This window comes from Paraburkholderia sp. JHI869 (assembly GCF_038900775.1).
Classification (GTDB): domain Bacteria; phylum Pseudomonadota; class Gammaproteobacteria; order Burkholderiales; family Burkholderiaceae; genus Paraburkholderia.
The window spans coordinates 1-57029 of the sequence record NZ_JAYMSC010000013.1; the positions used below are offsets into that span (position 1 = coordinate 1).

A 57029-nucleotide genomic window follows, 5' to 3' on the forward strand; every position below is an offset into this window, starting at 1 on the left:
CACCAGCCGTTCGTACCCGCGAGCGCCGCGCCCGCATTCATCGGCACCACGAGATTGATCTCGCCGTACGGATGAAAATGCAGTCCGGCGCGAAAACTGCCTTCCGGGTTGTGCTGGGTGTTATCCGTGCTGTCCAGCAGCACCGCCGTCGCACTGAAGAAGAACGTTTGAGCGCTGGGCGCGAAGACAGTTGAGCGACGGTAACTCGGACCGGCGACCTCGATGTCGGCCGCCCAGCCTTCCTTTACGCCCAGCGTAATCAGACGCGCGAGGTCCTTGTACACCGCGCTTTCAACACCGTATTTCGTGTTTAGCCATTGCTCGACCTCAATGCCCGTGGTCATGTCCTTGACCTCTTGCAGAAAAGGGATGAGACGGGCGATCAGTTCGTCTTTGCCAGTGGCGTGTTGGGTTTGCGACATAGTTGACATGGCACTTGTGGGCGTTGGAAATGGAATGCTCGCGATGCGTGCGGCGCGAGCACGCGGTAAAGGCCGCGTGCAAGCATTTTTCATCACGCCGTCCGCTCGATCCATCATCAAACGACCGGATTTCTTATCGCATCGTCCATATTTTTCATGGCAGCAGGTCATCGTCGTCGAATGAGCGTTGTAACACCGGGTCGCGAAACGCACGGTAGACCACGAATGCCATCCACAACGCCAGCACGCCGAAGCTCCACCACCGCAGGAATATGCCCCATCCCCAAATGAGTGTGCCAAACGCCGAAAGCGTCAGTCCACGCCTCGCCGCCAACACTTCGCTCAACGCGTGATGAGGCTGGATTCCAGCGTCCTCGCTTCTGCGGGCGACCACCAGATCCGTCACGGTGTGCTCGAGATAGCGGCGCGACGCCAGCAAAAGACCCGTGATGGTGATGACCGATCCGGACCGCTCGAACAGGTCCCACCGCGCTGAAGCCTGCGCGAGGTAGGCGCACACGATCGCCGGAGAAACCGCCAGCGCAATCATGGCGATGCTGCGAAAAATATAGCCCCACGGCGTCCGCAAAGCTTCCGCGCACAGGCGATCCACTGTGCTGCTATAGGGCTCTTTACTCACGATACGCTCTCCCCGGCCGGTTCGCGGGCCTCGATCGGCAGGCCGCCTTCGGCGATCTTTTCCTGTTCCGCGAGGGGCAAAATGAGCGCATCGCGATCGCACTGCGGCACAGAACCCGGCAAGCGATGCACGTCGTGTGTGACGAACCCCTGCTCGCGGCTCGGCACGTCGAACCACTCGCGATGCGAAAACGAATCGCGAATATCTTCGAGACCGCTTTCCCAATGCTCCTGCATCGTATCGATGCTGAATTCGTAGTCCTTATAGTGCCCTTCATAAGGCTTGTTCTTGTAAATGAGGTGCACCACGTTGATCGCGCTGCCGTCGGCTGCCTCTTCGGCGAGACGAAACAGCGGATCGGCGCTGCGCAGTTCAGCAGGAATGTGCGCGAGCAACTCCTTGATAAAGCGGGCGTGCTTCTGGCGATCCGCCAGCATGCTCGTCACCGCGCGCGTGCGGCTCGAATACTGAATGTCCTTGGCGCGTGCCGAGATGTCGAAGAAGTCCCCCGGCGCATTGCCGCGCGCGCTCCAGAGATCGACCTGAAACACCAGCGCGTTCTTGTGGTCCGCATCGCGCAGCACCTCGGTCAACGGCGTGTTCGACACGAGGCCGCCGTCCCAGTAATATTCGCCGTCGATCTCGACTGCAGGAAACCCTGGCGGCAGCGCCCCCGACGCCATGAAATGCTCGGGCTTCAGACGCATTTTCGTGTTGTCGAAGTACACCAGGTTGCCGCTCCGCACGTTCACCGCGCCCACCGAAACACGAACGTCGCCGTCGTTGATCCGGTCGAAATCGGCGAATTCCAGCAACGTCTGCTTCAACGCGGCCGTATCGTAGTAGCTGATCGCATTGGGGTGTTGTTTCCCGAAACCCGCCACCGGCAACGGCACGCGCGGCGAGAAAAAGCCCGGCTGGCCCTCGGTCAGGGCGCGCCCGGCCGCCCACACGCTGGCCCACTTGCGCGGGAAGTCGTGCATGCCGAACAGGGGCGGCATCCATGCGCCCAGACCACCGATCCAGTCGCGCGGATGGCAAATGCGGGTCCAGAAACCCTGCAAGGCCGCCACGCGGTTTTCCGGCGCATTGCCTGCGATGATGGCGGTATTCAGAGCGCCAATCGAAATGCCGGAGACCGTATCCGGATGCACGCCCATCTCGGCGAGACCTTCGTACACACCGGCCTGGTATGACCCGAGCGCGCCACCGCCCTGAAGCACGAGAGCGACTTCGTCGTAGTTCGGAAGCACAAACGCGGCTTTGTTGTTCAAAGACATGTTGCTTACCTCTGCGCAAATCCGCGCAACCTTATTCGTTGGCTGCGAGCTTGATGGCTTCGCTTTGAGCCAGATAGTCGAACGCAACCTCGCCGATATCCAGCGTGAGATTGGCGATCAGGTGCCGCGCGCCGACAACCCGCTTCACCGGCAAATCGGCCACGGGCGCCAACGCATGCGGATGAAACTCGAGCGCAGCCGGCCCCGTCCACGCCCCGAGCACGCTCACGTCGCGCAGGTAGAAACGCACGAGCTCGCAGACGCGCGCCGAGCCGTCGACGTGCGGAATCACCTTCAGCAGATAATTCGGCGTTTCCGCAAGCTTCTTGCGTTCGGCTTCGATATCGAGCGGCACATGCTTGTAGCCCATCGTGCCGGTGGCAACGCGTTGTGTGCCGTAGTCGAGCGTGCCGAGAAGCGTGTCATTGCCATCGATGCTCAAGGTCGGTTTCGCCAGCTTCTTCGGAAAACCCCAGAGTTCCCGGCCACCGGCTATCGGGCCTTCGTCGTCGAGGTACATCGAATGCGTGTAGTTGCCAAGGCGACCTTCCTGGTCGCGCACCGTAATGACCTGACCGGTTTCGGTGTAGTCGCCAAAGCCCGACGAATCCGGCATGCGAATAAATTCGTAGTGCACATGATTGTTTTCCGCACGCAATGGCTCCGGCACGACGGCTCGCAGCGCATCGAAATCGGTCTCGTAGGTGACGATGAAATATTCCCGGTTGATGAAGCGGTACGGCGGCCGGGGATAGGCGGGGTTATGGACCGGCATCGCAAAGGCGTCTTTGCGAATCGAAGCCAGATTCAGGCGGTTCATGACGTTCTCTCTTCGAGATCGAGTTGCATTGCAGCAGATGCTACTCACTCGCGAATGACGAGAGAATCCGTCGATATCAGGAATCTATCTTCCAGTTATCGGGAAGATATTGTGATGTGGGTCCAGGCCCGGCGGCGTTAATACCTTGCTTTCGTGCTTCCGAGCGATACCGGCCGGGACTCAGGCCAAACATCTTTTTGAAAGTCGAGCTGAACGTGGTTTCGGACGTATAGCCAACGGCGGCAGCGATGCGCGAGAGACTGTCATTGCCCGTCTTCAGTGTGAACAAGGGGCGGCAGGAAATTGAGCAGCAAGCTGCTCATGTCGTCGTCGAATTCGAACTGTCCTCCGACGCTGATCGTGCGCATGTCGCCAGGTCCATAGCGCACGATCCCATCTGCATCCAGGTAACTGGCAAATACCTGCGCCCCATCTTGCAGCGCGACGCCCGGATCGCTGGCAAAGCAGTAAGGCGAGCCATTCGTGAGGAGACAGAAGTCCCCTTCCTCCATTTTCACGGGCGCGGTAAGGCCTTCGATCCATACCCATCGCGCACCCTTGATCACGCCGCCGAATTTGACGTGCCGATACGCGGGAAATCGCAGCGCCCAGGGACCCGCGGCCTCAAAGCGCGCCGAAAGCACGCTTTTGACCTTCAGCAGGGAGAGCACATCGGAAAGCGGGTCCATTGCGGCGCTTACGTTCCGCACTCCGTAATCGCGCTGTACACGAGCGTGCGCAACTGCCGGCGAATCGGGTACGCAGTCGAGGGCAAGAGCTGGGTGAGAAACAGCACGATCATGTCCTCGCGCGGATCGACCCAGAAGAAGGTGCTGGCCGCGCCGCCCCAGAAGAAGTCGCCCGCATTGCCCGGAATCAGCGTGGATTCAGGCGTGATCGTCGTGGCGAAGCCGAGCCCGAAGCCAACGCCTTCGTAAGCGGCTTCGCTGAACATCGAGCGCGAGAGGCGCGGCAGGTCGACGCCACCCGGCAGATGGTTGGCGGTCATCAGTTCGATAGTCTTCGGTCCCAGGAGCCGCACGCCGTCCAACTCGCCGCCCTGCAGCAGCATGCGTGAGAACCGCATATAGTCCGCCGCCGTGGAAACGAGGCCGCCGCCGCCCGAAACAAACGAAGGCGGCTCGCGATAAGCGCTGGTGTGGGGATCGTCCTGCAGCGTCGGTCCTTTTTCGGAGACGACATTCGAGCCGAGCGCACCGATGGCATAGCAGGCGCAGAAGCGCGACAGCTTCTCCTGCGGCACGTAAAAGGCCGTATCGACCATACCGAGCGGGTCGAAGATCCGCGATTTCAGAAAGTCCTCGAAGGCCATGCCGCTGACCTTGCCCACGAGATAACCGAGCACGTCCGTGGATACCGAATAGTTCCACGCTTCGCCGGGCGAAAATTCCAGCGGCAGCGTGGCGAGCTTCTCGATCATTTCGTCGAGCGTGCCCGCGGTCGCAAGCGCACCCACATTGATCTTGCGATAGGCCGCATCGACATTGGTGTTCTGGTGAAACCCGTACGTCAAGCCAGAGGTATGCCGCAAAAGGTCGACCACGCGCATCGGGCGCGCGCACGCACGCGTCTGGAAACTCTCCATGAAGCCGCCCGCGTACACGCCGAGCTTTTCCCATGCGGGGATGTACTTGCTGACGGGATCGTCGAGCGCGATCTTGCACTCCTCGACCAGCATCATGATCGCTACCGAAGTCACGGGCTTGGTCATCGAGTAGATGCGGAAGATCGAGTCCTCGGCCATGGGCGTCTGCCGTTCGCGGTCGGCGAGACCCAGCACCGAGTTCAGCGCGAGTTCGCCACGCCGCCACACCTGGGTAACGGTGCCGGCGAGCGTGCCGGTGGCGACGTAGTTCTCGTCGAGAAAACGTTCGATCCGCGCGAGCCGATCACACGACATGCCTTGCTTTTCCAGACCTTCCCTACCCATGACGCCTCCTTTAATGGATTGACCGAGCGTATTCGGAACTGATGGATTGCACGCAATGCGCGCCACAGTATCGGTCATTCGGCGCGAAATTGCGTTGCCGCATTGCGTTGTATCAGGTGGCGTTGTCCAGCGCGACGCCATACGTCGGGTGCTCACCGCGCATGCAACGCGCATCGACACAACGCGCCGTTGAATTTCGTTTTTTTGGCGTCTCGATACGGAATATCTGTGGGGTACACTACCGGGCTACAAAATACAGAATTACAGCGGGGGTGGCTGCCATGGGCGAGACGGAAACACATTCCTGGCCCGGGAAAGCGTTGTTTCGCGCATTTCCGAAGGACCCTGAGAAAGAGCAGGCCGTATTGCGCATCACGCTCGGTTCCGTCGTGCTTCTCGCCTACCTCGTTGCCTGCTCGATCTATCGCTCGACCCACGTCTACGCGGCGCTACTCGCGATCACCGCTTATGTGGCGTTCGGCGTCATCACGTATGTGGCGGTGACCGTTGCGCCGGCACGCTCGCTCGTGCGCCTCGCGCTGTTCACGTGCGCCGATCAGGCGATCGTCACCGCTGCGCTGGCCGTGGGCGGCACGGCTGCGCTGCCGCTCCTGTGGGTGGCGTTCTGGTTTCTGGTCGGCGCGGGCTGCCGTTATGGGCAGCGCATGCTGGGCCTTTCCTGTGTCGTCGCGCTCGTCGGCATCATGGGCCTGATGCACTGGCAACCCTGGTGGCGCGCCAACATCACGGCCGCCCTCGGCATTGCGCTCAGCATCGTCGCGACGTCGGTCTATCTGGCCGTGCTCGTGCACCGGCTGGAGCGCCAGGCGTCCACCGATCCGCTCACTGGCCTCTACAACCGCGTGCGCCTCGAGCAGGCCATTGGGCGCACGCTCTTTACACGCGTCGGCGAAGTCGAGCGCACCGCCATGCTCCTCGTCGATCTCGATGGCTTCAAGGAAGTGAACGACTCGTTCGGGCACGCGGTGGGCGACGAACTGCTGCGCAGCTTCGCCGACGCGCTGGTGCGCCGCATGCGGCGCGGCGATACGCTCGCACGCCTCGGTGGCGACGAATTCGTCGTGCTGGCGCGTCACGTCTACGACAAGAACGACGCACTCACCGTTGCCAACAGCATCCACGCGATTCTCGCCAACATGCGCACTGTGGGTGGATTTCCGGTGACCGTGTCGTGCAGCATCGGCGTATGCCTGCTCACGGAAGGCAGCGGCAGCCGCTCGCTCGATGCGCGAACCTTGATGCGCGCCGTGGACAGCGCCATGTACCGGGCCAAGTCGCGCGGCATGGGGAAGACGGAGTTCGTCGATACGATCGGCGTGACGCCCAGCATGGTCTGACCCCGTTTGCTTGCGCACGTTCGCTAAATTGCCGCTGTGCGCGACGCACATACCCGGATTGTTCTCACGGGGGAAACAGTGAATTCGTTTCTTAGGTATTTACCCTAGTCCCCGACCCTCCTACACTGCCTTCACTGCTGCAAACAACCCTGTAGGCAGCTCAAAAAGAAAGCAAATCTGGAGGTTACTGTCATGAAATCGCTCATCCAAGCCGTCGTTATTGCTGCCGCCTTTGCCGCTCCGGTTGCCGCGTTCGCCCAGTCGAACCAGCCCGTGACCCGCGAGCAAGTCCGCGCAGACATGGTTCAAGTCGAAAAGGCCGGCTTCAATCCGGCACGTTCGAACCCCAATGAATATCCGGCGAACATTCAGGCTGCCGAAGCTCGCGTCGCTGCGCAGAACAGCGCAGTGGGCGGCGTGAAGAGCGGTTCGTCGCAAGCCGGTCAAGCAGCGCAGTAAGAAGCCGCGCTTTGTAGTTGTTGCCTGGTTGTTGCCTTCTGGCCCGTCATCGTAATTGCGATGACGGGCCAGTCGCATTTCTGGCGCTCGCAGCCCACGGCTTACGCATGGATGCGCAAAACCACCTCCCCCTCACCCGCGGGCAACTGCACCACCACACCCGATTCCCCGGCGTGCGTTTTCAACCCGCCGGCGTCGCGCAGTTCGGGCCATTGCCGCAGCGTGAGCGGCAACGCTCCCTTCACGCCGTCGTATCGCACGTTCAGCGTATCGCCGTGCCGCGTCACGCACACATGCGTCACGCGCGCGCCGCCCTCGTCGCGCAGCGTCGCCGCCGCACTCGCGCCATCGGCCAGCTCGAACAGATGCAGTTCGCTGCGCGACGCGTAGTCGTAATCGGGACGCTGGTCCTCGGTCCCGATCGCGAGCAGCGTATTCGGCCGCACGTAGACCGGCAGGCTCAAAAAACCGTGTCGCTCGCGCAGCCACCGGCCGCCCTCGACCTGCTTGCCCGTGAACAGATGCGTCCAGCGCCCCGAAGGCAGCCAGAAGTCCACGTCGCCCACGGCGTTGAAAACCGGCGCCACCAGCAGCGATTCGCCGAGCAGATACTGACGGTCCAGATGCTCGCAGGCCGGGTCGCCGGGAAACTCCAGCAGCATGGCGCGCAGCATCGGCGTACCGCGATCGACGGCCTCCCGCGCGGCGTCGAACAGGTACGGCATGAGACGCGACTTCCATTCGGTGAAATGGCGCACCACGTCCACGGCTTCATCGTCGAACAGCCATGGAACGCGATACGACTTGCTGCCGTGCAGGCGGCTGTGGCTCGACAGCAGCCCGAACGCGCACCAGCGCTTGTAAACGTCGGCGGGCGCGGTGTGCTCGAATCCGCCGATGTCGTGGCTCCAGAAGCCGAAGCCGCTCAAGCCCAGCGACAGGCCGCCACGCAGCGTCTCGGCCATCGACTCATAGGTCGCGCTGCAGTCGCCGCCCCAATGCACGGGCAACTGCTGGCTGCCTACGGTGCCGGAGCGCGCAAACACCACCGCCTCGCCCTCGCCGCGCACCTCGCGTAGCACGTTGAACACCACTTTGTTGTAGAGGTAGCTGTAGTAGTTGTGCATTTTTTGCGGATCGGAGCCGTCGTGGTAGACCACGTCGGTGGGAATGCGCTCGCCGAAATCCGTCTTGAAGCAGTCCACGCCCATTTCCAGCAAACGCCGCAAATGGCCCGCATACCACTGCGCCGCAGCGGGGTTCGTAAAGTCGACGATGCCCTGGCCCGGCTGCCAGCGGTCCCACTGCCACACGTCGCCATTGGGCTTGCGCAGCAAATAGCCTTTCGCCATGCCTTCGGCAAACAACGGCGACGGCTGCGCGACATACGGATTGATCCACACGCAGATCTTCAGCCCGCGCGCCTTGAGGCGTGCGAGCATGCCCTGCGGATCGGGAAAAGTCTCGCGGTTCCACTCGAAATCGCACCAGTGGAAGGCCTTCATCCAGAAGCAGTCGAAGTGGAACACGTGCAGCGGAATGCCACGCTCGGCCATGCCGTCGATGAAGTGATTCACCGTGGCTTCGTCGTAATTCGTGGTGAACGACGTGGTAAGCCACAGGCCGAATGACCACGCGGGCGGCAGCGCAGGCCGACCGGTGAGCTGCGTGAAGCGCTCCAGCACCGCTTTGGGCGTGGGGCCGTCGATCACGTAGTATTCGAGCCGCTCGCCCGCCACGCTGAACTGCACCTTCGCGACCTTCTCGCTGGCCACTTCGAACGATACGTTCTCCGGATGATTCACCAGCACGCCGTAACCGCGATTGGTCAGATAGAACGGCACGTTCTTGTACGCCTGCTCAGTGCCGGTGCCGCCGTCGCGGTTCCAGCTCTCGACCACCTGGCCGTTCTTCACGAAGGCGGTAAAGCGCTCGCCGAGTCCATAAACGTTCTCGCCCACGCCCAGATCGAGCCGCTCAAACATGAACGCGGCACCCTGCTGGTTGGCGTCTTGAACCTGGCCGCTCGCGCGAAAGGCGCTGCCGGTGATGCGCTCGCCGTCGCGCAGGAAGTCCACCGACCAGTCGCCCGACTTCACGATGCGCACAGTAAGCGAGCCGCTGGTGAGGCTCGCCTCTTCTTCGGTGTTGTGCGTGACGACTTCCGTCGCTTCGCGGTTGAGCGCGAAATGCGGACCACGGTCGCGCACACCGGCAAAATGCTCGACGCGCACGCCAATCACGCCGCTTTGCGGCGAAAAGAAGCGCCACGTAAAGAGGCCCGTGTCGAGCTGCCGCTCGCGGTTCGATACGTCGCGCGGCGCCACGTGCACGAGCAGTTCGTCGCCGACGATCTCCACGCTGTGCGGCGACGCTGAGTACGAGACGTTCAGACCGTCCCGGATCAACCAGTTGCCATCGCTGATTTTCATTTAGATGTACTCATAGCTTATTGAACAGCCAATCCAGATTCACCTGCGGTTCTTCTACAGCGCTCGCTCCGTCTTCCTGTCGAACACGTGAATGTGCTCGCTCGCAATATCGAGCCCGATCGCCTCGCCGCTGCGCATGACGCACACGCCGGCTTGCGCAATCATCACGGGCGTTGCGACACCATCGAGTTTCACCGCGATGAAGTTCATGGAGCCGGTGGTCTCCACGGTGTCGATCTCGCCGCGCAATCCCTGTGCTTCGCGGTGCAACCGCAAATGCTCGGGCCGCAGCCCAATCCAGACCTCGGCGCCCGCTGGCAGCGTGCGGCCCAGGTCGAGCGTTTGCACGCTCGCGCCTTGCGCACCGCCGAACTGCGCGCTGCGCCCGTCCGGGCCGATCACGGCTTCAATGAAGTTCATCGAAGGCGAGCCGATGAAACCCGCGACAAAGCGGTTGGCAGGCTGGTGATACAACGTGAGCGGCGCGCCCTGCTGCTCGACTTCGCCCGCGCGCATCACGACCACGTGATCGGCCATCGTCATCGCCTCGATCTGGTCGTGCGTGACATACACCGAAGTCGCGGAAAGACGCTGGTGCAGCTTGCGGATTTCCGTGCGCATATGCACGCGCAGCGCCGCGTCGAGGTTCGAGAGCGGTTCGTCGAACAGAAACACCTTCGGATTCCGTACGATTGCCCGTCCCATTGCCACACGCTGGCGCTGGCCGCCTGAAAGCTGGCGCGGCATGCGCGCGAGCAGATGGTCGAGGCCCAGCGTGCGCGCCACGCCGTCGATGCTTTCGCGAATGACCTTGGGTGCGGCTCGACGCAGCCGCAGCGAGTACGACATGTTCTTTTCGATGTTCATGTGCGGGTAGAGCGCGTAGCTCTGGAACACCATCGCCACGTCGCGCTTGCGCGGCGGCACGTCGTTCACAACCTGGCCGTCGATGCGCAGCGTGCCTCCCGTGATCGGCTCGAGTCCGGCGATGGTGCGCAGCAAGGTGGACTTGCCGCAGCCCGAAGGCCCGACCAGCGCGACGAAACACCCTTCGGGAACGCTGATATCGATGTCCTTCAAAACCTGCACGGCTCCGTAGCTCTTGCTCAGGCGCTCGATCTGTATGCGATCCACAGCGATTCTCCGTATGCGTTACTTGAGCGCGCCGGCGGTGAGCCCGGCGACGATCTTGCGTTGCAGCAGCATGAACGCCACGAGGATAGGCGTGACGAAAATGGCCGAGTAGGTCATGATGCCGATCCAGTCGACCTTGGTCGCGCCGACGAAGGCCGAGAGGCCCACCGTGGCGGTCTGGTACTGGTCGTCGAGAATCAGCGAGCGGGCGTACACGTACTCGCCGAACGATTGCAGGAACACGAGGATCGCCGAGACGAGAATGCCGTTCACCGCAAGCGGCAAAATCACGCCGAAGAACGCGCGCGCAGGCGTGGCGCCATCTACGAGCGCCGCGTCGCGCAGTTCCCGCGGCACCTGCACGAAGCTCGGGCGGCACAGCACGATATAGAACGGCAGCGTCTTGGTGATCTGCGCGAGCACGACGGCAAGACGCGGCGAATCGAGCAGGCCGAGACTCTTGAACGCCGTGAAGATCGGCGTGACCATGAGGCTCGACGGGAGCGCCTGCAGCACCAGCACCGCGAAGATCGCGAAACTGGTCCAGCGGTTCTGCACGAACGCGAGTGCGTACGCGGCGCCGGTGCCGACGAACACGGTCACCGCCACGGTGCCGCATGCGGTCACGAACGAGTTCCACAGGAAGTTGCCCATGCCGCTGCTGCTGAACACCTGCCACAGGTGCGATTGCAAATGCTGCGGCCAAAAGGTGGGCGGATACTGGAACATCTCGCTCGCGCTCTTGAACGCGGTGATGTACATCCAGTACAGCGGGAACAGATAAACCGCCGTGACGCATAGCGCGATGACGAACAGCACGTAGCGCTTCATCCCAGCCTCCGCCGGGAGGAGCGCAGCATGAGTTGGGGTCGTTTCATCTCAGACCATCCTTTCGTTGCGCGTGGAGCGCACGTAGATCACCGAGACGATCAGCACGAGCACCAGCATGACCGTGGCGACCGCCGAGCCCGCCGACACCTCGAAGGTCTGCAGCGAAAGCTGCCACGACCAGTACTGCGCGACCAAAGAAGAGTTGGCGGGGCCGCCCTGCGTGAGCGCGGCGATCAGGTCGAACTGCTGCATCGTGAGGATCGCGCCCAATGCGATCACGGCGCCGAGCGTGGCCTTCATCATCGGCAGTGTGATGCCGACGAACCGTTGCAGGGCATTCGCGCCATCGAGTTCGGCCGCTTCGTAGAGGTCGGCCGGAATGGCCGCGAGCCCCACCGAAAGCAGCAGCATGTTGAACGGCACGCCAAGCCACACGTTCGCGGCGATCACCGCATAGAGCGACCAGTGTGGATCGGAGAGCCAGAAGATCTTCTCTTGCAGGATGTGCGTTTGCATCAGCACATGATTGAGCACGCCGTAATCGCCCGCGAAAATCAGCTTCCAGATCACGCCGACCACGAGCCCCGGCATGATCCAGCCAGCGAGAAAGAGACCGCGCATGAGGCTCGCGAACGGAAAGTCCTGCGCGAACAGCAGTGCCAGCAGAAAGCCGATCACCACCTGAAAGACGAGCGAAAGCCCCACGAACAGCACCGTGTTCACGATCACCTGGTGCATCTCGGGACGGCTGAACACATCGCGGTAGTTCGCGAGCCCAACGAACGGCCGCAACAACGTGGCAGGCGCCATCAAATCGACCTGCTGAAACGACAGCACGATGTTGTAGATGAGCGGCAGACCCGCAAACACGAGCAGATACAGCAGCGCGAACACCGCCAGCGATATTTCGAAGGCATGGGCGCGCGGAAAGCGGCGCAGGAGACCCGCAGCCGGGTCGCGCGGAGCACGGCGCAAAAGTGTGTTCATGGCGTTCATCGCTCAAAAGCGGGGCGGCGCCCGAAGAAGCGACGTTCCTCGGGCGGCAACCTCAATGCCATACTTCGGAATGCTTACTTGACTGCTGCCTGAACCGTCTGCGCGTCGGCTGACATGGCCTGTTGCGGCGTGGCCTGGTGTGTCAGCACGGACTGGATCGCGTCGGAAATCGACTTCGAGATTTTCGGCCAGTTCGGGTTCGGACCGCGCGGGCGCGCGTACTGCATCTGCTCGTTGAACACCTTGTACGCCTGCGGCCACTTCGGGTCGGGCGTCACGGTGTCCTTCGAAGGCGGCAGCATGCCGAATTCGTTCCAGTCGCGGCCGCGCTGCGCATACATGTACTCGAGGAACTGGAAGGCCACATCCGGGTTCTTCGCGCCGCGCAGGATCCCGTGATTCTGCTCGCCAAGCGCCGAGGCGCGCGGGCCGCCCGCCTTCTCGACCGGCAGGAGCGCCACGCCCCACTTGAACTTCGCACCCTTCTCCACGGCGCCCAGTTCCCACGGACCGTCGATGTCCATCGCGGCATTGCCGTTGATGAACGTGGCCGCCGCCTCCGACTGGCTATGCGTGAGCGTGTCCGGCGAGGCCACCTTGCTGTCCAGCAGCTTCTGCCAGAACGCCGCCGCGCGCACCGCGCCTGGGTCGCTCATACGGTCCCAGTCCGCGCCCGCGGCCTGCACGAACGGCAGGAACTGGAACACGCCCTCTTCCGTGTTGATGGCCGAAAACGCGAGGCCGTACACGCCTTTCTTCGCGTCGGTGAGTTTTTGCGCGTCCGTATAGAGCTCGTCCCAGGTCTGCGGCGCGTGTTCAGGATCGAGCCCGGCTGCCTTGAACATGTCCTTGTTGTAGTACAGCGCGAGCGTATTCGTGCCGCGCGGAATCGCATACACCTTGCCGTTCCAGGTGGCGTTTTTCAGCGGGCCGGGGAAGATCTGCTTCGCGTCGATGACCTTCGACTTCGCGAGATACGGGCCAAGATCGAGCAGCGCATTCTTCGAGGCGAACATCGCCGTGTTCGGGTTGTCGATCGGCACGACGTCCGGCATGTTGCCGGACATCACAGCGCGCATGGTTTCGTCGTTGAGCGCCGCGAAACCCACCTTGCGAATCTGCACATGAACGTCGGGATGCAGTTTCCCGAATTCCTGCGCCATTTTCGCGGTGTAGTCGTCGGGCTCGTCCACGGCCCAGACCGAAAGCGTCGCGGCGTGCAGCGACGCACAGGAAAGCGAGAATGCCAGACCAATGGCCGCGGATGCGGCAAGTAGCTTCTTCATGCTGTCTCCGTTTTTGCGCGTTGGAAATCGCGCTTTGTTTCAGGCTCTTTTCTGTGGCGGTGCGGGAGCCGTCTCGTTCGGTTCGCAACCGCCAGCGTGGGTCACGTCCACTTTGCGCCGCTGCAACCGCGTTTTCCGGAAACGTTTCCGGAAACAGCCAAATAGTTGCTTCAGACGGAGGTGCTGTCAAGCCGGCTGCGAAAATCGCAATGTCGATTCGCGGAAACCGCAATGCCGATCGCGGCAGGTGCGGGCTCGCTCACCTTTAGCGTTGCAAGGCCTCGGTCGTCACCGCGTCGTCGTCGCGCTCGCGCAAAGTCAGCGGCCACAGCAGCGGCTCGCGCGCGGCGCGGTAGGTATCGCCAATATCCGGGAACTGCGCGAGCAGGGCCTGCGCGAGGCGCTGCCCCAGACCATAGGCGTCGAGCGTGAAGCCGGAAAGGCGGGGCGCAAGGTATTCCGACACCTCGCCCGCCAGCACGCCGCCCGAAATCGCCAGATCGCGGCCCGGCGCCCTGCCCGTTTCGTGCAGCTTGCGGTACGCGCCGATCGCCATGCAGTCGCTCTGGAACATGAGCGCGTCGGGCGGCACGTCCAGGTTGAGCAGCGCCTCGGTCGCGAGATAGCCGCCCCGCTCGGAGAGTTCGTTGCGCTGCACGAACCCCTCGTACACGGCTAGCCCGTGCTTCTTCATCGCCTTCTTCCAGGCGCGCTGGTAGATATGCGCCTGCATCGCGTCGCCGCCGGGAATGGCGAGCGCAATACGCCGATGCCCTTGCGCCACGAGCCGCTCGACGCCCTCCGTGACAGCCGCCTCGAAGTCCAGATCGACCCATGCGTGTTCGCCGCCCGACTCGCTGCGGCCGAGCGCCACGAACGGGAAATGGCGGCTCGCGACGTAATCGAGCCGTTCGTCGTGCCGCCGCGTGCCCGCGAGAATCACGCCGTCCACATGGCGGCGCTCGACAATGCGCCGCAGCCGCGCGAACTCGTCGTCCCACGACTCGCTCGAGTACATGACGAGATCCATGCCGTGGCGCGACAGCACCGACTGGAGACCGTCCGCCAGCTTCATGAAAATGCCGAGTGTGTAGGTCTCTTCTTCGCGCCGCACCGGCAGCATCAGCCCGACGATGTCGAGCCGTCCCCGGCGCAGGCTCGCTGCCGACTTGCTGGGCGCATAGCCATGCTCGAGCGCGGCGGCGCGCACGCGCTCGCGCGTTTCGGCGCTCACCTCGTCGCTGTCGTTCAAGGCGCGCGACACGGTCGAAACGGACAGCTTCAGTACTTTGGCGAGTTCGCGAATACCCATGCGCTGGTTCAATGATGTTGGAAACGGTCCGGGCCCGCGGCGCCGGCACGGTGCAAAACATCATAACCGTAAGTCAGCGAAGGACCGAAGAAGCCGAAAGAGAAGCCGAAAAAACATAAAAGCCAGCGGACGATTTTCACGTCCGCTGGCTTTGCGCTACAGCCTGAAACTACGCGGCTAGTACTACGCGGCTAGTGCGTGGAGAACACCGATATGCCGCCAGTCGGGAATGCAGACGAACCCGGCTGGAACGGCACGTAGACCTCGCCCATCGTGCTGTCGATGCCGACCGAATGCGCGCCCGTTCCCACTGCCACGGTAAAGATGAGCTTGCGCGTCGCGCCGTCGATCACACCCATGGTCGGCGTAAAGCCCGACGCCGCCGCGGTGCCGCTCGTGACGTAGTGCCGCGCGGGCAGGAAGTAGCGGTTCGACGCGGGATCGTAAGCCACCTGGTCCACGCCGCCAAACGGGATCGACGCGAGTTGCGTGCCCGTATTGCGATCGAGGATCAGCGTGATGAGCGGATCGCCCGCGGAAGGATCGCAGCCAATCAACACGTCGCTGTTGGGACCGAGCGCGATGCCCGCGGGCCCGCATTTGCCGAGCGGGAAGGACTTGCTGACCGCGGGCGTGCCTGACGTGACCGAACTGGCGGTAATCACGTCGAGTTCGCCGTCTGGGTTGGCGGTGGTTCCGTCGTTGTTGATGAGGAAACTCTTCGAGGCCGAATCGTACACACAGGCTTCGAGACCCGAGGAGCCATTGAAGACCAGCTTGTTCACGACTGCCTGCGTCGTGGTGGAAATGAAGGTCACGTAGGGGGGCGTGTCGCCGGGGCTCGCGAACATGATGAGATGGTCGTCGGGATCGTAGCAACCTTCATCGACGCGCGAACCGGACGTGCTGATCGGGATCGTCTTGACCGTTTTCATTGCAGCCGTATCGACCACTTTCACGTTGTCGACGTCGCCCACATACAGCGTATTCGTCCCCGTCACGCCAACGATGCCATCCGGCCCGGACGCGTCGGTGTTTGCGCCCACACCGGTGAAGTTGCCGGGAATCTGCGCAATCAGCGCATTCGATTTGGTATCGACAACATCGACGGCCTTGTTGTTGCGATCGGCCAGATAGTACCTGCCCGCTTCCACATAGCTGATGTCGAAGCTGAACGCGGGGCTCGTTGTATTGGGCACGGAAACGTTCGCGAGCAGTTTGGGCGTGGACGGCGCAGCCGCCGCTGAAGCCGGATTCGAACTCGAACTGTCTCCTCCGCCGCATCCGGCAACGGCCACTGTTGCCATGAGTAGAAAGGCCAATAACGGTTTATTCATCAGTCGGCTCCTTTGAGCAGCAGAACAGGTGGGTCAACGCGCGAATGCCTCACGGAATCTGCTGGAGCGCTTCGATGACTTGTCATCGCACTGCGGCTCACGTCATCCATGTCCTTGAAGCGGCCGAATGGCAGGGCTTCGATCTGGACGTAAGAATGCGGAAGGAACGGTAATAATGCACAACAAAGAAATTGATCGTTTCCATACGAAATTACCTATGAATGTATGGATGCAGAAAATTAACGATCAATAAATACATCGCACCTAGTAAGTTTCAATTCGCGCTTTAATTTTGAGAATGAAACTCAGAATCGATCCAGTCGAAGAAATAGTCGGCGTCTGCTGCGACGCGGCATGCGCTGCATGGCGAGGCAGTGAGGGAGCCGGCGCGCGAATCCCTGCTTGACGTTGAGGATTTGATGCGCCGGCACATCGACGCGCGGAGACCGCCGCATGCGTGCGACGCGAAGCGCGAACGGCGCGCACATGTAAGGCGCGGTTGTGAATTCGAAAGCGATATTGGCGGCTAGTCGAATGAAATGCCGCCAGAAATGAAAGAGAGGCCAGGGAAAAGCCTGACCTCTCGTTTATTCGCAACGAATATAGGCGAGGACGAATCAGAAAAAATTCGCCGATTTAGCCACGCTCAAAGCGGCACATCCTCGATCAAGCGCGCTTTCAGCGCGCGTATGCGCTGATCGACGAAATAACCTCCGCCTTCCATATAACGAAGGTAAAGACGTTCGCACAGCGTGCATTTCCATACACCGCAACGGTTATACGGAAAGTACCGGGGCGCGATCGGTGCGTTCTCCGACCAGTAGCCCGTCTCGCCCGGCAGATATTCGGCGAAGGTCGGCTCGGCTTCGTCTGCGCACACGAGCGTGCCGATCTGTTCCAGTTGCCTTTCGTCGAGCGAAAGCGGCTGCGATTGCCAGCCATCGAGCGGCGTTTTCGTACAGGTGCACGGCGGCGCGTCGGTGTGCTCCGCGCGTTCGGCGAGTTCGCGCAGCGCGGCAGCGTCAAGGTATCGGGTCATGGAGCAAGAATGGATCTGCGGTTGAGCGAGGGAGCACAGGCTCCCGGGCTCATCTTAACGCCTGAAGCCACGGTGCTTCATCAAGCCCCGCTTCGCATGCGCTCGATATGCGGCACGACCCAGGCACGGTCGAAGCGCCCTTCGGCAATTGCCTGCAAGGCGGCGGCCTCTTTTTCGCCCTGCCTGCGCGCACCGGCAATGACGGTCTCCACGTCTTCGGGGGCGATGGCTAGCAAGCCGTCCTCGTCGCCCACGATGATGTCGCCGGGATTCACGACCATCCTGCCGATGGTCACAGGCACGTTGATCTCGCCCGGCCCGTTCTTGTAGGGCCCGCGATGCGTCACGCCGCGCGCATACACGGGAAAGTCGCGCGCGCGTAGCGCGCCGACGTCGCGGATCGCGCCGTCGATCACCAGTCCCTGCACGCCGAGGCTTTCGGCGTAGCTCGACATGATGTCGCCCATCAACGCCTGGGTCACTTCGCCTGCGCCGTCGATCACGAGCACGTCTCCCGGCCGGCAGAAGTCGAACGCGCGATGAATGGCGAGATTGTCGCCGGGCCGCGTACGCACCGTCACAGCCGTGCCCGCCATCGGCCTGGGCTTGTGGAACGGCTGCAGACCGAGCATGCCGCTCGAGCGGGCCATGTTGTCGCTAAGCAGCGCCACGGCAATCTCGCGCAACGCGGCAAGCGTCGCCACGCTAGCCTGCGGGGCGGATGCGTTTTCACGCCAACCGATCTGACTCATTTCGTGATCCCTTCCAATGCGGTTTGTCGTTCGATCTGCGCGGAGAGGCGGCTGTATACCGCGCGCGCATTCCCTTCGTAAATGCGTTGCCGATCGGCGTCGCTGAGCCATTCGATCGCGTCGATATAGCGGCGCGTGTCGTCGTAGTAGTGCCCGGTTTCGGGGTCGATGCCCTGCACCGCGCCGATCGTCTCCGAGGCGAACAGGATGTTCTCCACCGGAATCACCTTGGCGAGCAACTCGGAGCCCGGCTGGTGGTAAACGCAGGTATCGAAGAACACATTCTTGAGGAGATAGTCCTTCAGCAACGGCCGCTTCATGTCCTGCGCCAGCCCGCGATAGCGCCCCCAGTGATAGGGCACCGCGCCGCCGCCATGCGGGATGATGAAGCGTAGCGTCGGGAAGTCCGCGAAAAGATCGCCTTGCAGCAGCTGCATGAATACCGAGGTGTCGCCGTTGATGTAGTGAGCGCCCGTCGCATGAAAGTTAGGATTGCAGGACGATGAAACGTGAATCATTGCGGGCACGTCGAGTTCCACCATCGCTTCGTAAAGCGGATACCACGAGCGGTCCGTGACCGGCAGCCCCGACCAGTGCCCGCCCGAGGGATCCGGGTTGAGGTTGCAGCCCACGAACCCCAGTTCCTCCACGCAGCGCCGCAATTCGGGAATGCAGTTCTCCGGCGCCACGCCCGGGGCCTGAGGCAACTGGCAAACGCCCACGAAATGCTGCGGGAAAAGCGAGCACACGCGATGCACGAGATCGTTGCACTCGCCGGTCCAGAGCGCATTGGCGTCCGCGCCCGCCTGGTGGTGCCCCATGCCCGCGGCGCGCGGCGAGAAAATCGTCAGGTCTGTGCCGCGCTCGCGCTGAATGCGGCGCTGGCCGTTTTCGATGCTCTCGCGAATCTCGTCGTCGGTAATCGACGGGCGCGGCGGAACCGGCGTGCCGTCCTTGAGCGCGGAAATCTGCCTGGCGCGCCAGGCTTCGTGCTGGGGCGGCGAGGTCGTGTAGTGACCGTGGCAATCAATGATCATGTAGCAATTCCATCAGGTGTACGGACGATTGAAATCAGCTTTCCGTCGCTTCGTCGCGGCCAACGAGCGTCGCGCGGGAAGCGCCGTTCTCGGCAGGCTTTACGCGCATCACGATGGCAATGAGCGTGGCGACCACGAGGAAAGCGGCAATGGTGAGCAGCGCGAGCTTGAAATTGCCGGTGGCATGACGCACGAGACCGATGCTCCACGGCCCCACCACGCCGCCGAACTGCGCGATCGTGTTGATGAGCGCGATCGTCGCAGCGCCCGCTGCGCCGGTTCTGAACGAAGCGGCAAGACTCCAGAACAGCGGGTTGCCCGCGTAGATGAAGAGGCCCGTCACGCAAAGCAGCGCGTAAGCCAGCAGCGGATTCGGCGCATACGCGCTACCCGCAATCGCGAGCGCGCTCATACCGTAGACAAATGCCAGGTGGTACTTGCGGTCGCCCGTGCGGTCCGAGCTGCGGCTCACGAGGTACGTGCCCAGCACGCCCAGCAGCGGCGGCGCGGCGGAGAGGAAGCCCACTTCGATGTTGTTGAGGTGGCCCAGGCTTTTCACGATCTGCGGAAGCCACAGGAAGAGCCCGTAAATGCCGACCAGCGCACAGCCGAACAGGCACGCGAGACTCCATACGCGAATGTCGCTGGCCACCTTGAGCAGCGGGAAATGCCGATGACCGCCAAGCGCCTCGCGCTCCGTGGCGAGCGTGGATTCGAGCCATTGCTTCTCTTCCGAGGAAAGCCAGTCGGCGTCCGCGGGTCGCTCAGTCATGATGCGCAGCGTGACGAGGCCGAGCAGCATGGCGGGCACGCCTTCGAGAATGAACATCCACTGCCAGCCATGCATGCCGAGCACGCCGTTTGCGTAGGTCATGAGCGTGGTCGAGAGCGGGCCGCCCAGCACAGCCGAGAACGACCCCGCGATGATGTAGCCGCCCACGGCGCGGGCGCGGTAGCGCTCCGGAAACCAGTAGGTCAGATACACCGCAATGCCGGGCAAAAAGCCCGCTTCCATCACGCCCAGCAAAAAGCGCAGCACGTAGAAGCTCGATGCGTTGAACACGAAAGCCGTTGCGGCCGCAACAGCGCCCCACGTGAGCAGAATGCGCGCGATCCAGCGGCGCGCGCCGAAGCGGTGCAACAGCAGATTGCTCGGCACTTCCAGCAGCATGTAGCCGACAAAGAAAATGCTGCCCGCGAAGCCGAACACGGCCGGGTCGAAACCCATGTCCGAGTTCATGTCGAGCGCGGCGAAACCGATATTGATACGGTCCAGATAATTGAAAAACATCATGCAGAAAAGCAGCGGCACAAGCCGCTTGTAAACTTTTCGCATGGTTGCTGCTTCGTCGAAGTGACTCATGCTGTCTCCGCCTCATGGCGACGGGCGGTGCCGTCGCTGCATATTTATCGGCCCGCAGCCATCGTCGCTGCCGGCGGCGCCTCACGAGACGAGGCGCCTAAGTTTCGATAATAAGAAGCGCAGAGCGTCGAGTCCAAGACGCGATACTTATGCTTCTATAAGCGCGTGCTTATAGTGTGCTGGCAAGCGGCGGCGGCAGGCATTCGAGAAACGCGCGCAGATGCGGCGAGGCGTCGTCGCTGCGGAAGGTGGCGGCCAGCACGGTGCGCTGCGCGGCTCCGGGGCCTTCGATGTGGCGCGCCACCACATCGGCACGGCCATGCCGCGCCACCGACTCGCCCACCACGGTCACGCCCAGTCCCGCAGCCACGAGCGCGATGGCGGTCTGGATCTCGTAGGCCTGGTGCGCGACGAAGGGCGTCACGCCTGCGTCGCGGTAGAGCGCCTGCACCGTGCGCTTGAACTGCGCGTTCTGATGCTTCGGATACAGGATCAAAGGCGTATCGGCAAGTTCGTCGATGCGCACTTTCTTTTGTTTGGCGAGCGGATGATCCGACGCCATCAACACCACGAGCCGCTCGCGCAGCAACGGCAAGGTCGTATAGCCGGGCACGGCGAGCGGCTGCCGCCCGATGCCAATGTGAATGCGCATGTCGCGCAAGGCGTCGGTCTGCTCGTCGGTCAGCATTTCGAACAGCTTGAGTTCGACCTGCGGATAAGCCTGATGAAACGCCTTGAGCGCGGGGGGCAGCACGCTGTACATCGACGAGCGCGTGAAGCCAATACTGAGCCAGCCGCGCCGGCCAACGCCGATCTCCAGCGCGCCGTGCGTCACCTCGGCGAGCGAGCCGAGAATCTGCCGCGCTTCGGTCGCCAGGTACTGACCCGCCTCCGTGAGGCGCAGCGGGCGGCGCGTGCGATCGATCAGCTGCGTGCCCACGCGGTCCTCGAGAGCGCGTATCTGCTGGCTCAGCGCCGGCTGCGCAATGTGCAGACGCTCCGCGGCGCGGCTGAAGTTCAGTTCCTCGGCGAGCGTCACGAAACACTGCAGGCCCCGAAGCTCATTCATCTCATCTTCTCCGTATCGATTTGCCCTGCATCGTAATACAGCGATTACCCAGGGGACGAGGCAGGAACGGCATGCCGATACGACCGGTGTGAAAATGCGCGACTTGCCGCTGCTCAGAACGAAGTCGCGCAATACATTCAAGGATCAGAGAATCCGCCGCTTGTTTCACTCGTGCTTTTTAGGCGGCAGAGGCTGGTCGAGGCCGGGCTCGACCGGCGTGGGCACCGCGTCGCCTAGCGGTCTGGAGATATCGTTGTGCGGCGCGCGATCTGACTCGTCAGCGCCCTTGCCCGCCTCCTCCCTTGGCAAATCATGTCTTTTTGGCGGCAACGGCTGATCGAGCCCCGGCTCGGCGGGTGCGGGCACAGCGTCCCCAATTGGCTTGGGCAGATCCGTGCCGCGCGGTTCCGGTGCATCGTCGGGCTGTTCGGACTTGTCGGACTGGTTGCTCATCGTTTCGACCTCCCTTGCGATGGATATCGCATGGTCCAACGAAGTCACGCAGGGAACGTGCCAGAGCGGGTCGCAAAAGCGCGTGTGCCAACTTCAGTAGAATGAGGGACACTCCACGGCTGAGTCCGTCTTTCATCCAAAACGATGCTGACCGTTGCGCTTTTCGTCTTCCCTGGCGTCCAGGCACTCGACGTGTTCGGGCCCACCGACGTTTTCTCGGAGGCCAATCGCCTGCTTGCGCCCGAGGCGCAATACCAGATCGAACTGATCGCCACGGAGCGCGACACCGTGCGCTGCTCAAGCGGCGTGCGCATCGGCGCGGACCGGTTCTTCGGCGAGGCAAGCGGCCATTACGATTTGCTGCTCGTGGCGGGCGGCCCGTCGCTCGTGGACCAGCCGCTTCCCGACGCTGCGCATGCGTGGCTGCGCGAAGCCAGCGCGCGCGCCCGGCGCTTCGGGTCCATCTGCAACGGCGCGCTGACGCTGGGGCGCGCAGGCTTGCTCGACGAGCGCACCGTCACGACACACTGGAACGACGCCGCCGCGCTCGCCGCGATGTGCCCCAGTGCGAACGTCGAATTCGACCGCATCTTCATTCAGGACGACAATCTCTATACCTCGGCGGGCGTGACGGCGGGAATCGATCTTTCGCTGTACCTGCTGGCTCAGGATCACGGCCCCGAAATCGCGTTGCACGTGGCGAGACGGCTGGTGGTGTTCGTGCAGCGCGCGGGCGGCCAGTCGCAGTTCAGCCCGTATCTCACGCCCTATGCCGAGGCGTCGTCGCCCATCGCCCAGGTGCAGCAGTACGTGCTCGGGCATCTGAACGAAGATCTGGGCGTCGAAATACTCGCCTCCGTTGCGAAGATGAGCAAGCGAAACTTCGCGAGAATCTTCGTGCGTGATACCAACGTGACGCCCGCCGAATTCGTTGAGAGCGCACGCATCGATGCCGCGCGCGTGATGCTCGAAGACAGCACGGCGCCGTTGAAAACGGTGGCGTTTCGATGCGGCATGCGCGACGCCGACCATCTGCGCGTGGCGTTCAAGCGCAAGCTGGGCATCACGCCGCAGCAATATCGCGCGCATTTCGGCGCTGTGACTGCGAAGACCAGACACCGCGCGAACACGGCTTCGTAACAGCGCCTTCGCCTACGCCCCCGCGCGTACCTCGCGCCGCACCGCCTGCGGCGGCACGCCGAAGCCGCGTACGAACGCCTCGCGCATGTGCCGCCGGTCGCGAAAACCGGTCTCGCGCGCAATGACGTCGAGCGGATGCGTACTCTGCTCGATCATGAGCCGCGCCGCCTCGAGGCGCAGGCCCTCGACGGCGCGCGCAGGCGATTGACCCGTTTCCGCCGTGAACACGCGGCTGAACTGGCGCGGGCTCAGATGCACGGCCTCTGCGAGTTGTTCCACCGTGAGCGCACTGCTCAGGTTGCGGCGCGCATAGTCGAGCGCGTTTTGAATGCGATCGGACTTCGGCGCGAGCGCGAGCATTTCCGAATGCTGCGACTGGCCGCCCGAACGCCGTTGATGCATGACGAGCTTGTGCGCGACCGAGCGCGCCGCTTCCGCACCGAGGTCCCGCTCGACCATGGCGAGCGCGAGATCGAGCCCCGCTGTCATGCCCGCCGAAGTCCAGATGGGTCCGTCGACGATATAGATGCGGTCGTCTTCCACGCGCACCTCGGGAAAGCGCTGCTGCAACTCGCGCGCGTAGTACCAGTGCATGGTGGCGCGGCGGCCGTCGAGCAGGCCCGCCTCGGCCAGCACGAAACCGCCCGTGCAGATGCCCGCCACCCGGCGCGCACGGCCGCCCGCGCGGCGCAGAAACGCCAGCACGGCGGGCTCCGCGGCCTCGATAAGCGGATCGTTCACGCCCGCCACGATCCAGGTGTCCACGCGGCTGCGTGCGGGCGCTGGCGTGCGCTGCGTGTCCACGCTCATGCCGAGCGACGAACGCACCGCGCCGCCCTCCACCGAATAGTTCTCGATCGCGTAGAACGGCGAGCCCGCCACCATGTTCGCGTATTCGAAAACGCTTTGGGTCGCGAGGGCCATCACCTGGAATCCGTCGCTCAGCAGGTAGCCGATGCGGTGCATGTCCTACTCCCGTCACTCTATGTCCTAAAACACGACCATATACGTCATTTGCGCCACGGTCAATCGCAGCCAGAATGCACTCACAGCAGCGCCTCATGCACGTTATCCAACCACCCGCGCCGCTACGCAAAGGAGCGTAATCATGACCCAGCAAACTCATCGCGGCACCGCGCTCGTCACGGGCGCATCGTCCGGCATCGGCGCCGTGTACGCCGCGGAACTCGCACGCCGTGGCTACGACCTCGTGCTCGTCGCGCGCAATCGCGCTCGGCTCGCGGCGCTAGCCGAGCGCATCACGAGCGAAACCCGGCGCGACGTGGAAGTGCTCGCCGCCGACCTCAACGACCGTCACGATCTCGCCGCCGTGGAAGCGCGCCTGCGCGACGACGCGAGCCTCACGCTGCTCGTGAACAACGCGGGCATCGGCACGCACACGCCGCTCGTGGAGAGCGACGTCGATTACATGACGCGCATGATCGAATTGAACGTCACCGCGCTCACGCGGCTCACGTATGCAGCCGTGCCGGGGTTCGTCGCGCGCGGCAATGGCGCGATCATCAACATCGCGTCGATCGTGAGCATTGCGCCCGAGATTCTCAACGGGGTTTATGGCGGCACCAAGGCATTCGTGCTCGCGTTCAGCCACTCGCTGCATCACGAACTGGCGGCCAAGGGCATCCGCGTGCAGGCGGTGCTGCCGGGCGCCACGGCTACGGAGTTCTGGGAGACGGGCGGCCTGCCGCTCGAACATCTCGACAGCGCCATCGTCATGTCCGCGCAGGACATGGTGAACGCGGCCCTCACCGGCTTCGAGCGTGGCGAGACCGTGACGATTCCTTCGCTGCACGACGTCGAGCAATGGAATGCGTTCGAGAACGCGCGCCGCGCGATGTCCACGACGTTGTCGAGCAACACGCCCGCGCCGCGCTATCGCGTTGCGCAGTGACGCTCTCGTTCGATCCGATTGGTCAGGTGAAGCGGGGCGCGGCTCACGCTTCCCGCTTGCTGCGCCCGTAAAGCAGCAGCATCGCCGCAATCACCACGCCGTAGATGATCTGCCGCCCCGCCTCCGGCATCTGCGCGACCGAGAGGATCGACTGCAGCAGCGTGATGAGGATCGCGCCGGCCACGGTGCCGAGGTACGAGCCGCGGCCGCCCAGAATGGACGTGCCGCCCAGCACCACCGCTGCGATCGCGGGCAGCAGGTAAGCGTCGCCCATCGACTGCGCCGCCTTCGACGCATACCCCGCGAGCAGCACGCCGCCGAACGCCGCGAACGCGCTGCACACGGCGAACGCGGCCACGGTCACGCGCCGCGTATCGATGCCGGAGAGATACGCGGCGCGCTCGGTGTTGCCGATCGCGTACAGCGTGCGGCCGAAGGTGGTGCGCGCGAGCAGGAACATCGTCGCGGCGCCGATCACCACCCACAGCGCGACGGCATTGGGCACGCCCGGCACGAGCCAGCCCGCGGCGAGCCATCGCATGACGTACGGCGCGGAATCCTGCGGCGACGATCCGCCCGTATACACGATCATGATGCCCTGCGCGACCGCGTTGGTCGCGAGCGTCGCGATCATCGAAGGAATGCGCAGCAGCGCGACGAGAATGCCGTTGACGATGCCGATCAGCACGCCGCAGCCAATGCCAACGGGAATCGCGAGAATCTGCCCGAGTTGGCCGTGGCCCGCCACGGCGCACGCCATCATCGCGCCGACGGTGATTGTCCACGGCAGCGAGAGGTCGATGTGGCCGAGCAGGATCACCATCATCAGCCCGGTCGCGATGATGCCGAGAAACGCCCCGACCTTCAGTTGCAGCAGGATGTACTCCGGCGACGTGAAGTTGCGCGAAAACATGCCGCCGACGAGCAGCAGCGCAATGATGCAACCGAACGCGATCACGATCGGTTTGTCGATCCTGCGCGAGAGCCTCGACACGAAGGTGGTCCGCGTGCTTGCAGAAACGCCGCTCATTGGAACCACTCCAGACGGTTGCGCACGCTGAACAGCCCGCATGCGCCAATCGCGACAGCAAGCAGAAGAATCACGCCCTGGAACAGCGGCTGCCAGAGCGCGTCGACGTTGAACACGAACAAGAGGTCGCCGATCGAGCGGAACGCGAACGCGCCGAAGATCGCGCCGATCGCACTGCCCTTGCCCCCGAGCAGCGACACGCCGCCGATCACGACGGCGGCAATCGAAAAGAGCGTGTACGAGTTGGCGCTGCCGAGGCTCGCTTCGCCGGTATCCGTGAAGAAGGTCAGAAAGAGGCCGCCTATCGCGGCAAGCAGGCCCGCCAGCGTATAGCTCGCGAACTTCGCCCGGCGGATCGGCATGCCGGAGAGAAAGGCCGCGGGCTCGGACGAACCGGTCGCATACGCCGCGCGCCCCACCGCCGAGCGTTTGAAAGGAATCCAGACGATCGCGACCGCTGCGATCAGTATCAGGAGGCTCGCAGGCAGGACGCCAGCGACCTTGCCGGTCAGCGCGTCAGCGAGATCTTCGTTGATCGTTCCGCCGGGTACGGGGCGCAGCAGCAGCGCGATTCCGTAGTACACAGCGCCCGTTGCGATCGTCGTCACGATCGGCTGCAGACGGCCGAAAATGATGATCACGCCGTTGAGCGCGCCGCACAGCGCGCCCGCTACGAGCACGCCCACGATGCCGAGCGCACTGTGCAGCGCGTCGCCGGTGACGATCCACGAGCCGATGCAATTCGTCAGCACGAGCATCATGCCGATAGAAAGATCGATGCCCGCCGTGAGCACGACTAGCGCCTGGCCCATCGACACCAGCGCGAGCAGCACCGCCTTGTTCGCCGCGGTCTGAAACACGTTCGCCGACAAACTCGACGGATAGTTGAAGAGATAAATCGCGAACATCAACACGAACAGGGCAAACGCGAACGCCGTGCCGCGATTTTCCGCATACCAGTAACGCAGCCCGCTCATGGCGCGACTCCCGTGGAAGGCGAAGCCTGTGCAACTTGTCCGATTTGTCCAACCGGCAGGTCCAGTGCGCTGGCGATCAAGTTCTGCTCGGTGATCGCCGGCCCGACGAGTTCCTTCTTGATCTTGCCTTCGTACAGCACGAGCACGCGGTCGCAGCAGCCGATCAGTTCGTCGTAGTCGGTCGAATAGAACAGGATCGCGGCGCCTTCGTCGGCGAGGCGTCTGAGCAATTGATAGAGCTCCTGCTTGGTGCCCACGTCGATGCCGCGCGTCGGGTCGCTGAGAAGGAGGATTCTCGGCTTGCGGATCAGCCACTTCGCGATCACCACCTTCTGCTGGTTGCCGCCCGACAGCGAACCCACTGGCGCGTCCACGCCGTGCGACTTGATCGCGAGAAGCTCCATCATTCGGTCTACGAACGACTGCTGCCGATCGCGATCGATCACGCCCGCGGTGGACATGCGATCGAGCGCGGCGAACGAGAGATTCTCGCGCACCGACATCGGCAGCATCAGGCCTTCGGTCTTGCGGTCCTCCGGTATCAGCGCCATGCCGATTCCCTTCGCGCGCGCGGCAACGGGGCTGCCGATCGACACGGCCTTGCCGTCGATCTCGATCTTGCCCGCGCAACCGCGCAGCACGCCGAAGAGCGCGAGCAGCAGTTCGCGCTGCCCTTGTCCGTCGAGGCCGCCCAGCCCGAGAATTTCGCCGGGCTTCAACGAAAAGCTGATGCCGCGCAGCGTGTCGCTCCACGCGAGATCGTGACAGGAGAGGATCGGTGGGCTCGCGCGTTTATCCGCGGGTTTGTCTGGAAATACATGCTGGTACTTCCGGCCGATCATCATTTCGATGACCTCATTATCCGAGCGCGCACCCGCCTCGAAGCTCATCACGTGACGGCCATTACGATAGACCGTGCATTCGTCCGCGAGCGCCTTCACCTCGTGCATGCGGTGCGAAATGAAAAGGATAGCCAGCCCCTCTTCGCGCAAGCGCTTGAGCACTTCGATCACGCGCGCCACGTCGGCGGCGGTGAGCGCGGACGTGGCTTCGTCGAGGATCAGAATGCGCGGTGCGTGCGCCAACCCCTTGGCCAGTTCGACCATCTGCTGTCGCGACAGCGGCAGGTCGCGCACTTTCGCGAGCGGATTGATGTCGGCCGCACCAGCACGCGCGAGCGCCTCCTCGGCCTGGCGGCGCTGGGCCCGGCGGTCGATCATGCCGAAGCGGCGCGGCGGGTTCGAAGCGAAGATGTTGTCGGCCACACTCAGGTCGGGGATCAGCGACAGTTCCTGATACACGCACACGATGCCAGCCGCGTTCGCCTCGGCGGGCGAGGCGAACGCCACTTCGCGGCCATCGAGATGCATCACGCCCTCGTCCGGATGCACGACGCCGGACATCACCTTCAGCAGCGTGGACTTGCCCGCGCCGTTTTCACCCAGGATCGCGTGAATGCGGCCCTTTCGCACCGCGAGTTCCGCGTGATCCAGCGCGACGGCGCCGCCGTAGCTTTTCGAAACGCCAGACATCTGAAAGAACGGCTGCTCTGCACCCTGTTGCATGCTTCGCCTCTCGTCACGTCACGCGGCAATCACGCGGTCACTGGTTGCCCTGGCTCTGCTTCATGATTGCCTGAGCGGAGAAGTTGATGCCGCAAGTGGGAAACGAGTTGCCCACGAAGAAGTTGTCCGACTCGTTCGGGAAATAGTTGACGCCCGCCTTCAGCATCGAATCGTCGGTGACGTCCAGCGGCAGCTTGATTGCCACGGGAATGGTCTGTCCATCGAGCGCCGCGAGCGCCGTCTTGATCGCCACGGCCACCTGCGCGGGACCGGTGCCCGCCGACGTGCACTTCAGACCTTGGGCTCCGTACTGCGCGCAGAACTTGCGAAAGCCGTTCTCCGTCTCGCCGCCGAACGGTACGAACGGGTGTTTCGCATCGATCATCGCGCGCACGACACCCGTGTCGCCGCCCTGCGCGGAAATACCGTCGAAATGGCCCTGCACGGCAATCGCGTCGGCGGTGGCCTTTTGCGCGACGGCGTCGTCCCACTTGCCATAGACCTGCACGACATTCCACTTCTTGCCGCTCTCGTCGAGCGTTTTCGTGAAGCCATTGTGGCGATCGGTGTCGACGGAGGTGCCCGCCACGCCGCGCACTTCGAGCACCTTGCCGCCGTTCGCCAGATGGCTCGCGAGCCACTTGGCCCACAGCACGCCAAGGCCGTACTGGTCGACGTCCACGTTGATCGCGTCTTCGCTGTCGAGCGTATTGTCGAACGCGACCAGCACGACGCCCGCTTTCTTCGCGCGGCGGATCGCGGGGCCGAACGAGGAGGGATTCTGCGCATCCACGATGATCGCGTCGTAGCCGGCGTCGATGAAGTTGTTGACGGCCGAGATCTGCGCCGGCACGTCCTCGCCCGTCGAGACGACCTTGAACTCCTTGAGCTTGGCGGCGACGGCCGGTTGCGCCGTATAGGCCTTTGCCGTCTTGATCATCTGGATGCGCCAGGTGTTGGCGATATAGCCGTTCACGAGCGCGACGCGATACGGCCCGCTCTTCTTCGGATACTTGATGAATTTCGTGTCGGTCTTCCACGGGACCATGCACGTGGGGTCGCTGGACGGGCCGGAAACGATCGATGCCTGCGCGAAAGCCGCACCTGCGCACAGCGCCATTGCCGCGGTCGCCGCCGCTCGAAGCACCTGGATTCCTGAACGCATGTTGTCTCCTTTTTGTCGGATAGAACTTACTGATAGCCGGCGCAACGGGCTGGTCGGGAATGGCCGACACCGTGTGCGTGAGGCAGGGAATCTTGCTGGATGTGCTGCAGCGGAACTGGGCCGGACGCGCCGAACCAGCGGAATGACCGCTTCAAAGGCGTCCCCTCGAAGCAAAACGACGGGCATGCGTGAACGCCTCCCCGTCTGACAGTACTGGCATACCAATCCGCGCGCGATAGTGGTTTACCAGTGCATCGGGCGAATGGCCCGATCGGGCCGAAACCCGCATCGGCACTATGCTTGATAACGAATGACGGCCCTCTGGCAGGCGGAGTCGGGCCGCGCAGCAACTGGTGTACCATTCTGCCGAACTTCAGCCGCCGCCCGGCGGCTTCGACGCCTTCGAGAATCCCGCATGGCCGATCTTTCGCACACGCCAACCGGTCGCGCCGCCGATGCGGACGCGGCCGACCGCTCCTACGTCGGCCTCGCGAAACAGATCTACGACCTGATCGCGGCGGGCGACTTCGGTCCGCGCGCCCGCCTGCCCTCCGAGCGCACGCTCGCCGAGCGTTTCGGCGTGAGCCGCACGCAGGTGAGGGAGGCGATCATCGCGCTCGAAGTGCAAGGCGTGGTCGAGGTGCGCGTGGGCTCGGGCATCTACGTGGCCGACGCGCAGGAGGCGCGCTCCGTCGCGTTCGAACTGCCGCGCGGGCCGGGTCCGATCGAGACGCTGCGCGCGCGGGAAGTGATCGAAAGCGGGATCGCGGCGCTCGCCGCGACCGAGCGCAAGGATTCGGACCTCGACCGCCTTTTCGCCGCGTTGCGCGCGATGCGCGAAAACATGGACGACAAAGCCGCGAACGAGGCCGCCGACCGCGAGTTCCATCTGGCGATTGCGGCCGCAACGGGAAACGACATGCTGCGGCACGTGGTGAGCGCGATGTGGGACAACTCACGCGCGGACCCGTTGTGGCAGAAGATCGAGGAGCACTTCCATACGCCCGCGTTGCGCGCCGCTTCGCAGGAAGACCATCGGCGCATTTTTTCGGCCATCATGGCGCGCGACGCGTCCGCCGCGCGTGCGGCGATGCAGGCGCATCTCGCACGCGTGATCGGCGAGTTCACGCAGGCCTGGCGTTAGCGCCTCATGCGGCAGCGGGCAACGCATGCGCGGGCAGCGCGCTTGCCTCGTGCGCTACTGCCAACGGAGTGACTGACTGCGTGACCGACTGTGTGACCAACGGCGCCACCGTTCGCTCGTCCGCCGCCTCGCTCACGCGGAACGTCGCGACGGCCTCGGCCATCTGGCTCGCCTGCTGTTCGAGCGACTCGGCGGCCGCCGCCGCCTCTTCCACGAGCGCGGCGTTCTGCTGCGTGACCTGATCCATCTGGCTCACCGCGGTCTCCACCTGCTCGATGCCGGCGCTCTGCTCCACGGTGGCCGAGGCAATCTCCTTCATGAGGCCCGACACCTTGTCCACGGAAGCGACGATCTCGGCCATCGTCGCGCCCGCCTCGCCCACGAGCGAGCGGCCGGCGCGCACGTCGTGCACCGAGGCGTCGATCAGCGACTTGATCTCGCGCGCCGCCGCGGCGCTGCGCTGCGCGAGCATGCGCACCTCGCCCGCGACGACGGCGAAGCCGCGCCCCTGTTCGCCCGCGCGCGCGGCCTCGACCGAAGCGTTGAGCGCGAGAATATTGGTCTGAAACGCAATGCCGTCGATGATGCCCGTGATGTCCGCGATCTTGCCCGAGCTGCGGCTGATCTCCTCCATCGTTTCGATCACCTGCTCGACGACGCGACCGCCGCGCTGCGCGACATCCGCTGCGCCCGTGGCGAGCGCGCTCGCGGCGTTCGCGTGCTGCGCGTTCTGACGCACGCTCGAGGTGAGCTGCTCCATGCTCGAGGCCGTCTGTTCGAGCGACGCGGACTGCTGTTCCGTGCGGCTCGACAGATCGAGATTGCCCGCTGCGATTTCGCGTGCGCCCGTATTGATTGCATCGCAGCTCGAACGCACGCTGCGCACCGTGTGGCTCAGGCCGCCTTGCATGCGCCGCATCGCGCCGAGCAACTGGCCGATTTCGTTGCGCCCGCCACCTTCTATGGGAACCGAGAGATCGTTTGCAGCGATCTGGTTCAGCACTTCCACCGCCTCTTTGAGCGGCGCCGTGACGAGGCGGCGCAGCGCCATATGGGTCGCGACGACGAGCGCCAGCGCGCCGAGCAGGCCCACCGCCACCATCGCCATCACCCATTCGTGCTCGCGCTCGCCCTGGTTGAGCGTCGCGCGTGTGACGGCATCGGCGTTCGCGCGAAGTGCGGCCACGCTCGCCGAAAACTGCGTATTCGCATTGGCGACATCCCCGGCGGCAAGCTTGCCATAGGTTGCCGTGTCGCCGGATTCCAGCGCCGTGGCCGCGCCCTGGAGCGAATCCGCGAGCGTGGTCCACGCGCCGAGCAACGCGTCGCGCTGCTGGGCCGCCTCGACGTCGAACGGTGCGCTCGCGCGCAGCGCGGCGCTGCGCTTCGCCGCCTGATCGAAGAGATCGCGTGCGTCCTGCAGGGCGCGCTTTTGCGCCGCCTCGCGCGCGGCGGCGTCGCTGTTCTCCTTCTCGGCTTGGTAAGCGCGCGAGAGCGCCGTTTGCGCAAGCGCCGCGTCCTCGCGCAAGGCGAGTGCGAGCGCGTCCTGGCGCGCGACTTCGTGGATGAAGCGCGCCGAGTCGTCAGCACGACCAATCATCAGGACACCTACCACCGCGCCCACCACCAGCATCGCCGCGAACGTGCAAAGCACGAGCAGCAGCCCTTTTCGAATCGTCAGATTACGCATTGCCTTGTTCCCGCTTCAGGGCCTCAACGTGGTTGGGACGGCGTCGCTGCCCAGCCGGGCCAGCAGCATATTCGCCTGTTCGATCAGCGTGGTGCGGTATTCGCCGGGCAACAGCACGTCGTCGGCCACGGCCATCGCCTCGCCAAGCTGCGCGCGAAACGAGAGGATCGTGCGTTCGATCTGCGCTGTGGACAGTTGCGGCAGCACCGCCTCCACGAACTTCGTCATCACCACCACGCTCGCGCCGAAGCGCGAGATCGCCTTGCCATGCGCGCTCACTAGCGCGGTCATCGAGTTCAACAGCATCTCGTCACTGGTGCTCACAGAATTCTCCAGATTCAACGGCCAAAGGGGAAAGAGCGGTCTTCAGCCGGCCACGCACGCTTCGAGCGCGCGCGGCATCAACTCCGCCGGCGCGGGACGCGCTAGCAGGAAACCTTGTGCGCGGTCGCAGCCGATCTCGCGCAGGAACTCGAGTTGCCGCGGCGTCTCGACGCCCTCGGCCACCACCGTGACACCGAGCGAGCGCGCCATCGCGACGATCGCGCGCACGATCGAGCGGTCGCGGGCAGCGCTTTTCTTCACGCGCGGCGACGTGTCCGGCCCAGGCTCGGTCATGTCCGCGAGGAAGGAGCGATCCACTTTGAGCGTGTCGACCGGCAAGGACTGCAAATACTTGAACGACGAATAGCCCGTGCCGAAGTCGTCGATCGCGAGGCTGATGCCGCGTGCCGCGAGTTCCTGCAGCAACGCCTCGATGCCGCCTCTGCCCGACGTCATCGCCATGCTCTCCACGAGTTCGAGCTGCAGGCGCGTCGCGGGCAGGCCCGTTTCGCTGAGGATGGTCGTAAGCTGATGCAGGAAACCGTCGTGCAGACATTGCCGCGCCGAAAGATTCACGCTGATGCGGCCGAAGTCGAAGCCCTCGTCCAGCCACTCGCGCGCCTGCCGGCAGGCCTCTCGCAAGACCCACGCGCCGAGCGGCACGATCAATGAGGATTCCTCGGCAATCGGGATGAACTGGTCGGGCGGCACGAGGCCGCGGCGCGGGTGCTGCCAGCGCACGAGCGCCTCGATATTGACGAGCGCGCCGCTCGCCACATCGAATTCGGGCTGATAGTGGAGCACGAGTTCGCCGGCCTCCAGCGCATGGTGAAGCTCGCTTTCGAGCACGATGCGCTCCATGGCCGACGACGTCATCGGCGCGGCGAAGAAGCGGAAGTTGTTCTTGCCCGCGTCCTTGGCCTCGTACATCGCGCGATCGGCCTGCATGAGCAGTTGCCGCGGATCGCGCGCGTCGTCCGGATACATGCTGATGCCGATGCTCGGCGTGACGAACAGCAGCTGCTCGCCAATGTGCATCGCGGCGCCCACTCGCGCAAGCAGCCCCTGGGCGATCTGGCCAACATGGCGAATGTCTTCGATATCCTCGATCAGCAGCGTGAACTCGTCGCCGCCCAGGCGCGCCACGGTATCGGTTTCGCGCACCGCTTCGCGCAGGCGTGTAGCGATCACGGTGAGCGCCTCGTCGCCCACGCCGTGGCCCATCGTGTCGTTGATGAGCTTGAAGCGGTCGAGGTCGAGGAACATCACGGCGACGCGTTTGCCGGACCGTCGTGCACGCGCGAGCGAGAGCGTGAGGCGCTCGGTGAACAGCGTGCGATTGGGCAGGCCCGTCAAGGCATCGTGCGTGGCGAGGTAGCTCAGGCGCTCCTCGGTCTCGCGGCGCTGCGTGATGTCCGCGAAAATTGCGGCGTAGTGCGTGCAGCGGCCGCTCGGGTCGCAGATGCTGGAAATCGTCAGGTATTCCAGGTAAAGCGCGCCGTCCTTGCGGCGGTTCCAGATTTCGCCTTTCCAGTGGCCGTTTTGTTGAAGGCCGCGCCAGAGCGCGCTGTAGAACGCCGGCCCCTGACGGCCCGAGTTGAGCAGGCTCGCGTTGCGCCCTAGCGCCTCGTGCTCGGTATAGCCCGTGAGCCGCGTAAAAGCGGGATTCACGCGCTCGATCGTGCCATCCAGGTCGGTGATCATCACGCCGTCGAGCGTCGACTCCACCACCTGATCCGCAAGGCGCAGGTTCGCGCGCGAGGCGAGCAGCGCGTCGTCGCGCTCGCGCAGCGCCATCTGCAGTTCGCGCACGAAACCGTCCTCGATGTCGTGCAGGATATGCGAGAGGTCGAGCAGGCCCGCGAGCGTGCCGTCTTCGCCGATCACGCCCACGTGGCGCATGCGGTGTTCGAGGAGGTATTGGCGCGCCGCATAGAGGCTCTGCGTATGCGCGAGCGAGCGCAGCGGCCGGCTCGCGCGCGCGCCGACCGTGCCGCCGAGCGCGCTCGCAGCCGCGAGGCGCACCACGTCGCGCTCCGTCACGATGCCGTAGTCGCCTTCGGGATAGCTCACGACAATTGCGCTCAGCCGCCGCACACGCATGCGCTGCATGGCCTCGTGCATGGCCATGCGGGAGTCGACCACGAGCGGCATCGCCGCGTTGACCGAGCCGACCGTCTTCAGCCGCAGAAAGCACTCGAGCCCCTGGTTCATCACAAGGTCGGTTTGCGTGACGATGCCGAGCGAGCGGCCCGACTGATCCACCACGAGACAATGGCGGATGCCTTCGCGCTTGAAGCGCAGCGCGGCGTCGCGCAGACGCGTGCTCGCTGGCAGCGCGCGCACCGGATGGCTCATCGCATGGCGAATGGGCAGCGCAAGCGCGGCGGCGTCTTCACCCAGCGCGAGCGCGTCGTGCTCGGTCCAGATGCCGACGGGCCGGCCCATTTCGGTAATCACGATGGCGCTATAGCGCCGTTCGCTCATCATGCGCGCCGCTTCGCGAATCGGCACGTCGGGCCCGCAGGCAAGCGGCGGCCCTGAAAGAAGCTGCCCGATTTCCAGGTCCAGCGTGTGGTGTTGCATCTTGCGCCCCGAACCGCACTGCGTTGTCTTTGTGAGATAGCGGGAAACTAACAGTGGGCCGGAGGCCGCCAATTGACGGAAATCAAGGTTTTAACCGGGCAAGATTCCGCAAACGTTTGCGAGTCGACTAACAGGAATAACAGGGCGGCATCATGTGTCGCACGCCTGCGACAAACTTGATGCGCATAAACTTTTATACGCGGACTGACGAAATCCAATTTAATGGACATTAATATCCATTAAACTGGATGGCATGGATATCCACACCAACATCGCTCGCCGCCTTCGCGAACTGCGCGACGCCAAAGGCTGGTCACTCGAAGCGCTGGCCGAGCGCAGTTCGGTAAGCCGCTCGAACATCTCTCTCATCGAACGCGGGGAAAGCAGCCCCACGGCCGTCGTGCTCGACAAGCTCGCCACGGCGCTCGGTGTCGCGCTTGCCTCGCTCTTCGAGGCGCCGGGCGACGATGCACGGCAGTCCCCCTCCCCGCACGCCGCGGCGCGCGATCAAGCCGTTTGGACCGATCCCGAATCGGGCTACGTGCGGCGCAATCTCTCGCCGCCTGCGTGGTCGCCCATTCAGTTCGTGGAAGTGCACTTTCCGCCCGGCCAGCGCGTGGCCTACGACACGAGCCTGCGCGACGCGGAAATCTATCAACAGGTCTGGGTCATGGAAGGCACGATGGAAATGACGGTTGGCGAGCGCCTGTGGCGGCTCGAAACCGGCGACTGCCTTGCGATGCGACTCGACTGCCCAATCGTTTATCGCAATCCCACGAGTGAACCGGCGCGCTACGTCGTCGCACTCTGCAGGACCACTAACTGACTGGGTTCGAATTCACATGAGCGAAGCTATTAAGGTACGCCGCCTCACCGCCGAACAGGCGCAAGCTTGCGCGCCCGCGCTCGCGGACGTGCTCATCGACTGCGTAGAGGGCGGCGCCTCGGTGAGCTTCATGCTGCCGATTTCGCGCGAAACGGCGCTCGCGTTCTGGCGCGGGGTGGCGCAAGGCGTAGCGCGCGGCGAACGCATTCTGCTCGCGGCCGAAGACACGCAGCAGCGCATTGTGGGGACGGCGCAGTTCGTGACGGCGCAACCGGAAAACCAGCCGCATCGCGCCGATGTCGCCAAGGTGCTGGTGCACCGCGCCGCGCACGGGCGCGGTGTGGGGTTGCGCCTCATGCAGGCGATCGAGGAGGCTGCAAAGGAAGCCGGGAAATCGGTGCTCGTGCTCGATACCGTAACGGGCGGCGCGGCCGAGCGGCTTTACTCGCGCGCGGGATGGGAGCGCGTGGGCGCCGTGCCGAATTACGCGCTGATGCCGGACGGCGCGCTGTGCGGCACCACGTTCTATCACAAGCAACTGGTGAGCCAATAACCTGGCAGGGCGTTCAAACGCAGCCGGTTCGTCAAGCGTCCAGTTTGAGAAGATTGCTGATCGCGAGCGCCAGACCATCCGGATTGTCGTACGCCATCATGTGCTCGGTGTTGGCAACGAGTTCAACGGTGCAGCCGGCTTGCTCGAATCTGGTAATTTCGTCGCTTGTCGCGGTATCCGGAAGAATTACGCCTTTTGTGGAATTCAGCCTCGCGAGGTCTTCGAGCCAGTTTTGCGCGTTATCGTCCAGGGCGGATCTTGCCCATTGGTAAATTGCATAAGGCGAAGCGACGGAAAATGGGCCCAGCCAGGCGTCGTTGCCGCCCGCGGCTTTCAATTGCGCCAATAACTGCGAAAAGCCAGCGCTCACGAATTGCGCTTCGGTCATCGACGTTATTTCCGACAACATGGCGGTGCCGTAATCGTTCAGACCGGGCGCACATAAGATCAGCGTGCGCACCTGTATCGACAGGCATTTTGCCAACTTCAATGCGATAAAGGCTCCGGCGCTATGGCCGAAGAGATTGACCTGTGTGAAGCGCTCGCCGATTGCGAAGTTCGACAGGACATTCGCCTGGGCATCCGAAGTATATTTTCCGTCCTCGGGTTTGTCGCTGAATCCCGCTCCCATAAGATCGATGAGGAGCGATCTGCCTTTCGAGTATGAGTCTGAGCCGACTACCGTTGGATAATCGCTGCTTGAGGCACATCCCAAACCATGAATAAAGAGGAGCGGGGCGAAGGTGCTCGTGCCGGAATATAAATCGAAGTAGCGAAGAACGTTCCCTCTATCGTCGATCGTGCATGGATTCATATTCTCGCCCGTGTATTCAAGGCGTTCCCGCCGCGCGCAACGCCTCCGAGGGCCGCATGCCGAACATGCGCCGGTAGTCGGTAGCGAACTGGCTCAGATGCCAGAAGCCCCAGGCGGCAGCAACGTCCTGCACCGAACCCGCGGCGCGCCCGCACAAGTCGCGCCGCGCGCCGTTCAAGCGCAGCGCGCGCAGGTAGGTGGCGGGCGCCATGCCAAGCACATCCTGAAAGCAGTACTGGAGCGTGCGCCGGCTCACGTGCAACTGCTCGCAAAGCTCCGGCACACCGACCGGCCGCGCGCGATGCGCGAGCACGTAGTCACGCGCCTGCGCGACGACCCGGCGGCGCCGCGATGCAGGCTCGGCAACCGCATCGCCGCTGCCCGCGCAGGCGTCGAACAGCGCGGCGAGCACTTCCGCCTGCAATTCATTGCGCTCGCCATCCGAAAGCGGTGTGTTCGGCCCATGCTCATGTGCAGGGCCATCGTCGTCGAGACACCGCGCGAGCAAAGTGCAAAGACGTTCGATACGCGCCGCGCCGGACTGCACGATGGGCGCACTCGGGAGACGTTCTTCAAGCGCCGTGTGCTCGACCGAGGCCGCATAGTGGCGCAGCACGTCGCCGTGCACCACCACACCGTAGATCGAAAAATGCGCCGGCGTGAGCAGTTCGAATTCGACGTTGCCCGGTCGCAGCGCAAACGCCTGCGCGCCGATGGGCCGCGCGTCGATACGCGCCGCGCCGTCATGCGCCACCGGTATGCCGAACCACCAGGCGTCGCCTCGCACCTCGCACGCCTGGCGCAGCGTGTGGCTCGTGGTCTCGCGAAATACCTTCATGGTGTCGAGCGGCAGTTCCGTGAGCGTGCCGACAAAGCGGCCCGCTGCGAGCTGATCGTAGGTCTGGCGCCAGCCCACGAGGTTGCGCGCCTGCTCGTCGGCGTCGTGCGCCACGCTGACCACGGTGCGTGCGCCCGGCGCGTTGCATTGTGTTTGCCCTGCCGTGGCTTCGGCTCGCTCTGCGGTTTCGTTCATGGCTGCCTCCCAGCACGCGCTTGCTTCAATCGATTGTCGAATCATGCAAGAGTCGCGCCAGCGAGAACAGTACGCCGAATGGCCAAGCTGGGCGGCGCGTTGCTCCACCGCGGCGCAATGGCGGTGAGCGGGGTGCTCAATCGCTGCACAGGCGAGCGCACCGCCGCGGTGCACCGCCCCTGCTGTGCCGGAAGAAGCAGGCGCCCGGACGTGTGGCCCCTCAAGCAGATGGGATCTGCCCAGCGACCGCAGCGCCGGGCAGCGTCGCGTCGCTGTCGTCCTTCAGTCCGACGCCGGTCAGCCCGAGCCGCCGCGCATGGGTAAGGAGGTAATGGAGCTTGTGCGCGGCTGCTTCATAAGGCAACCCCTCGGGCCGCACGTTCGAAATGCAGTTGCGCTGCGCGTCATGGCAGCCCACCTTCGGCGCGTAGGTGAGATAGACGCCGAGGCTATCTGGCGAGCTAAGCCCAGGCCGCTCGCCGATCAGCATCGCCACGAGCTTCGCGCCTAGCAGCTCGCCAATTTCGTCGCCGAGCGCCACGCGTGCCTGGCGCGCGACCACCACGGGGCCGATACGCCAGCCCGCCAGGCGTGCGCGCACGGCAAGGAGCAGCGGCGCGGCCTGCTTCGCCGCGGCGATCGCCGAAAGGCCGTCGCCGATCACGAACACGACTTCGGGCGGCTCGCCATGCGCAGCAGCGGACAAACTCGCCGCCTCGACCAACGCGGCCCGGCTCTCCTCCGACAAACGCCGCCCCAAATCAGGCCGACGCAGATAGTGCTGCCTGTCTGGCGCCGCGCTGTCCACGCCGAGCGTCGCGAACCCCTCGGCTTCGAGCGTGCGCCGCAACGCTTCGGCGTCGAGCGGATGATGCACGGCGTCGCGCGCCTGCGCGTGCGAGAGATTGAACGCGAGCAGCGGCGCTGTGGGCAAGCCGTTGCCCGCACGACCGAGCGCAATGCGCGCGTTCGTGAACGCCTTGAGACCGCCCCAGGGGTTCTTTTCGACGGCGTCGCTCATGCGTCGATCCCCATCCATTCGTGCGCGCCCGCGAGCAGCGGCACACGCGCGGAACCGGGCAGGAGCGCGCCTTTGGCGTCGACGATCTCCATGGTCTCCAGCCACTCCTCGAACTCCGGCGCGCGGCGCAGGCCAAGCAGGTCGCGCACGTAAAGCGCGTCGTGAAACGAGGTGCTCTGATAGTTGAGCATCACGTCGTCCGCGCCCGGAATGCCCATGATGAAGTTGATGCCAGCCGCGCCGAGCAGCGTGAGCAGCGTGTCCATGTCGTCCTGGTCGGCTTCGGCGTGGTTCGTATAGCAGATGTCGCAACCCATGGGCACGCCCAGCAGCTTGCCGCAGAAGTGATCTTCGAGGCCCGCGCGAATGATCTGCTTTCCATCGTACAAATACTCGGGACCGATGAAACCGACCACCGTATTGACGAGAAACGGCTCGAACTTGCGTGCGACCGCATAGGCGCGCACCTCACAGGTTTGCTGGTCCACGCCGTAATGCGCGTTCGCCGAGAGCGCGCTTCCCTGCCCCGTCTCGAAGTACATGAGGTTGTTGCCGACCGTCCCGCGCTTGAGCGAGAGCGCTGCCTCGCGCGCCTCTTTCAAGAGCGCGAGCGAAATGCCGAAGCTCGCGTTCGCCTTCTCGGTGCCCGCGATCGACTGGAACACGAGATCGACCGGCGCACCCTTTTCGATTGCCGCTATCGTGTTGGTCACATGCGTGAGCACGCAGGACTGCGTGGGCACGCGGTAGCGCTCGCGAAACCCGTCGATCATCGCGAGCAGCTTCACGATGGCCGCCAGGCTGTCTGTTGCGGGATTGATGCCGATCATCGCGTCGCCGCAGCCGTACATCAGGCCGTCGAGCATCGACGCGGCGATGCCCTTCACGTCGTCGGTGGGATGGTTCGGCTGCAAGCGCACCGACATGCGGCCCGGCAAGCCCACCGTGTTGCGAAAACGGGTGACCACAGGGCGCTTCTTCGCCACCGCGATCAGGTCCTGATTGCGCATGAGCTTCGACACCGCCGCGACCATCTCGGGCGTGAGGCCCGGCGCCAGGCGTTCGAGCGCTTCCGTATTGGCCGCGCCGGAAAGGAGCCAGTCGCGAAAGTCGCCCACCGTGAGGTGCGCTACGGCCGCGAACGCCGTCGCGTCGTGATCGTCGACGATGAGACGCGTGACCTCGTCGTCTTCATAAGGCACGAGCGCTTCCGAGAGAAACGCCTTGAGCGGCACCGCGGCGAGCGCCATTTTCGCGGCCACGCGCTCCTCTTCGCTCGCCGCCGCCACGCCTGCGAGCTGGTCGCCGGAGCGCAGCGGGCTGGCTTTGGCGAGCAGCGTCTTGAGGTCCGCAAAGCGGTAGGTGCGCGCGCCGATTGTCTCCGTATAGTTCATGCGTTGGACTCCTGCAAAACTAGAAGCTCATTCCTCGAGCAGCCCCTCGGCGGACACCACCTCGCGCTGCGTGCGCGTGGCGAGGAAATACGCGTAGCCGAGCGCGAGAAACACCACGAACACGCCCGCTACCAGCGCATTGAAATACACCATCGTGCCGAGGCAAACGAGTGCGGCCACAAGCGCGAACGCCGGGAAATACGGGTATAGCGGCGCACGGAACGGCCGGTCCATGGCCGGCTGCACGCGGCGCAGCTTGAAGAGCGCCGCCATGCTGACAATGTACATCACGATCGCGCCGAACACCGACATCGTGACGATGTTGGCCGTGAGCGTCTGGCCGCCGAACTGGATCAGCTCGTCGCTATAGATCGCGGCGATGCCCACCACCCCGCCCGCGAGAATCGCGCGATACGGCGTCTTGAAGCGCGGATGGATCTTCGCGAGCCAACCCGGCAGATAGCCTTCGCGGGCCAGCGCGAAGATTTGCCGCGAATAGCCGAGGATGATGCCGTGAAACGAAGCCACGAGACCAAACAGGCCGAGCCAGACGAGCATGTGCATCCAGCCGCTGTGCTCGCCCACGATGAACTTCATCGCTTGCGGCAGCGGATCGTTGATATTGGAGAGCTTGGTCCAGTCGCCGGCGCCGCCCGCGAACACCATGACGCCCACGGCAAGCGCCACGAGCGTGAGAATGCCGGCCACATAGGCGATGGGAATCGAGCGGCGCGGGTTCTTCGCTTCCTCGGCGGCCATGGCGACGCCTTCGATCGCGAGGAAGAACCAGATGGCGAACGGAATCGCGGCGAACATGCCATGAAACGAACCCAGCGAGAAGTGATCGTTACCCGACCAGCCGCCCTTCATGAAGTTCGTCCAGGCGAAACCCGGCGACACCACGCCCATGAACACGAGCAACTCGAAGATGGCGAGCAGCGTGACGATCAGTTCGAAGGTCGCGGCGATCTGCACGCCCACGATATTGAGCGCCATGAACACGAGATACGCGCCCATGGCCGCGTGTTTGGGTTCGAGCCCGGGGAACTGCACGTGCAGGTACGCGCCGATCGCGAGCGCGATGGCGGGCGGCGCGAACACGAATTCCACGAGCGTGGCCGCCCCCGCCAGATAACCGCCGGTTGGGCCGAACGCGCGGCGTGCATAGGCGAAAGGACCGCCAGCGTGCGGAATGGAGGTGGTGAGTTCGGTGAAGCTGAAGATGAACGTGGTGTACATCGCCGCGACGAACAGCGCCGTGACGACGAAGCCGAGGGTGCCCGCGCTGGCCCAGCCGTAGCTCCAGCCGAAATACTCGCCCGAGATCACGAGGCCGACTGCAATGCCCCACAACTGCCACGTGCCGAGCGTCTGATTGAGCGCAGGTGCGCCTGCCTTGCCAACTGATATGCCAACTGCAGCGGGGCGGGCGTTCGACTCGCTTTGCATGGTTTTCTCCCTCTGGGTGGCCCGTGCGGCCGGCCGTGGCCGCAACGGTTGAGTGAAACCATGCTATTGGGTCATTAATCGACGTGTTATCGAAAATCGGCAAATCGTGCATGCGGCGCAGCACGCGCCCGGGCGGGCCGCCGCGGGCCCTCAAGTGCTTGCTTGCGGCGGGCTTTCGAGCGTTGCGCTTAAAGCAGCGGGTCGATCAGCGCGACTTGCTGTGCGAAGCGGTGCTTGTCTTCGCCTTGCAGCGGATCGCGGTGCGGTAAGTCGACGGTCAGCGGATCCTGCGCGACCTGATCCACGTGCACCTCATAGTGCAGATGCGGACCGGTCGCCCAGCCCGTCGCGCCCACGTAGCCGATCACCTGCCCTTTGCTCACTGTCTGGCCAACCTTCAAATGCTTCGCAAAGCGCGAGAGATGCGCGAAGGTCGTCGAGTAAGGGCCGAAGTTTGCGAGCTTCACGACTTTCCCATAGCCCGTTTGCCAGCCGGCGAACATCACCGTGCCGCGCGCCGTCGCATGAACGGGCGTGCCCACCGGCGCCGCGAGATCGACGCCTTCGTGAGGCTGCACGCGGTGCGTGACGGGATCGAGCCGTCGCAGCGAGAAATGCGAAGACACGCGCGTGAACTGCACGGGATAGCGCAAGAACGACGGCGCGGCCGCATGACCGTCCGCGGAATAATAGAACGCCTTGCCCGCGAGGTTCCGATAGAGAAAGAGATCGTGCGAGACGTTGCCGTTCGAGATGCGGATCGCGACAGGCGTGTCGCTGGAAGACGGCGTGGCCTGTGTTGCGCCGGCATTCGCAGCGCTCCCATCGGTTGAATCGTTGGTGTCGCTCGCGTCGTTGCGAAACACGAAGCGGACTTCGCTGCCGCGTTGCAGATCGCGCCGGAAATCGAGCCGGCCCGAAAATGCGCGCGCGAGCCTGGCCGTCGTCGCCGCATCCACGCCGAGGCGCTGGGCCGCCTCCGAGAAGCTGTGCTCGACCACGGCGGTCTCCACGCGAAACGCCGGCGCGCTTTCGCTCGCAGGCGCCGCGCTGGCTACCGCTTGCGACGCCGATTCCTGCGTTGGCGCCGCGGACGTCACCGTTGCCGCGTCGGCAAGCGGATCGTCGGCGGCGACGTCCGCGTGTTTATGCGCGAGCCATGCGGCACTCGTCAAACCGATTGCGGACACAACGATGAGTTTCCCGGCGAAGCCCGGGGAGGCCGCTATTGCACGAAAAGCCATGAATCGAATGACGGATTGCAGTGCAGAAAAACGCGAGCGAGCGCCGCGCTTCTCGAAGTGAATTCGGAAGTGAGATCGATGGCCGCTTTGTTCAACCGGCGAACATCGATGATGCGAAGCGCTCCAAAATAAAGGGCCTTTCTTAAGCGAATCTTAAGAGAGGCCAAAGAGCGGAATATTCTTCCGTCCCGCCCAGCACTGACCGCCGGGAATGCCGCTTGCTGGTTGCCACCGCGCAGAAAATGCGTACCTGTACATGACTTTTCTGCCACCTTTAGAAAACGGGAAATGCTACCGAAATAACTTCATCTGGATACCTGATTAATTTCCCGAAATGACTTATCGAATGCAAGCACGCGTGTTATGTGCCAAGCCGCGATCGCTCCCCAAGGTAGACGCACCTAATCGAATGATCTATACTGATCTCGTTTCGATCACAACGAAGTCGTTCTCGTGCGCATCGAGACACAAGGTCCAGGCTAATGGACCGCTGTGTCGAAAGCGCCATTCAAACGGGCCTCCGGCCCTCGCGTAGCGGCTCAATGCCCTCGCATCCATGCCGTCATCAGGCGGTTTCCTGCTCCAGCGCGCATCGATCTGCTCGGCGCCGTTGAGCTGACATTACAACCAGAAGAACGCGATATGCGCGTTCATGCGACTGCCGCCACACAGCCTGTGCGCGGGCGGACTGGTTTTCGTCCGCAGTCTTTCTTTGGTTCCAATCGCGGCCATGCCGGGATCACGAACTTCCTTCGCGGCGCCATGAGCCACTTCATGCGCGTCCCCGTTGCGCAGCGTTGCGCCGCGCGGCACACAAACAAGGAGGCGTATCTTCATGACTCGACGCTCTGCCCTGCTCGCGGGCAGCCTGATCGCCCTTGCCGTCATTGCGTGGGCACTCTCACGCGCTATCGGCGCCGATACGTGGCATAGCCACGCAGGCGACCTCGCTTACTACACTGAGCGGCACCTGCTGCTCGTTGGTTATTCGATGGCGCTCGCCATCATGGTCGGCGTACCCGCTGGCGTGCTGCTCAGCCGGCCGCGCTTCGCACGCCAGGCCGAACGCTTCATGCAGATCTTCAACGTGGGCAACACGATTCCGTCGCTCGCCGTGCTCGCCATTGCGCTCAGCGTGTTCGGCATCGGCGACATTCCCGCGATCGTCGCGCTCTTTCTTGCGTCGCTCCTGCCCATCACGCGCAACACCTATGAAGGCGTGAAGAACGTGCCAGGCGCGCTGCTCGAAGCGGCGCGCGGCATCGGCATGACGGGCTGGCAGTCGCTCACGCGCGTGGAATTGCCCAATGCGCTGCCCATCATCGTCGGTGGCGTGCGCACTGCGCTCGCCATCAACGTGGGCACTGCGCCGCTCGCTTATCTGATCGGCGCCGACAGTCTCGGTTCGCTCATTTTCCCCGGCATCTATCTGAACGATCAGCCCTTGCTGCTGCTCGGCGCCGCGTTCACGGCCGCGCTCGCGCTCGTGCTGGACGGCGTGGTCGCCGCCGGCAGCCATCAGTGGCTCTCGCGTCACGGAGGGCTCGCATGATGCTCGTCTCACCCTTCCAGTACCTGCGCCGCTTCGTTCGCACGTGCATTGTCGGCACCGTGCTCGTGGCCGCTGCCACGCCCGCTTTCGCGCAACCCAAGCTCGTGCTGGGTGCGAAAAACTTCACCGAGCAATACGTGCTTGCCGAAGTCACGGCGCAATACCTGCGTTCGCGCGGCTATACCGTGGAGGTACGTTCGGGCCTTGGCAGCACGCTCATGCGCAGCGCGCTGGAGAACGGCCAGTTCGACCTCGTGTGGGATTACACGGGCACGGCGGCGCTCGTCTATGACAAGCTCACCGAAAAGCTTTCGCCAGAGGCCATGTATGAACGCGTGAAGGCGCTCGATGCGCCGCGCGGCCTCGTGTGGCTGAACGCCTCTCCGCTCAACGACACCTATGCGTTAGGCCTGCCAAGCAAATTCGCCGAGGAAACAGGCATCACCACCGTCTCGCAGCTGGCTGAAAGATTGAAGACCGATCCCAACGCGAAGCGCTACGTGTTCGGCATGGACGCCGAGTTCGCGAATCGCCCCGATGGCCTCAAGCCGCTGCTCGCCACCTACGACATGAGCTTTCGCCGCTCGCAGATGAAGCAGATGGACCCCGGCCTCGTCTACACGGCGCTGCATAACAACCAGTTGAAGATCGGGCTCGTCTACACCACGGATGGCCGCGTGAAGGGCTTCGGCATCGTGCCGCTCGAAGACGACAAGCACTTCTTCCCGCCGTACAACGCCACGCCGATTGTGCGAAAGGAAGTGCTGGAGCGCAATCCCAAACTGGCCGCGCAGCTCAACGCGCTCTCCGCCTCCATCAACAACGACGTGATGCAGGACATGAACAAAGCCGTCGATCTCGACGGCAAGTCCGCACAGGAAGTGGCGGCGGATTTCCTGCGCACGCATTCGCTCCCTTGAAGGAGGCCGCATGAACGTATTCGACTATCTCGCTTCGAGCTGGCCCGAACTGCTGCAACTCACGCTCCAGCATCTCTACCTCGTGGGCATTGCCGTGGGCTGCGCGATTATCGCGGGCGTGCCGCTCGGCGTGCTCATCAGCCGCCACGACTGGCTCGCGGCGCCGCTGCTAGGGCTTGCAACCATCATCCTCACGCTGCCCTCCATCGCGCTGTTCGGCCTGATGATTCCCGTGTTCTCGCGCTTCGGGCAGGGCATTGGCGCGGTGCCGGCCATCACGGCCGTGTTTCTCTATTCGCTGCTGCCCATCATGCGCAACACGTACCTCGCGCTGCGCAACGTGGATGCGGGCATCAAGGAAGCGGGCACAGGAATCGGCATGACGTCGTGGCAGCGTCTGCGTCTCGTCGATCTGCCGCTGGCCGTGCCCGTGATTCTCGCGGGCGTGCGCACGGCGGTCGTGATGAACATTGGCGTGATGACGATTGCCGCCGTGATCGGCGCGGGCGGACTCGGCACGCTGATCATTCGCGCCATTGGCCAGAGCAGCATGATGAAGCTGCTCGTGGGCGCGGTGCTCGTGAGCGTGCTCGCGATCGTCGCCGACCTGTTGTTGCAGATGCTGCAGCGTGCATTGACACCGAAAGGAGTACAGAAGACATGATCGAACTCGACCAACTCACAAAGACCTTCACGCAGAAAGACGGCCAGGCCGTGCGCGCCGTCGATTCGGTGAGCCTTTCGGTGGCCGAAGGCGAGATCTGTGTTTTCCTCGGCCCTTCGGGCTGCGGCAAGACCACCACGCTCAAGATGATCAACCGGCTGATCGAGCCGACCTCGGGCCGCGTGCTGATCAACGGCGAGGACACCACGGGCCTGAACGAAGTGGATCTGCGCCGCCGCATCGGCTATGTGATCCAGCAGATCGGCCTCTTTCCGAACATGACGATCGCGGAGAACATCACGGTCGTGCCGCGCCTGCTCGGATGGGACAAGAAGCGCTGCGCCGAGCGCGCGGCGGAACTGATGTCGATGGTCGCGCTCGACCCGAAGCTGTATTTGAAGCGTTATCCGCGTGAGCTTTCGGGTGGACAGCAGCAACGTATCGGCGTGATTCGGGCGCTGGCCGCCGACCCGCCCGTGCTGCTCATGGACGAGCCGTTCGGCGCGGTCGACCCGATCAATCGCGAAACCATTCAGAACGAGTTCTTCCAGATGCAGCGGCAACTGAAGAAGACCGTCATCATGGTGAGCCACGATATCGACGAGGCGATCAAACTCGGCGACCGCATTGCCGTGTTCCGGCGCGGCAAGCTCGTGCAATACGATCACCCCGATACCTTGCTCGCGCGCCCGCATGACGATTTCGTCGCGCAGTTCGTGGGCCAGGACAGCACGCTCAAGCGCCTCTTGCTCGTGAAGGCGGGCGACGCCGCCACGCAGCCGGAAACTGCGCGTGTGGACACGCCGCTCGCACACGCATTCGCCGCAATGGACGAAGCCGATTGCCGCTACCTCACCGTGCTCGACGACGCGCAGCACGCGCTCGGCTTCGTGGCGCGCCGTGCCGCGCGTGGGGCCGAAGGCGTGTGCGGCGATCGCATCACGCCCTTCCCGGCCACGGTTTCCGTGGACGACAACCTGCGCATCGTGCTCTCGAAGATGTACCAGTTCCGCGCCTCGTGGATGCCGGTACTCGACGCCGAGGGCGCCTACGTGGGCGAGATCACCCAGGATTCGATCGCCGACTATCTGAGTTCGGGCCGCTCGCGGCAGCAGACCGGCCAGCCGCCGAGCGCGGCGGTGCGGCCGGCGGCTGCCACCGTGTGAGCAGCACGATCCGCTAGAACGTGGTGCGCAATCCCACCATGACACTGCGCCCGCCCTCGGGCGCGATGTCGCGCACCACGGAGCTCGCGTAGCGCACGTCCTGATTCGTGAGATTGTCACCGCGCACGTATGCGAGCCAGTTCGTTGCGCCCACATGGAATTTGTACGTGAGCGCCAGCGCGAGCGTGGTGTAGCCTGCCGTCGGAAAATCGTCTTCGGGCACGCGGTTTTGCGCCCACGCGTGCACCAGTTCGGCGTGCGCGCCGAACGGTCCGTAGCCGTAATCGGCGTTGAGCGTGGCGCGCAAGGGCGCGATGCGCGGCAGCGGCGCGCCCGTGTCCGCGTTGCGCGCGTGCGTGTAGTCGGCGGTCAAGCCGATATCGAGCCGATGCGCGCCGCGCTCCAGCACTCGCCAGCGCCCTTCCAGTTCCACGCCATAAAACTCCGCGGGCACGCCGCGATAAACGGCTTCGTTAAGCGCATCCGCAGTACCGGCTGGCACCGGCGTGTCGTCGTCATCCACGAGGCGGCCCGTGTTGTACTCCGTGAGGTAATTGCGAAAGCGGCTGTAGAACACGCCCGCGCTCGCCTTGTTCGGGCCGCTCGCGTAGCGCAGTGAAAGATCCGTGGAAATGGCCTTTTCCTTCTGCGCGTCGGGGTTGCCGATCAGGTACTGACCGGTCGCATCGTGCGGGCCGTTTGCATATAACTCGTAGAAGGTCGGCGCACGCTCGGTGTACGCCACGCTGCCCACCATCGACCATACCGGCGTGAGCTTGTAGAGCGCGCCCGCCGAAAGGCTGCCCGCATTGAAGTCGCGCGATTGCACACCTGCGAACTTCGTGCCGTCTTCGCCCGCCACCGGATCGAGCTTCACATGTTCGATGCGCCCGCCCAGACTCAGCTTGAGCGCGGGCGTCACGTTCCACTCCTCCAGGCCAAACAGCGCGACGTTGCTGGTTTGCGTGGTCGGCACGAGCGCCTCGTCGCCTAACGCCGAGAACGTGTTCTGGCTCACCTGCACGCCAAAGGCGCCCTCCAGCGGCCCGAGTTTCGCGTGGCGCGCCTCGAGTCGCGCTTCGTAACCGTGATTGCGGAACGTCGTGCTCGTTTCGCCGTTGTCGATCTCGCGATGCTCGTAGTCCGTATAACCGAAGTCGAACTTGAGCTGACTGATCGGGCCTTGCAGGTTGCGCACTTCGGACGCGAGCGCCACGTGGTCCTGGTGCATGCGCAGGCGCACGTCGTCTTCGGCGACGGAACCGTAGTTCGCGTCGAAGCCGTTGTACGCAATGCCCGCGTAGCCGTCGGCCCACGTGTACGAGGAGCCGACCGCGCCACCGTGCCAGCGGCCGTCGCTGTTCGGGATGCTGCCGTAGGGCTGGGCAGCATCGGGACCGTCGAGCGCGCGTTGCTGCGCCGAGTGCGCGTAGCCGGGAATGCGCTGGTTGCTCGTGTCGCGATCGAACGCGTCCACGTGAAAGGCGAAGCCGCCGTTGCCCCCTTCCACCTGCGCCGCGCCTGCACGGGCGTCGTTCGCGCCGCCGTAGCTCGCGTCCACGGCGCCAGTCACGCCCGAAACCGGCTCGCGCGGAATGCGGTTGTCGATCGTGTTCACCACGCCGCCAATCGCATTGCCGCCGTACAGCAGCGCCGCCGGGCCGCGCACGATCTCGACGCGCTCGATCGAGAGCGGGTCTTGCGGCACGGCGTGGTCGTACGAGAGCGACGAGGCGTCGAACGCGGCCACGCCGTTTTGCAGCAGGCGGATGCGGTCGCCATCCATGCCGCGAATGATCGGACGGCCGACCATCGGGCCATAGGTTGTCGTCGAGACGCCCGGCAGACCGTTGAGCGTTTCGCCGAGCGAGTTGGCGCGGCGCAGGACGAGCGCGTCGCCGTAGAGCGCGCTGGATGGCGCAGTAAGGTCGGCGCTGGCGAGCGGGTTGGCGGTGACGAACACCGGCGCGAGCGTAGCGACGCCCGACGTATCGACGCCAGGCAGTGTGTCGCCAGCCGCGGCATCGGCAGTGTCGGTTACCGGCGATTGGGCATGAGCAAGCGCACCGCAGAGCGCGACGGGCAAGGGAGCGAGCGGCAGGACGCGCGCGAAGCGCAGCCCCGCCAGCAACACGGACAAGGACGTAAATGGAATGGTCGCCACGATGTTTTCTTGTTTGCGTCGTTCGAGTGATGGGCGGCGAACGTCCGGGGCCCAGGATGGACGTACGCCGCACAGGGTGGTGGCTGCAGCTCGACACGAATGTTACGTTATAACATTACGTATGTGAATGGGATTTTAACGGATGGCTTCCAGATCGCTGCCACGACACTCAACGGGGTGACGGCAAACATCGTCGATCGCGCAGGGAAATCGCACGAACTGGCGCGTTAAATCGCGAGCGACTTGCACGAGACACCGCGTGCGCGCATATTCCCCATACTGTCAGACGGACACAACGGGGTGCGCCATGGACGACTCGACCCGGCTCAAAAGTCTCTCCATCGCTCTCTACGCGATCGGCGCAATTGCCCTCTTCGCGGTCTACCCGTTGATGGCGCTCTGGCCTTCGGGCTGGACCTGGCATTCGGGCCACTCCGACTACCCGCTGATGATCGTCGGCATCTACGCCACGCTCGGCGTGTTTCTCATACGCGCCGCGCGCCGTCCGCTCGAGCACTTGAGCCTGATCTGGTTCACGGTGTGGTCGAGCGTCGTGCACGGCGCGATCATGACGGTCCAGTCGGTGATGTCGCCCGGCCATCTCGGCCATCTCGTCGGCGACGTGCCCGCCCTTTTCATCATTGCCGCTGTGCTGGCCGTGCTTACGCCGCGCCGCGCACAAGCAAGCGCGGGCGCCCCGCCGCGACCGAGCCTGCGGACGAATTGACGCGGCGCTCAACTTTGGGCGGCTTTCTGCCGACAAACAAGGAAGAACCTCCTGGATGAAGCCGTTCGCGCACCCTTGCGGCGCGCGGCATTGAATCGTTTCCGACCATGCGCCCCCTCTCCCTACGACGGCTTGCGCTCGCGCTCGCCGTTCCCCTGCTGGCGTTCGCGCTGCCCGCCGGCTTTGCCGCCGAGCCCGCGCCGGCCACGATGCTCGTGAGCCTGGTCGTCCAGCCTAGCTGTGTAGTAATTTCGAACCGCAGCGCGGCGCTCGCGCCGGTCGTCGACTGCCTGCATGGCGAGCCCTGGCTCGTGAGCCAAACGGCCACGCAAGGCGCGGCTAGCGCACTCGCGTCGCCGTCGCGTTTGCGCGTGGCGCCCGACGCGATCTGGACCGTCGTGTTCTGAATCCGCCACGCTTCGGCCGCCGGAAAGTCAGAACGAAATCGTCGCCGTAATGGTGTCGCTATAGCTGCCCGGCGCGGGCGTGCCTTGCGCGGGCACCTGGCCGTACACGGTGAACACCTGCTGCGCGCCTGAGCCCGTGCCGGTCGCCATGGCCGTGCCGCCGGTGCCGTCGCCCCACGCGCTGCCATACGCCGAATCCAGGTAGAGCTGATACCCCACGCTGCCTCCGCCGCCCGAGCGCTGCATCGCGCGAGCGGCCACGTTGCCGCTTGCGCCACCGTTCAGCGCGATGCGAAACGCGTCGCCGTTGGTGCATTGCGCGGTGATGGTCCCTGTGGCGCGCAACGCCGAGGCGAGCACGCCGGCCGCGCCGAACGCCACGCTGGTCGCGCTGATGTTGCAGTTGTTCACGACGTTCGCGTTCGCGCTGAACGCGAACGTGCCGCCACTCGAAGTCAGCGACGAGCAGCTTGGTGCGCCCAGCAGGTAGAACTCGTAGTTGATGGCTGTCTGGTTGCCGCCAAAGCTCTGCGTATAGGCCGTCGTCGCGTTGCCGACCGTGGGTACGGTGGGCTGCGCCGCCGTGATCTGTCCGTAGAACGGCACGGTTTGCGTGAGCGTCGTCCCGGCGGGTTTGGTCATCGTGAGCGAGATCGGCGTCGTGCCCGAATACACCGAGCCCCAGGGCAGCGTGTGCGCCGCGTCGCGATAAAGGTCGTAACGCAACTGGCTGGTCCCGTTCGTCATCGTGCGTGGACTCGTGCCGCCCAGGTTCAGGCAAACGAGCACCGTAGGCGTGAACGTAACGGCGGGCCACGTGCAGGTTACGCTCACGCTGCCCGAGCTCGTGACCGCCGCGCCCGAAATCGGGCTCACCGATCCGAAGGACACCGGAGAAACCGACGCCGAGCAGCTTTGCGCGCGCACGCTGCCCGCCGCGCAAAGCAGCACGAGACTGAAGGCGAACATGAGCAGCGTGCGCTTCATGGCGGTGCGCTTGCCGTCACCGGCTTGCACGCGAGCGGACCGATCGTCTGCAAGCCGTCGCCCTGCTGCCGCCACGCGAACGCCACTTCGCAATGCAGCGAGCCGTTGTCGATAAGCAGATGGTTGTCGTCTTCGAGGCCATCGACGAACGTAATGCCGTCGTAGCCCACGATCGTGTCGCGGCCGCTTTCCACGTGGTGCACGCGCGCGCCCGCCGGCACATGGCGCCCATCGGGGCCGTTCACAATGATCGACGCCGCGCGATAACGCGTCACGCCGAAATGCGCGAGCACGCCCGACTGCGATTGCGGCACGAGGTCGAGCGAGGTCGTGGCGAGACGCGCGTCGGCGGGCAGCTTCATCGCGTCGATGGCGACCTGGTTGTGCTGGTACGCGTTGAGGTCGGGAATCAGCAGGTGGCCGCCGCCATCGGTCATGCCGATCACGCGGTTCTCGTGCAGCACCGGAATGCCTGCGACGCCATCGGTCGAGACGAGCGCGAAGCCGTCGTCGACGCGGCGCGCGAGTTCCACCGAACGATCCATCAACACGACCGCACCGGTGAGATCGAACGCGCCGATGGTCTGCGAGCCCGCCTGCTGCACCGAAGCCGTCGCTTCCCCGTAGTTGCCGAGATACTGCACCTGCGCCTGGCGATATGGCGTCGCGCCCGCGCCGCCGTTTTGCACGCCCCAGCCCCAGCCGCCCGCGTAGTCGGGCGGCTGAAGCGCGTTGACGTTCCATGTCGAGGCGCCGTCCTGGCGGCCCACGCTCGCGTTCACCGACGTGTTGTGGCCGAGGCCCAGGCTCGCGCTCAGCAGCACGCCGCGCGAATTGTGCTGGCGAAAGTCCTGGTACGCGCTCAGGTTCAGCGAAACGAGGTTGCCGAAATTGAAGGTCCACGCAACGGAGCCGATTTGCGATGGCGGCGCGGAAGGAATCTTGTAGCCGATGTAGCTGAGCGAAAAAGTCTGGCTGCGCAGGAACGGAATGGCGAGCGTCACGCGGTCGGTCGTGGTGGGCACGGGCGTGCCGTCGCGCGCGGCGAGGTCGCCGTAGTTGCCGAACGCGCGGATCGTCTGCGCGTCGATCGACACGCGCGGCGAAACGTATTGATAGCCGATGCTCAGTTGCGTCCCGGCAAGCTTCCCGGTGCTGGCCGACACCGCCCCGTTGATCACACCCGCCGTGCCGATGCCGAAAAGTGCGCCCACGCCTGCGTTGTAGAGTCCGCCCGTGAGTTCGCCGTGCGCTTCGAGCGTGAGATGGCTGCTCACGCCGTGACGCCACGACGCACTCGCGGCCGGACGCGTGTCGTAATCGAACGAATCGAGCCCGTAATTGCGCCGCAGAAACCCCGCCTCGAACGAATAGCTGCTCAGGCCCGGCGCCATGAGCCGCGTATCGACGTAGAGCGGCACCGAAGTCGCGATCGTGCGCCCGAGCGCGTCGCGCGTGACGACGGTGGCCTGCCCTGCGCCCGTGATGCCGGGCACGTCGTTGATGATGAACGGTCCGCTCGGCACGTTGCCGCTGAACTGGCGCACGCTGTTGATATAAAGATCGACACCGGTCGGCACGACTGCGCTGCCGGGCAGCGCCGGGACAGGGAACGTGACGAGGTCGGGGCGCAGCGCGAAGTTGCTGCGCCACTGCACGCCGCCCATGCGGATCGAACGGCTCCACGCGAGCGACGACGTAATCGTGTCGCCGATCTGCGTGGTCGCGAGTGTGGCCGGGTTCGACATGCTCCACGACGAGTCGTAGCGCACATAGCTGTTGTGCGCGCGATAGAGATAACCCACGCCGGTATTGCTCAGTACACCTAGTGGATCGAAATAGCGCTCCTCGCTCCAGAGCGCGAATTCCGACGCCGCGCCCGACTGCGCGTACGCGTCGTAGTTGAGCACGAGGCCGCGGTCGGAGCGTGCGGGCGGTATCGCCGCGACGGCGCGCGAGTCGAACTGGTAGGGCTTGCGAAACGCATCGGGCACTTGCAGATCGATGCGCTGGTGCGAGGCGTCGTAGCGGTAATGCAAGCCGGGCACGGCATCGAGATCGACGTTCTGCGCGTCGGCGACATGCAGGCGTTGCGTCGCCACGCCCACGGCGTCGAGGTCTTCCGCGCTCGCGGACAGCCGCCCGCCCAGTTGCCGGAAATGCACGATGCGCGACGTGGACTCGCCGTTCACGTCGACTTCGAGATACAGGTCACGCGCGTTCATCGTGCCGGCGTCCACGGGGGGCGTCTGGGCCCGCACGGGCGCGGCGAGCCATGCGGGCAACGTAAGCGGCATCAGCGACATCAGAGACGTAAGCGCCGCGAACCGGCGGCACGCGCGGCGGCCACGGCGAGTGGCGCGTCGTGTTCGTTCCATGCTTCGTTCTTTGGTTCATACCGCTCTCGTGCGCGCGCTGCCCGCTGCGCGCGCACGAGCCTCCCTGCTGTCTGCCTGCCTGTTCCGTAATGCGCGCGCCCTCCCCTGCGTCATGCGCATCAGCTACCTTCATCCACCGTCACCGGCGCTTGCATGGGCAACGTGTTGACCGTGGCGTGCACCGACATACGCGCCTGCGGCGTCGTGCCCGGCGGCAAGTCGATTCGCCATTGACGGCTCTTGCCCGCCAGCGCGTAGCCGAGCAGTCCCTTCGTGATCTCGTACGCGTGCCCGGAGGCGTCCACCAGCCGCACGGCCGCGATCTGCGCACGCCGGGCCCCGGCGTTGTCGGCGCGCAGCGCCCAGCCGGTCGGCGCATGCACGAGTCGCCAGGCGAGCACGGGACGCGCCGCCGCGTTGGCCGATTCGACGAACACCGGCACCGAGTAGCGCAGGCGGATCGTCACGCCGTCCGCGCTCGCGGCGCCCGGCGGCGGCAACTCGTCGATCAGCAGGCGATAGGTCTCTTCGGCCGCGGGCGGCGCGCTCGCCGTGCGCACGAGGCGCACGAGCTGATCGCCGTGCGGCGCGACCTCGATGAGCGGCGGGCTTGCGATCACGCCGCTTGCAGGCGTGAGCACGTCATCGCCATTCGCCTGGTCCCACTGGAACACGCGCACCTGGCCGTAGAGCGGGGTATCGCCGGGATTGCGCAGCGTGAGGCCCGTCGCGCTTTCGCCGGGTGCGAATTCGATCGTCACCGGCGAGATCTGCAGCGTCGCGGCGCGCGCCGCGGCTGGCAGCAAGCCGAGCATCAAACCCAATGCGACGCTCGAAAACGCTGCGGCGCTGCGCAGGCCGCGGCCCTTCAAAAGTAGACCGTCGCCGTGACGGTCGTCTGGTACGTATCGGGCTTTGGCGTGGCCTGCGCCGGCACCTGGCCATACACGGATAGCGTCTGTGCCGAACCCGTGCCGGTGCCCGCCACTGTGTTGGTGCCCTGCGTATTGCCCCAGATCGTCGTGTGGCCAGCGTCCTGGTAGAGCTGGAAGCCGACCGTCGTGCTCGTGTTGCCCGTGGTCGTGCCCGCCATCAGCCGGCTCGTCACGCTGGAGCCGGTCACCGTGCCCGCGTCGAGCCCGACGTTGTAGGGCGTAGTGTTCGTGCAGGTCACGCTGAGCGTGCTCTGCTGATTGACGGCCGTGGAAAGCACGCCATTGGTGCCAAAGCTGAGCGGATTTGCGGAGATCGCGCAATTGGCCTGGAGCGTGAGCGTGACGTTGAAGGTGGCCGTGGCGGTGCCGTTCGAATAGGTCGCTGCATGCGCGAGCGGGACGAACGGAACGACCGGCAAAAGCGCGATCGGCAAACCGGCTGCAACGGCAAGGACGTGTAGGCGTTTCATCGACCTGGCTCCTGCATGCACGTCCGCTCACGCGGACGACAGCGGAAATTGGGGAAGTGAACGTTCTCGATGTCCTATTTATACGAAGAATAGTCCGACGCCGCAGAGAGAAATTACATTCTGTTACAGCAGGCGGAATCCATTGATGCGTAACGCGTTGTGAGATATCAACGCGCGTCGACCGGCCTTGAAAGGAGGAAAAAATGCCCTCACCACAGCTAATTCAGTAATATTTACAAATCATTCTTATTCTGTAGTTCTTTAAAAATATTCGGGTTCACCCTAAATCCCGACCGCCAGCTGTCGATATGTAAGGTGACGCCCGTCGGCGGCAGCCCGCAAAGATGGGCCGCTCCGCTTGCGTTGCCCTTGGTCAAAACGGTACAGACGCATGACACTCACCATTCGAGCGCGCATCGCCCTCACGTTCGCGCTTCTCGCCCTCCTGCTCACGATTTCCGGTGTGCTCGGCTTCATCAGCACGGAAAAGGCCAACAGCGCCAACCGCGACACCTATCGCAACAAGCTCGCCGAATCCACGGCCATCGACAACGCGGAAATCTATATCGCGCGCACGCGCCTCGTGCTCGACCGCGTGGCGCTGCACCCCGACGCGCCCTCGGTGCCCGACCAGCTTCAACGCGCCGCCGGCTTCTTCAAGGACTCGGACACCTGGTGGACGAAGTTCACGCAAATGCCGCACGAGAGCGACGAACTGCCGCTCATCGCGGCGACCACCGAGCGCCGCACGGCCATGCGCAACGCGGTGTCGGACTTCACGAAGGCGCTCGAATCGGGCGACAAGGCCAGCGCCGACAACA

At 64.2% G+C, this 57029-nt stretch carries 54 protein-coding genes (1 of these 54 running past the window's edge); 14 read left to right on the plus strand and 40 right to left on the minus strand.

Annotated features, from left to right (window positions below; translation table 11 throughout):
• The 7 genes from VSR72_RS21940 to VSR72_RS21970 form a co-directional block, all read right to left on the minus strand.
• Positions 1 to 422: DUF4863 family protein (locus tag VSR72_RS21940; protein WP_342954623.1), on the minus strand; the 422-nt coding region annotated here is incomplete at its 3' end.
• A gap of 154 nt (positions 423 to 576) precedes the next feature.
• Positions 577 to 1062: a hypothetical protein gene (locus VSR72_RS21945; RefSeq protein WP_342954434.1), complete on the minus strand. Its 486-nt coding sequence runs from the start codon at positions 1060 to 1062 to the stop codon at positions 577 to 579.
• On the minus strand, positions 1059 to 2342 hold the full coding sequence (locus VSR72_RS21950) for a patatin-like phospholipase family protein (protein WP_342954435.1): 1284 nt from the start codon (positions 2340 to 2342) through the stop codon (positions 1059 to 1061). The genes VSR72_RS21945 and VSR72_RS21950 overlap by 4 nt, the downstream gene beginning before the upstream one ends.
• A gap of 31 nt (positions 2343 to 2373) precedes the next feature.
• Positions 2374 to 3153: an acetoacetate decarboxylase gene (locus VSR72_RS21955; protein WP_342954624.1), complete on the minus strand. Its 780-nt coding sequence runs from the start codon at positions 3151 to 3153 to the stop codon at positions 2374 to 2376.
• An 85-nt stretch (positions 3154 to 3238) separates the two neighbouring features.
• Entirely contained in the window at positions 3239 to 3451 is a 213-nt protein-coding gene (locus VSR72_RS21960; protein WP_342954436.1) for a helix-turn-helix domain-containing protein, read from the minus strand.
• Complete coding sequence (locus VSR72_RS21965) at positions 3426 to 3851, minus strand: cupin domain-containing protein (protein WP_342954437.1); 426 nt, start codon at positions 3849 to 3851, stop codon at positions 3426 to 3428. Before VSR72_RS21965 ends, VSR72_RS21960 begins: the two co-directional genes overlap by 26 nt.
• An 8-nt stretch (positions 3852 to 3859) precedes the next feature.
• Complete coding sequence (locus VSR72_RS21970) at positions 3860 to 5113, minus strand: serine hydrolase domain-containing protein (RefSeq protein ID WP_342954438.1); 1254 nt, start codon at positions 5111 to 5113, stop codon at positions 3860 to 3862.
• A gap of 320 nt (positions 5114 to 5433) precedes the next feature.
• Here VSR72_RS21970 and VSR72_RS21975 point away from each other — a divergent pair, with 320 nt between their 5' ends.
• On the plus strand, positions 5434 to 6471 hold the full coding sequence (locus VSR72_RS21975) for a GGDEF domain-containing protein (protein WP_342954439.1): 1038 nt from the start codon (positions 5434 to 5436) through the stop codon (positions 6469 to 6471).
• A 192-nt stretch (positions 6472 to 6663) separates the two neighbouring features.
• Positions 6664 to 6930: a DUF4148 domain-containing protein gene (locus VSR72_RS21980; RefSeq protein ID WP_342954440.1), complete on the plus strand. Its 267-nt coding sequence runs from the start codon at positions 6664 to 6666 to the stop codon at positions 6928 to 6930.
• Positions 6931 to 7031: 101 nt separating this feature from the next.
• Here the strand turns inward: VSR72_RS21980 and yicI are convergent, their stop codons facing one another.
• The 13 genes from yicI to VSR72_RS22045 form a co-directional block, all read right to left on the minus strand.
• Complete coding sequence (yicI, locus tag VSR72_RS21985; RefSeq protein ID WP_342954441.1) at positions 7032 to 9362, minus strand: alpha-xylosidase; 2331 nt, start codon at positions 9360 to 9362, stop codon at positions 7032 to 7034.
• Positions 9363 to 9416: 54 nt separating this feature from the next.
• The gene (gene ugpC / locus VSR72_RS21990) at positions 9417 to 10496 is read right to left on the minus strand and encodes a sn-glycerol-3-phosphate ABC transporter ATP-binding protein UgpC (protein ID WP_342954442.1); all 1080 of its coding nucleotides are present in this window, start codon (positions 10494 to 10496) and stop codon (positions 9417 to 9419) included.
• 18 nt (positions 10497 to 10514) lie between these two features.
• Positions 10515 to 11327: a carbohydrate ABC transporter permease gene (locus tag VSR72_RS21995; RefSeq protein ID WP_342954443.1), complete on the minus strand. Its 813-nt coding sequence runs from the start codon at positions 11325 to 11327 to the stop codon at positions 10515 to 10517.
• Between the two features lie 48 nt (positions 11328 to 11375).
• The gene (locus VSR72_RS22000) at positions 11376 to 12314 is read right to left on the minus strand and encodes a sugar ABC transporter permease (protein WP_342954444.1); all 939 of its coding nucleotides are present in this window, start codon (positions 12312 to 12314) and stop codon (positions 11376 to 11378) included.
• An 83-nt stretch (positions 12315 to 12397) separates the two neighbouring features.
• On the minus strand, positions 12398 to 13609 hold the full coding sequence (locus VSR72_RS22005) for a sugar ABC transporter substrate-binding protein (RefSeq protein WP_342954445.1): 1212 nt from the start codon (positions 13607 to 13609) through the stop codon (positions 12398 to 12400).
• A gap of 265 nt (positions 13610 to 13874) precedes the next feature.
• On the minus strand, positions 13875 to 14921 hold the full coding sequence (locus tag VSR72_RS22010; RefSeq protein WP_342954446.1) for a substrate-binding domain-containing protein: 1047 nt from the start codon (positions 14919 to 14921) through the stop codon (positions 13875 to 13877).
• Positions 14922 to 15112: 191 nt separating this feature from the next.
• Complete coding sequence (locus VSR72_RS22015; RefSeq protein WP_342954447.1) at positions 15113 to 16258, minus strand: hypothetical protein; 1146 nt, start codon at positions 16256 to 16258, stop codon at positions 15113 to 15115.
• Between the two features lie 646 nt (positions 16259 to 16904).
• Positions 16905 to 17297, minus strand: a complete 393-nt coding sequence (locus VSR72_RS22020) for a hypothetical protein (protein WP_342954448.1) — start codon at positions 17295 to 17297, stop codon at positions 16905 to 16907.
• A gap of 80 nt (positions 17298 to 17377) precedes the next feature.
• Positions 17378 to 18049 (minus strand): RraA family protein, encoded by a 672-nt coding sequence (locus tag VSR72_RS22025; RefSeq protein ID WP_342954449.1) that lies wholly within the window; start codon positions 18047 to 18049, stop codon positions 17378 to 17380.
• Complete coding sequence (locus tag VSR72_RS22030; RefSeq protein ID WP_342954450.1) at positions 18046 to 19086, minus strand: amidohydrolase family protein; 1041 nt, start codon at positions 19084 to 19086, stop codon at positions 18046 to 18048. Before VSR72_RS22030 ends, VSR72_RS22025 begins: the two co-directional genes overlap by 4 nt.
• 34 nt (positions 19087 to 19120) lie before the next feature.
• On the minus strand, positions 19121 to 20449 hold the full coding sequence (locus VSR72_RS22035) for an MFS transporter (protein WP_342954451.1): 1329 nt from the start codon (positions 20447 to 20449) through the stop codon (positions 19121 to 19123).
• Positions 20450 to 20618: 169 nt separating this feature from the next.
• Positions 20619 to 21518 (minus strand): LysR family transcriptional regulator, encoded by a 900-nt coding sequence (locus VSR72_RS22040; protein ID WP_342954452.1) that lies wholly within the window; start codon positions 21516 to 21518, stop codon positions 20619 to 20621.
• 165 nt (positions 21519 to 21683) lie between these two features.
• Positions 21684 to 21971 (minus strand): hypothetical protein, encoded by a 288-nt coding sequence (locus tag VSR72_RS22045; RefSeq protein WP_342954453.1) that lies wholly within the window; start codon positions 21969 to 21971, stop codon positions 21684 to 21686.
• Positions 21972 to 22115: 144 nt separating this feature from the next.
• On the opposite strand from VSR72_RS22045, the gene VSR72_RS22050 reads away from it, so the two are divergent.
• Positions 22116 to 23111 carry a GlxA family transcriptional regulator gene (locus VSR72_RS22050; protein WP_342954454.1) on the plus strand — a complete coding sequence of 332 codons (996 nt, stop codon included), beginning with the start codon at positions 22116 to 22118 and terminating at the stop codon, positions 23109 to 23111.
• 12 nt (positions 23112 to 23123) lie between these two features.
• Here VSR72_RS22050 and VSR72_RS22055 read toward each other — a convergent pair whose 3' ends face one another.
• A complete protein-coding gene (locus VSR72_RS22055) occupies positions 23124 to 24077 on the minus strand; it encodes a GlxA family transcriptional regulator (protein WP_342954455.1) in 954 nt (317 codons plus the stop codon).
• A gap of 142 nt (positions 24078 to 24219) precedes the next feature.
• Here VSR72_RS22055 and VSR72_RS22060 point away from each other — a divergent pair, with 142 nt between their 5' ends.
• A complete protein-coding gene (locus VSR72_RS22060) occupies positions 24220 to 25023 on the plus strand; it encodes an SDR family oxidoreductase (RefSeq protein WP_342954456.1) in 804 nt (267 codons plus the stop codon).
• 43 nt (positions 25024 to 25066) lie between these two features.
• Here VSR72_RS22060 and VSR72_RS22065 read toward each other — a convergent pair whose 3' ends face one another.
• From VSR72_RS22065 to VSR72_RS22080, 4 genes are read right to left on the minus strand one after another with little or no spacing between them, the layout of a single operon-like run.
• Positions 25067 to 26053, minus strand: a complete 987-nt coding sequence (locus VSR72_RS22065) for an ABC transporter permease (protein WP_342954457.1) — start codon at positions 26051 to 26053, stop codon at positions 25067 to 25069.
• Positions 26050 to 27030, minus strand: coding sequence for an ABC transporter permease (locus VSR72_RS22070; RefSeq protein WP_342954458.1), 981 nt, complete (start codon positions 27028 to 27030; stop codon positions 26050 to 26052). The genes VSR72_RS22065 and VSR72_RS22070 overlap by 4 nt, the downstream gene beginning before the upstream one ends.
• Complete coding sequence (locus VSR72_RS22075) at positions 27027 to 28595, minus strand: sugar ABC transporter ATP-binding protein (RefSeq protein ID WP_342954459.1); 1569 nt, start codon at positions 28593 to 28595, stop codon at positions 27027 to 27029. The genes VSR72_RS22070 and VSR72_RS22075 overlap by 4 nt, the downstream gene beginning before the upstream one ends.
• Positions 28596 to 28632: 37 nt before the next feature.
• Positions 28633 to 29760: a sugar ABC transporter substrate-binding protein gene (locus tag VSR72_RS22080; protein WP_342954460.1), complete on the minus strand. Its 1128-nt coding sequence runs from the start codon at positions 29758 to 29760 to the stop codon at positions 28633 to 28635.
• A gap of 415 nt (positions 29761 to 30175) precedes the next feature.
• On the opposite strand from VSR72_RS22080, the gene VSR72_RS22085 reads away from it, so the two are divergent.
• Positions 30176 to 30904 carry a FadR/GntR family transcriptional regulator gene (locus VSR72_RS22085; RefSeq protein WP_342954461.1) on the plus strand — a complete coding sequence of 243 codons (729 nt, stop codon included), beginning with the start codon at positions 30176 to 30178 and terminating at the stop codon, positions 30902 to 30904.
• Between the two features lie 4 nt (positions 30905 to 30908).
• Here the strand turns inward: VSR72_RS22085 and VSR72_RS22090 are convergent, their stop codons facing one another.
• The 3 genes from VSR72_RS22090 to VSR72_RS22100 are packed head-to-tail and all read right to left on the minus strand — an operon-like array spanning position 30909 to position 35504.
• The gene (locus VSR72_RS22090) at positions 30909 to 32594 is read right to left on the minus strand and encodes a methyl-accepting chemotaxis protein (protein WP_342954462.1); all 1686 of its coding nucleotides are present in this window, start codon (positions 32592 to 32594) and stop codon (positions 30909 to 30911) included.
• 15 nt (positions 32595 to 32609) lie between these two features.
• Positions 32610 to 32918, minus strand: coding sequence for a hypothetical protein (locus VSR72_RS22095; protein ID WP_342954463.1), 309 nt, complete (start codon positions 32916 to 32918; stop codon positions 32610 to 32612).
• A 42-nt stretch (positions 32919 to 32960) separates the two neighbouring features.
• A complete protein-coding gene (locus VSR72_RS22100; protein ID WP_342954464.1) occupies positions 32961 to 35504 on the minus strand; it encodes an EAL domain-containing protein in 2544 nt (847 codons plus the stop codon).
• Between the two features lie 253 nt (positions 35505 to 35757).
• Here VSR72_RS22100 and VSR72_RS22105 point away from each other — a divergent pair, with 253 nt between their 5' ends.
• Positions 35758 to 36330: an XRE family transcriptional regulator gene (locus VSR72_RS22105; protein ID WP_342954465.1), complete on the plus strand. Its 573-nt coding sequence runs from the start codon at positions 35758 to 35760 to the stop codon at positions 36328 to 36330.
• Between the two features lie 16 nt (positions 36331 to 36346).
• Entirely contained in the window at positions 36347 to 36883 is a 537-nt protein-coding gene (locus tag VSR72_RS22110; protein WP_342954466.1) for a GNAT family N-acetyltransferase, read from the plus strand.
• A gap of 31 nt (positions 36884 to 36914) precedes the next feature.
• Here the strand turns inward: VSR72_RS22110 and VSR72_RS22115 are convergent, their stop codons facing one another.
• From VSR72_RS22115 to VSR72_RS22145, 7 genes are all read right to left on the minus strand, one after another.
• On the minus strand, positions 36915 to 37697 hold the full coding sequence (locus VSR72_RS22115) for an alpha/beta hydrolase (RefSeq protein WP_342954467.1): 783 nt from the start codon (positions 37695 to 37697) through the stop codon (positions 36915 to 36917).
• A gap of 16 nt (positions 37698 to 37713) precedes the next feature.
• Entirely contained in the window at positions 37714 to 38730 is a 1017-nt protein-coding gene (locus VSR72_RS22120; protein ID WP_342954468.1) for a helix-turn-helix domain-containing protein, read from the minus strand.
• A 220-nt stretch (positions 38731 to 38950) separates the two neighbouring features.
• On the minus strand, positions 38951 to 39751 hold the full coding sequence (gene eutC, locus VSR72_RS22125; RefSeq protein WP_342954469.1) for an ethanolamine ammonia-lyase subunit EutC: 801 nt from the start codon (positions 39749 to 39751) through the stop codon (positions 38951 to 38953).
• The gene (locus VSR72_RS22130; RefSeq protein ID WP_342954470.1) at positions 39748 to 41145 is read right to left on the minus strand and encodes an ethanolamine ammonia-lyase subunit EutB; all 1398 of its coding nucleotides are present in this window, start codon (positions 41143 to 41145) and stop codon (positions 39748 to 39750) included. Before VSR72_RS22130 ends, eutC begins: the two co-directional genes overlap by 4 nt.
• A 27-nt stretch (positions 41146 to 41172) precedes the next feature.
• Complete coding sequence (gene eat, locus VSR72_RS22135; RefSeq protein ID WP_342954471.1) at positions 41173 to 42594, minus strand: ethanolamine permease; 1422 nt, start codon at positions 42592 to 42594, stop codon at positions 41173 to 41175.
• Between the two features lie 188 nt (positions 42595 to 42782).
• Positions 42783 to 43784 carry a peptidoglycan DD-metalloendopeptidase family protein gene (locus VSR72_RS22140; protein ID WP_342954472.1) on the minus strand — a complete coding sequence of 334 codons (1002 nt, stop codon included), beginning with the start codon at positions 43782 to 43784 and terminating at the stop codon, positions 42783 to 42785.
• 675 nt (positions 43785 to 44459) lie between these two features.
• Positions 44460 to 44675: a hypothetical protein gene (locus VSR72_RS22145; RefSeq protein ID WP_342954473.1), complete on the minus strand. Its 216-nt coding sequence runs from the start codon at positions 44673 to 44675 to the stop codon at positions 44460 to 44462.
• Between VSR72_RS22145 and VSR72_RS22150 the strand changes: the two genes are divergently transcribed.
• Genes VSR72_RS22150 through VSR72_RS22165 form a run of 4 tightly spaced genes read left to right on the plus strand, consistent with a single transcriptional unit; the run spans position 44674 to position 48140 of the window.
• A complete protein-coding gene (locus VSR72_RS22150) occupies positions 44674 to 45390 on the plus strand; it encodes an ABC transporter permease (RefSeq protein WP_342954474.1) in 717 nt (238 codons plus the stop codon). The two genes, VSR72_RS22145 and VSR72_RS22150, sit on opposite strands and share 2 nt — an antisense overlap.
• Entirely contained in the window at positions 45387 to 46310 is a 924-nt protein-coding gene (locus VSR72_RS22155; protein ID WP_342954475.1) for a glycine betaine ABC transporter substrate-binding protein, read from the plus strand. Before VSR72_RS22150 ends, VSR72_RS22155 begins: the two co-directional genes overlap by 4 nt.
• A 10-nt stretch (positions 46311 to 46320) precedes the next feature.
• Positions 46321 to 46974, plus strand: coding sequence for an ABC transporter permease (locus VSR72_RS22160; protein WP_069265903.1), 654 nt, complete (start codon positions 46321 to 46323; stop codon positions 46972 to 46974).
• The gene (locus tag VSR72_RS22165; RefSeq protein WP_342954476.1) at positions 46971 to 48140 is read left to right on the plus strand and encodes an ABC transporter ATP-binding protein; all 1170 of its coding nucleotides are present in this window, start codon (positions 46971 to 46973) and stop codon (positions 48138 to 48140) included. The genes VSR72_RS22160 and VSR72_RS22165 overlap by 4 nt, the downstream gene beginning before the upstream one ends.
• Positions 48141 to 48153: 13 nt before the next feature.
• Here the strand turns inward: VSR72_RS22165 and VSR72_RS22170 are convergent, their stop codons facing one another.
• Positions 48154 to 50304, minus strand: a complete 2151-nt coding sequence (locus tag VSR72_RS22170) for a TonB-dependent receptor (RefSeq protein ID WP_342954477.1) — start codon at positions 50302 to 50304, stop codon at positions 48154 to 48156.
• A gap of 307 nt (positions 50305 to 50611) precedes the next feature.
• Here VSR72_RS22170 and VSR72_RS22175 point away from each other — a divergent pair, with 307 nt between their 5' ends.
• Positions 50612 to 51031 carry a DUF6632 domain-containing protein gene (locus VSR72_RS22175; protein WP_342954478.1) on the plus strand — a complete coding sequence of 140 codons (420 nt, stop codon included), beginning with the start codon at positions 50612 to 50614 and terminating at the stop codon, positions 51029 to 51031.
• A gap of 107 nt (positions 51032 to 51138) precedes the next feature.
• Positions 51139 to 51438, plus strand: a complete 300-nt coding sequence (locus tag VSR72_RS22180) for a hypothetical protein (protein ID WP_342954479.1) — start codon at positions 51139 to 51141, stop codon at positions 51436 to 51438.
• A 27-nt stretch (positions 51439 to 51465) separates the two neighbouring features.
• Here the strand turns inward: VSR72_RS22180 and VSR72_RS22185 are convergent, their stop codons facing one another.
• The 4 genes from VSR72_RS22185 to VSR72_RS22200 all read right to left on the minus strand — a co-directional run bounded on the left by VSR72_RS22185 (position 51466) and on the right by VSR72_RS22200 (position 56208).
• Complete coding sequence (locus VSR72_RS22185) at positions 51466 to 52425, minus strand: spore coat U domain-containing protein (protein ID WP_342954625.1); 960 nt, start codon at positions 52423 to 52425, stop codon at positions 51466 to 51468.
• Positions 52422 to 54803, minus strand: coding sequence for a fimbria/pilus outer membrane usher protein (locus tag VSR72_RS22190; protein WP_342954480.1), 2382 nt, complete (start codon positions 54801 to 54803; stop codon positions 52422 to 52424). Before VSR72_RS22190 ends, VSR72_RS22185 begins: the two co-directional genes overlap by 4 nt.
• Positions 54804 to 54922: 119 nt before the next feature.
• On the minus strand, positions 54923 to 55618 hold the full coding sequence (locus VSR72_RS22195) for a fimbria/pilus periplasmic chaperone (RefSeq protein WP_342954626.1): 696 nt from the start codon (positions 55616 to 55618) through the stop codon (positions 54923 to 54925).
• 53 nt (positions 55619 to 55671) lie between these two features.
• Positions 55672 to 56208 carry a spore coat U domain-containing protein gene (locus VSR72_RS22200; protein ID WP_342954481.1) on the minus strand — a complete coding sequence of 179 codons (537 nt, stop codon included), beginning with the start codon at positions 56206 to 56208 and terminating at the stop codon, positions 55672 to 55674.
• A 391-nt stretch (positions 56209 to 56599) separates the two neighbouring features.
• Here VSR72_RS22200 and VSR72_RS22205 point away from each other — a divergent pair, with 391 nt between their 5' ends.
• Positions 56600 to 57029, plus strand: the 5' end (the start) of a protein-coding gene (locus VSR72_RS22205; RefSeq protein WP_342954482.1) for a methyl-accepting chemotaxis protein. Its footprint extends 1106 nt past the window's final position; the window shows 430 of its 1536 coding nt (coding positions 1–430); its start codon is at positions 56600 to 56602; the stop codon falls past the right edge of the window.

Bases quoted from the DNA above. Each gene is read 5' to 3' on its own strand.
- VSR72_RS21950 (WP_342954435.1), bottom strand. From the start codon at position 2,342: ATGTCTTTGAACAACAAAGCCGCGTTTGTGCTTCCGAACTACGACGAA.
- VSR72_RS21965 (WP_342954437.1), bottom strand. From the start codon at position 3,851: ATGGACCCGCTTTCCGATGTGCTCTCCCTGCTGAAGGTCAAAAGCGTG.
- VSR72_RS21970 (WP_342954438.1), bottom strand. From the start codon at position 5,113: ATGGGTAGGGAAGGTCTGGAAAAGCAAGGCATGTCGTGTGATCGGCTC.
- VSR72_RS21980 (WP_342954440.1), top strand. From the start codon at position 6,664: ATGAAATCGCTCATCCAAGCCGTCGTTATTGCTGCCGCCTTTGCCGCT.
- yicI (WP_342954441.1), bottom strand. From the start codon at position 9,362: ATGAAAATCAGCGATGGCAACTGGTTGATCCGGGACGGTCTGAACGTC.
- VSR72_RS21995 (WP_342954443.1), bottom strand. From the start codon at position 11,327: ATGAAGCGCTACGTGCTGTTCGTCATCGCGCTATGCGTCACGGCGGTT.
- VSR72_RS22000 (WP_342954444.1), bottom strand. From the start codon at position 12,314: ATGAACACACTTTTGCGCCGTGCTCCGCGCGACCCGGCTGCGGGTCTC.
- VSR72_RS22005 (WP_342954445.1), bottom strand. From the start codon at position 13,609: ATGAAGAAGCTACTTGCCGCATCCGCGGCCATTGGTCTGGCATTCTCG.
- VSR72_RS22010 (WP_342954446.1), bottom strand. From the start codon at position 14,921: ATGGGTATTCGCGAACTCGCCAAAGTACTGAAGCTGTCCGTTTCGACC.
- VSR72_RS22015 (WP_342954447.1), bottom strand. From the start codon at position 16,258: ATGAATAAACCGTTATTGGCCTTTCTACTCATGGCAACAGTGGCCGTT.
- VSR72_RS22020 (WP_342954448.1), bottom strand. From the start codon at position 17,297: ATGACCCGATACCTTGACGCTGCCGCGCTGCGCGAACTCGCCGAACGC.
- VSR72_RS22025 (WP_342954449.1), bottom strand. From the start codon at position 18,049: ATGAGTCAGATCGGTTGGCGTGAAAACGCATCCGCCCCGCAGGCTAGC.
- VSR72_RS22030 (WP_342954450.1), bottom strand. From the start codon at position 19,086: ATGATCATTGATTGCCACGGTCACTACACGACCTCGCCGCCCCAGCAC.
- VSR72_RS22035 (WP_342954451.1), bottom strand. From the start codon at position 20,449: ATGAGTCACTTCGACGAAGCAGCAACCATGCGAAAAGTTTACAAGCGG.
- VSR72_RS22040 (WP_342954452.1), bottom strand. From the start codon at position 21,518: ATGAATGAGCTTCGGGGCCTGCAGTGTTTCGTGACGCTCGCCGAGGAA.
- VSR72_RS22045 (WP_342954453.1), bottom strand. From the start codon at position 21,971: ATGAGCAACCAGTCCGACAAGTCCGAACAGCCCGACGATGCACCGGAA.
- VSR72_RS22050 (WP_342954454.1), top strand. From the start codon at position 22,116: ATGCTGACCGTTGCGCTTTTCGTCTTCCCTGGCGTCCAGGCACTCGAC.
- VSR72_RS22055 (WP_342954455.1), bottom strand. From the start codon at position 24,077: ATGCACCGCATCGGCTACCTGCTGAGCGACGGATTCCAGGTGATGGCC.
- VSR72_RS22060 (WP_342954456.1), top strand. From the start codon at position 24,220: ATGACCCAGCAAACTCATCGCGGCACCGCGCTCGTCACGGGCGCATCG.
- VSR72_RS22065 (WP_342954457.1), bottom strand. From the start codon at position 26,053: ATGAGCGGCGTTTCTGCAAGCACGCGGACCACCTTCGTGTCGAGGCTC.
- VSR72_RS22070 (WP_342954458.1), bottom strand. From the start codon at position 27,030: ATGAGCGGGCTGCGTTACTGGTATGCGGAAAATCGCGGCACGGCGTTC.
- VSR72_RS22075 (WP_342954459.1), bottom strand. From the start codon at position 28,595: ATGCAACAGGGTGCAGAGCAGCCGTTCTTTCAGATGTCTGGCGTTTCG.
- VSR72_RS22080 (WP_342954460.1), bottom strand. From the start codon at position 29,760: ATGCGTTCAGGAATCCAGGTGCTTCGAGCGGCGGCGACCGCGGCAATG.
- VSR72_RS22085 (WP_342954461.1), top strand. From the start codon at position 30,176: ATGGCCGATCTTTCGCACACGCCAACCGGTCGCGCCGCCGATGCGGAC.
- VSR72_RS22090 (WP_342954462.1), bottom strand. From the start codon at position 32,594: ATGCGTAATCTGACGATTCGAAAAGGGCTGCTGCTCGTGCTTTGCACG.
- VSR72_RS22100 (WP_342954464.1), bottom strand. From the start codon at position 35,504: ATGCAACACCACACGCTGGACCTGGAAATCGGGCAGCTTCTTTCAGGG.
- VSR72_RS22105 (WP_342954465.1), top strand. From the start codon at position 35,758: ATGGATATCCACACCAACATCGCTCGCCGCCTTCGCGAACTGCGCGAC.
- VSR72_RS22110 (WP_342954466.1), top strand. From the start codon at position 36,347: ATGAGCGAAGCTATTAAGGTACGCCGCCTCACCGCCGAACAGGCGCAA.
- VSR72_RS22115 (WP_342954467.1), bottom strand. From the start codon at position 37,697: ATGAATCCATGCACGATCGACGATAGAGGGAACGTTCTTCGCTACTTC.
- VSR72_RS22120 (WP_342954468.1), bottom strand. From the start codon at position 38,730: ATGAACGAAACCGCAGAGCGAGCCGAAGCCACGGCAGGGCAAACACAA.
- eutC (WP_342954469.1), bottom strand. From the start codon at position 39,751: ATGAGCGACGCCGTCGAAAAGAACCCCTGGGGCGGTCTCAAGGCGTTC.
- VSR72_RS22130 (WP_342954470.1), bottom strand. From the start codon at position 41,145: ATGAACTATACGGAGACAATCGGCGCGCGCACCTACCGCTTTGCGGAC.
- eat (WP_342954471.1), bottom strand. From the start codon at position 42,594: ATGCAAAGCGAGTCGAACGCCCGCCCCGCTGCAGTTGGCATATCAGTT.
- VSR72_RS22150 (WP_342954474.1), top strand. From the start codon at position 44,674: ATGACTCGACGCTCTGCCCTGCTCGCGGGCAGCCTGATCGCCCTTGCC.
- VSR72_RS22145 (WP_342954473.1), bottom strand. From the start codon at position 44,675: ATGAAGATACGCCTCCTTGTTTGTGTGCCGCGCGGCGCAACGCTGCGC.
- VSR72_RS22155 (WP_342954475.1), top strand. From the start codon at position 45,387: ATGATGCTCGTCTCACCCTTCCAGTACCTGCGCCGCTTCGTTCGCACG.
- VSR72_RS22160 (WP_069265903.1), top strand. From the start codon at position 46,321: ATGAACGTATTCGACTATCTCGCTTCGAGCTGGCCCGAACTGCTGCAA.
- VSR72_RS22165 (WP_342954476.1), top strand. From the start codon at position 46,971: ATGATCGAACTCGACCAACTCACAAAGACCTTCACGCAGAAAGACGGC.
- VSR72_RS22175 (WP_342954478.1), top strand. From the start codon at position 50,612: ATGGACGACTCGACCCGGCTCAAAAGTCTCTCCATCGCTCTCTACGCG.
- VSR72_RS22180 (WP_342954479.1), top strand. From the start codon at position 51,139: ATGCGCCCCCTCTCCCTACGACGGCTTGCGCTCGCGCTCGCCGTTCCC.
- VSR72_RS22185 (WP_342954625.1), bottom strand. From the start codon at position 52,425: ATGAAGCGCACGCTGCTCATGTTCGCCTTCAGTCTCGTGCTGCTTTGC.
- VSR72_RS22190 (WP_342954480.1), bottom strand. From the start codon at position 54,803: ATGGAACGAACACGACGCGCCACTCGCCGTGGCCGCCGCGCGTGCCGC.
- VSR72_RS22195 (WP_342954626.1), bottom strand. From the start codon at position 55,618: ATGCTCGGCTTGCTGCCAGCCGCGGCGCGCGCCGCGACGCTGCAGATC.
- VSR72_RS22200 (WP_342954481.1), bottom strand. From the start codon at position 56,208: ATGAAACGCCTACACGTCCTTGCCGTTGCAGCCGGTTTGCCGATCGCG.